This window comes from Caldimonas manganoxidans ATCC BAA-369, from assembly GCF_000381125.1.
Taxonomy (GTDB): Bacteria; Pseudomonadota; Gammaproteobacteria; order Burkholderiales; family Burkholderiaceae_C; genus Caldimonas; species Caldimonas manganoxidans.
The window spans coordinates 57,672-105,562 of sequence record NZ_KB905937.1; the positions used below are offsets into that span (position 1 = coordinate 57,672).

44 protein-coding genes and 2 pseudogenes (1 of these 46 only partly in view) are annotated in these 47,891 nt (G+C 67.6%); 23 read left to right on the forward strand and 23 right to left on the reverse strand.

What is annotated here, in order from left to right; translation table 11 throughout:
• Positions 1 to 137, forward strand: partial view of a zinc-binding metallopeptidase family protein gene (locus F615_RS20270; RefSeq protein ID WP_245558341.1) — the final stretch only. The gene continues 424 nt to the left of window position 1, outside the view; only the last 137 of its 561 coding nucleotides appear in the window; the start codon falls outside the window, past its left edge; the stop codon is at positions 135 to 137.
• 9 nt (positions 138 to 146) lie between these two features.
• Here F615_RS20270 and mnmA read toward each other — a convergent pair whose 3' ends face one another.
• From mnmA to F615_RS0107070, 5 genes and pseudogenes are all read right to left on the reverse strand, one after another.
• Positions 147 to 1,256, reverse strand: coding sequence for a tRNA 2-thiouridine(34) synthase MnmA (mnmA, locus tag F615_RS0107050; protein ID WP_019560473.1), 1,110 nt, complete (start codon positions 1,254 to 1,256; stop codon positions 147 to 149).
• On the reverse strand, positions 1,253 to 1,765 hold the full coding sequence (locus F615_RS0107055; protein WP_019560474.1) for an NUDIX hydrolase: 513 nt from the start codon (positions 1,763 to 1,765) through the stop codon (positions 1,253 to 1,255). Before F615_RS0107055 ends, mnmA begins: the two co-directional genes overlap by 4 nt.
• A 65-nt stretch (positions 1,766 to 1,830) precedes the next feature.
• Positions 1,831 to 2,847 (reverse strand): XdhC family protein, encoded by a 1,017-nt coding sequence (locus tag F615_RS0107060; RefSeq protein WP_019560475.1) that lies wholly within the window; start codon positions 2,845 to 2,847, stop codon positions 1,831 to 1,833.
• A 9-nt stretch (positions 2,848 to 2,856) separates the two neighbouring features.
• Positions 2,857 to 5,105: pseudogene (locus tag F615_RS19180) on the reverse strand (xanthine dehydrogenase family protein molybdopterin-binding subunit).
• Between the two features lie 13 nt (positions 5,106 to 5,118).
• Positions 5,119 to 5,592: a (2Fe-2S)-binding protein gene (locus F615_RS0107070; protein ID WP_019560476.1), complete on the reverse strand. Its 474-nt coding sequence runs from the start codon at positions 5,590 to 5,592 to the stop codon at positions 5,119 to 5,121.
• Positions 5,593 to 5,807: 215 nt separating this feature from the next.
• Here F615_RS0107070 and F615_RS0107075 point away from each other — a divergent pair, with 215 nt between their 5' ends.
• The 11 genes from F615_RS0107075 to F615_RS0107125 all read left to right on the forward strand — a co-directional run bounded on the left by F615_RS0107075 (position 5,808) and on the right by F615_RS0107125 (position 16,945).
• Positions 5,808 to 6,383 (forward strand): flavin reductase family protein, encoded by a 576-nt coding sequence (locus F615_RS0107075; protein ID WP_019560478.1) that lies wholly within the window; start codon positions 5,808 to 5,810, stop codon positions 6,381 to 6,383.
• A 156-nt stretch (positions 6,384 to 6,539) separates the two neighbouring features.
• Positions 6,540 to 7,682, forward strand: coding sequence for a Re/Si-specific NAD(P)(+) transhydrogenase subunit alpha (locus tag F615_RS0107080; RefSeq protein ID WP_019560479.1), 1,143 nt, complete (start codon positions 6,540 to 6,542; stop codon positions 7,680 to 7,682).
• 11 nt (positions 7,683 to 7,693) lie between these two features.
• Complete coding sequence (gene panD, locus F615_RS0107085; protein ID WP_026330106.1) at positions 7,694 to 8,056, forward strand: aspartate 1-decarboxylase; 363 nt, start codon at positions 7,694 to 7,696, stop codon at positions 8,054 to 8,056.
• Between the two features lie 25 nt (positions 8,057 to 8,081).
• On the forward strand, positions 8,082 to 8,402 hold the full coding sequence (locus F615_RS0107090) for an NAD(P) transhydrogenase subunit alpha part 2 (protein WP_019560481.1): 321 nt from the start codon (positions 8,082 to 8,084) through the stop codon (positions 8,400 to 8,402).
• Positions 8,399 to 9,835: an NAD(P)(+) transhydrogenase (Re/Si-specific) subunit beta gene (locus F615_RS0107095; RefSeq protein ID WP_019560482.1), complete on the forward strand. Its 1,437-nt coding sequence runs from the start codon at positions 8,399 to 8,401 to the stop codon at positions 9,833 to 9,835. The genes F615_RS0107090 and F615_RS0107095 overlap by 4 nt, the downstream gene beginning before the upstream one ends.
• A 228-nt stretch (positions 9,836 to 10,063) precedes the next feature.
• The gene (locus F615_RS0107100) at positions 10,064 to 11,086 is read left to right on the forward strand and encodes an amino acid ABC transporter substrate-binding protein (protein ID WP_026330107.1); all 1,023 of its coding nucleotides are present in this window, start codon (positions 10,064 to 10,066) and stop codon (positions 11,084 to 11,086) included.
• Positions 11,087 to 11,176: 90 nt separating this feature from the next.
• Positions 11,177 to 12,319 carry an amino acid ABC transporter permease gene (locus F615_RS0107105; RefSeq protein WP_019560484.1) on the forward strand — a complete coding sequence of 381 codons (1,143 nt, stop codon included), beginning with the start codon at positions 11,177 to 11,179 and terminating at the stop codon, positions 12,317 to 12,319.
• 8 nt (positions 12,320 to 12,327) lie between these two features.
• On the forward strand, positions 12,328 to 13,434 hold the full coding sequence (locus F615_RS0107110; RefSeq protein WP_019560485.1) for an amino acid ABC transporter permease: 1,107 nt from the start codon (positions 12,328 to 12,330) through the stop codon (positions 13,432 to 13,434).
• A 24-nt stretch (positions 13,435 to 13,458) separates the two neighbouring features.
• Complete coding sequence (locus tag F615_RS0107115; RefSeq protein ID WP_019560486.1) at positions 13,459 to 14,229, forward strand: amino acid ABC transporter ATP-binding protein; 771 nt, start codon at positions 13,459 to 13,461, stop codon at positions 14,227 to 14,229.
• 148 nt (positions 14,230 to 14,377) lie between these two features.
• The gene (locus tag F615_RS0107120) at positions 14,378 to 16,051 is read left to right on the forward strand and encodes a long-chain-fatty-acid--CoA ligase (protein ID WP_019560487.1); all 1,674 of its coding nucleotides are present in this window, start codon (positions 14,378 to 14,380) and stop codon (positions 16,049 to 16,051) included.
• Positions 16,052 to 16,195: 144 nt separating this feature from the next.
• Complete coding sequence (locus F615_RS0107125) at positions 16,196 to 16,945, forward strand: 5'-methylthioadenosine/adenosylhomocysteine nucleosidase (RefSeq protein WP_019560488.1); 750 nt, start codon at positions 16,196 to 16,198, stop codon at positions 16,943 to 16,945.
• Here F615_RS0107125 and F615_RS0107130 read toward each other — a convergent pair.
• From F615_RS0107130 to argS, 7 genes are all read right to left on the reverse strand, one after another.
• A complete protein-coding gene (locus tag F615_RS0107130) occupies positions 16,927 to 18,159 on the reverse strand; it encodes a THUMP domain-containing class I SAM-dependent RNA methyltransferase (RefSeq protein WP_020700637.1) in 1,233 nt (410 codons plus the stop codon). The genes F615_RS0107125 and F615_RS0107130 overlap by 19 nt on opposite strands.
• Complete coding sequence (locus F615_RS0107135) at positions 18,156 to 19,664, reverse strand: RNA polymerase factor sigma-54 (RefSeq protein ID WP_019560491.1); 1,509 nt, start codon at positions 19,662 to 19,664, stop codon at positions 18,156 to 18,158. Before F615_RS0107135 ends, F615_RS0107130 begins: the two co-directional genes overlap by 4 nt.
• Positions 19,665 to 19,679: 15 nt before the next feature.
• Positions 19,680 to 20,441, reverse strand: coding sequence for an LPS export ABC transporter ATP-binding protein (gene lptB, locus F615_RS0107140; RefSeq protein ID WP_019560492.1), 762 nt, complete (start codon positions 20,439 to 20,441; stop codon positions 19,680 to 19,682).
• A gap of 11 nt (positions 20,442 to 20,452) precedes the next feature.
• A complete protein-coding gene (gene lptA, locus F615_RS17915; protein ID WP_051090205.1) occupies positions 20,453 to 21,022 on the reverse strand; it encodes a lipopolysaccharide transport periplasmic protein LptA in 570 nt (189 codons plus the stop codon).
• 178 nt (positions 21,023 to 21,200) lie between these two features.
• The gene (locus F615_RS0107150; protein ID WP_019560494.1) at positions 21,201 to 21,845 is read right to left on the reverse strand and encodes a thiol:disulfide interchange protein DsbA/DsbL; all 645 of its coding nucleotides are present in this window, start codon (positions 21,843 to 21,845) and stop codon (positions 21,201 to 21,203) included.
• A 94-nt stretch (positions 21,846 to 21,939) separates the two neighbouring features.
• A complete protein-coding gene (locus F615_RS0107155; protein WP_019560495.1) occupies positions 21,940 to 22,533 on the reverse strand; it encodes an SPOR domain-containing protein in 594 nt (197 codons plus the stop codon).
• Between the two features lie 60 nt (positions 22,534 to 22,593).
• Positions 22,594 to 24,279 carry an arginine--tRNA ligase gene (gene argS / locus F615_RS0107160; protein WP_019560496.1) on the reverse strand — a complete coding sequence of 562 codons (1,686 nt, stop codon included), beginning with the start codon at positions 24,277 to 24,279 and terminating at the stop codon, positions 22,594 to 22,596.
• Positions 24,280 to 24,398: 119 nt separating this feature from the next.
• Here argS and F615_RS0107165 point away from each other — a divergent pair, with 119 nt between their 5' ends.
• Positions 24,399 to 25,763, forward strand: coding sequence for a serine/threonine-protein kinase (locus F615_RS0107165; RefSeq protein WP_019560497.1), 1,365 nt, complete (start codon positions 24,399 to 24,401; stop codon positions 25,761 to 25,763).
• Positions 25,764 to 25,798: 35 nt separating this feature from the next.
• Complete coding sequence (locus tag F615_RS0107170; RefSeq protein WP_019560498.1) at positions 25,799 to 26,077, forward strand: PsiF family protein; 279 nt, start codon at positions 25,799 to 25,801, stop codon at positions 26,075 to 26,077.
• Here F615_RS0107170 and F615_RS0107175 read toward each other — a convergent pair whose 3' ends face one another.
• Together F615_RS0107175 and F615_RS0107180 are read right to left on the reverse strand one after the other, a co-directional pair.
• Positions 26,078 to 26,533, reverse strand: coding sequence for a DUF2214 family protein (locus tag F615_RS0107175; RefSeq protein WP_026330109.1), 456 nt, complete (start codon positions 26,531 to 26,533; stop codon positions 26,078 to 26,080).
• 2 nt (positions 26,534 to 26,535) lie between these two features.
• The gene (locus F615_RS0107180; protein WP_019560500.1) at positions 26,536 to 27,471 is read right to left on the reverse strand and encodes a LysR family transcriptional regulator; all 936 of its coding nucleotides are present in this window, start codon (positions 27,469 to 27,471) and stop codon (positions 26,536 to 26,538) included.
• A gap of 106 nt (positions 27,472 to 27,577) precedes the next feature.
• On the opposite strand from F615_RS0107180, the gene F615_RS0107185 reads away from it, so the two are divergent.
• From F615_RS0107185 to F615_RS0107195, 3 genes are all read left to right on the forward strand, one after another.
• Positions 27,578 to 28,315, forward strand: a complete 738-nt coding sequence (locus F615_RS0107185; RefSeq protein ID WP_019560501.1) for a haloacid dehalogenase type II — start codon at positions 27,578 to 27,580, stop codon at positions 28,313 to 28,315.
• Positions 28,316 to 28,363: 48 nt separating this feature from the next.
• Positions 28,364 to 30,547 carry a malate synthase G gene (locus F615_RS0107190; RefSeq protein WP_019560502.1) on the forward strand — a complete coding sequence of 728 codons (2,184 nt, stop codon included), beginning with the start codon at positions 28,364 to 28,366 and terminating at the stop codon, positions 30,545 to 30,547.
• 86 nt (positions 30,548 to 30,633) lie between these two features.
• Positions 30,634 to 31,404 (forward strand): class II glutamine amidotransferase, encoded by a 771-nt coding sequence (locus F615_RS0107195; RefSeq protein WP_019560503.1) that lies wholly within the window; start codon positions 30,634 to 30,636, stop codon positions 31,402 to 31,404.
• Positions 31,405 to 31,429: 25 nt separating this feature from the next.
• Here F615_RS0107195 and F615_RS0107200 read toward each other — a convergent pair whose 3' ends face one another.
• Positions 31,430 to 32,434, reverse strand: coding sequence for a porin (locus F615_RS0107200; protein WP_019560504.1), 1,005 nt, complete (start codon positions 32,432 to 32,434; stop codon positions 31,430 to 31,432).
• Positions 32,435 to 32,577: 143 nt separating this feature from the next.
• Between F615_RS0107200 and F615_RS17920 the strand changes: the two genes are divergently transcribed.
• The gene (locus F615_RS17920) at positions 32,578 to 33,081 is read left to right on the forward strand and encodes a (2Fe-2S)-binding protein (RefSeq protein ID WP_019560505.1); all 504 of its coding nucleotides are present in this window, start codon (positions 32,578 to 32,580) and stop codon (positions 33,079 to 33,081) included.
• Positions 33,078 to 35,408: a xanthine dehydrogenase family protein molybdopterin-binding subunit gene (locus tag F615_RS17925; protein WP_019560506.1), complete on the forward strand. Its 2,331-nt coding sequence runs from the start codon at positions 33,078 to 33,080 to the stop codon at positions 35,406 to 35,408. Before F615_RS17920 ends, F615_RS17925 begins: the two co-directional genes overlap by 4 nt.
• Here F615_RS17925 and pyrF read toward each other — a convergent pair.
• Together pyrF and F615_RS0107220 are read right to left on the reverse strand one after the other, a co-directional pair.
• Positions 35,389 to 36,228: an orotidine-5'-phosphate decarboxylase gene (pyrF, locus tag F615_RS0107215; RefSeq protein WP_019560507.1), complete on the reverse strand. Its 840-nt coding sequence runs from the start codon at positions 36,226 to 36,228 to the stop codon at positions 35,389 to 35,391. The two genes, F615_RS17925 and pyrF, sit on opposite strands and share 20 nt — an antisense overlap.
• A gap of 21 nt (positions 36,229 to 36,249) precedes the next feature.
• Entirely contained in the window at positions 36,250 to 37,281 is a 1,032-nt protein-coding gene (locus tag F615_RS0107220) for a TRAP transporter substrate-binding protein (protein ID WP_019560508.1), read from the reverse strand.
• A gap of 194 nt (positions 37,282 to 37,475) precedes the next feature.
• Between F615_RS0107220 and F615_RS0107225 the strand changes: the two genes are divergently transcribed.
• Both F615_RS0107225 and F615_RS0107230 read left to right on the forward strand, forming a co-directional pair.
• Complete coding sequence (locus tag F615_RS0107225) at positions 37,476 to 38,171, forward strand: FadR/GntR family transcriptional regulator (protein ID WP_232301048.1); 696 nt, start codon at positions 37,476 to 37,478, stop codon at positions 38,169 to 38,171.
• 3 nt (positions 38,172 to 38,174) lie between these two features.
• Positions 38,175 to 39,356, forward strand: a complete 1,182-nt coding sequence (locus tag F615_RS0107230; protein WP_245558342.1) for an MFS transporter — start codon at positions 38,175 to 38,177, stop codon at positions 39,354 to 39,356.
• Between the two features lie 9 nt (positions 39,357 to 39,365).
• Here F615_RS0107230 and purB read toward each other — a convergent pair whose 3' ends face one another.
• Entirely contained in the window at positions 39,366 to 40,733 is a 1,368-nt protein-coding gene (gene purB / locus F615_RS0107235; protein WP_019560510.1) for an adenylosuccinate lyase, read from the reverse strand.
• A gap of 206 nt (positions 40,734 to 40,939) precedes the next feature.
• Here purB and F615_RS0107240 point away from each other — a divergent pair, with 206 nt between their 5' ends.
• Positions 40,940 to 41,560, forward strand: a complete 621-nt coding sequence (locus tag F615_RS0107240; RefSeq protein WP_019560511.1) for a glutathione S-transferase family protein — start codon at positions 40,940 to 40,942, stop codon at positions 41,558 to 41,560.
• A 37-nt stretch (positions 41,561 to 41,597) separates the two neighbouring features.
• Here F615_RS0107240 and F615_RS0107245 read toward each other — a convergent pair whose 3' ends face one another.
• A complete protein-coding gene (locus tag F615_RS0107245; protein WP_019560512.1) occupies positions 41,598 to 43,514 on the reverse strand; it encodes a sensor histidine kinase in 1,917 nt (638 codons plus the stop codon).
• Positions 43,515 to 43,517: 3 nt separating this feature from the next.
• Positions 43,518 to 44,168 (reverse strand): response regulator transcription factor, encoded by a 651-nt coding sequence (locus F615_RS0107250; RefSeq protein WP_019560513.1) that lies wholly within the window; start codon positions 44,166 to 44,168, stop codon positions 43,518 to 43,520.
• Between the two features lie 100 nt (positions 44,169 to 44,268).
• Here F615_RS0107250 and F615_RS17930 point away from each other — a divergent pair, with 100 nt between their 5' ends.
• Positions 44,269 to 45,021, forward strand: coding sequence for a UPF0149 family protein (locus F615_RS17930; protein ID WP_019560514.1), 753 nt, complete (start codon positions 44,269 to 44,271; stop codon positions 45,019 to 45,021).
• Between the two features lie 4 nt (positions 45,022 to 45,025).
• Here the strand turns inward: F615_RS17930 and F615_RS17935 are convergent, their stop codons facing one another.
• The 3 genes and pseudogenes from F615_RS17935 to F615_RS19860 all read right to left on the reverse strand — a co-directional run.
• Positions 45,026 to 46,120, reverse strand: coding sequence for a tetratricopeptide repeat protein (locus F615_RS17935; protein ID WP_019560515.1), 1,095 nt, complete (start codon positions 46,118 to 46,120; stop codon positions 45,026 to 45,028).
• Positions 46,117 to 47,325: an alanine transaminase gene (gene alaC, locus F615_RS0107265; RefSeq protein WP_019560516.1), complete on the reverse strand. Its 1,209-nt coding sequence runs from the start codon at positions 47,323 to 47,325 to the stop codon at positions 46,117 to 46,119. The genes F615_RS17935 and alaC overlap by 4 nt, the downstream gene beginning before the upstream one ends.
• A gap of 416 nt (positions 47,326 to 47,741) precedes the next feature.
• Positions 47,742 to 47,891, reverse strand: a pseudogene (locus F615_RS19860) (IS5/IS1182 family transposase); the annotation flags it as partial.

Here is a 47,891-nt window from a genome sequence, read left to right on the forward strand (position 1 = left end):
GCCCGCTGGCGGACTTCCCGACGCACAACGATCCGACGCAGGCCGAAGCCGCGGCAGCCCGAGCCGATCCCCGCGGCCGGGCACGGCCGACCCGGACGAATCCGCCAGGCCCCGCCCGATGGCTCGCTCGGGCCTAGACGCCCGCCTCAGCCGTCCACCGTGTCGATCACCCCACCGCCCAGGCAGACCTCGCCGTCATACAGCACGGCCGACTGCCCCGGGGTGACCGCCCACTGAGCCTGCGGAAAGTGCAACGCAAAGCCGCTGGCCGACACCTCGGCCAAGCAGCAGGCCGCATCGCTTTGGCGATAGCGTGTCTTGGCCGTGTACGTCCCCGGCGCAGGGGCGACGCCTGCGGTCCAGCTGAGGTCGCTGGCCGTCAAGCGATGCGACAGCAACCACGGGTGGTCGTGGCCTTGCACCACGTACAGCGTGTTGGTGGCCATGTCCTTGCGCGCGACGAACCACGGCGCATGATCACCGCCGCCGCGTGCGGCGCCCTGGTCCTTGACGCCACCGATGCCCAACCCCTTGCGCTGCCCCAAGGTGTAGAAGCTCAGCCCCACGTGTTCGCCCAGCACGCGGCCGCGGTCGTCGCGAATGGGCCCTGGCGTGTTGGCCAGATAGCGGTTGAGGAACTCGCGAAACGGCCGCTCGCCAATGAAGCAAATGCCGGTGGAGTCTTTCTTCTTCGCATTGGGCAAGCCGATGTCGGCTGCGATGCGGCGCACCTCGGTCTTGCGCAGCTCGCCCACCGGAAACAGGGTCTTGCTCAGTTGCGCCTGGTTCAGCCGATGCAAAAAGTAGCTTTGGTCCTTGGCCGGATCCAGCCCTTTGAGCAGCTCGAAGCGCCCGTCGCGCTCGCGCACACGGGCATAGTGGCCGGTGGCGATTTTGTCGGCACCCAGCCGCATCGCATGGTCGAGGAAGGCCTTGAATTTGATCTCGGCGTTGCACAGCACATCGGGGTTGGGCGTGCGCCCGGCCTGATACTCACGCAGGAATTCGGCAAACACCCGGTCCTTGTACTGCGCCGCGAAGTTCACATGCTCGATCTCGATGCCGATCACATCGGCCACCGAGGCCGCATCGACGAAATCGACGTTGGAGGAGCAATATTCGCTGTCGTCGTCATCTTCCCAGTTCTTCATGAAGATGCCGACCACTTCATGCCCCTGCTGCTTGAGCAGCCAGGCGCTGACGGCCGAATCGACGCCGCCGGACAACCCCACCACCACGCGCTGCTTGCGTGTCATGGCCGCGCCCCCTTGATCTCAGGCTCGTAGACGGTGGGGTCCACCGTGAGCAGATCCAGCGGATAGCGCCTGCCGGCCAGATGATCTTCCATGCAGCGCAGCACCAACGGGCTGCGGTGCCGATCGCGACTGGCGCGGATTTCATCGGGCGTCAGCCACAGCGTGCGCACGATGCCCTCGTCGAGCACCCAGCCCGGCTGTGGCTCGCTGACCGTGCCGCAAAAGGCAAAACGCACATACGTCACGTCCTCGCCCGTGGCCGGTCGATGGAAACGCGACAAATACACGCCCAGCAGCGCCTCGGGCGCGAACACACAGCCGGTTTCCTCCAGCGCCTCGCGCACCACGCCTTGCACCGGAGATTCACCCGGGTCGAGATGCCCGGCCGGGTTGTTCAGCTTCAAGCCCTCGGCCGTGTGCTCTTCCACCAGCAGGAATTCGATGCGGCCGTCTCGCTCGCGCGCCACGATGGCCGCCACCGTGACACTGGGTTTCCAACGATCGTTCATGGCGCCCGATTATCGCGGCCCGTCGGCCCGCGTGCCGCAGCCCCCGGCCGCGCGGCGCCCGGTGCTCAAGACATGGCCTGCTCGTGCCGCGCCTTGCCTTCGGCCACCGACAGGCGGGCCCAGGGCGCCACGCCGTTCTTCACCGCCACCAGCTCGGCCAGAATCGAGACGGCGATCTCCGCGGGCGTCTTGCTGCCGATGTACAGCCCGATCGGGCTGCGCAGTCGGCGCAGCTCGTCCTCGTCGAGACCGAAATGCTCTCGCAGCCGCTGGCGCCGCAACGCCGCGTGGCGGCGCGAACCGATGGCCCCCACATAAGCGGCCGACGAGCGCAAGGCATCGATCAAGGCCAGGTCGTCCAGCTTGGGATCATGGGTCAGCGCCACCACGGCGGTGCGCGCATCGGGCTGCAAGCGCAAGACCAAGTCGTCGGGCATCTCGCGGCTGAGCACCACGCCGGGCAGATCCCAGCTGGCGTGCGGCTCTTGGCGCGGGTCGCAGACGATCACCTCGAAGCCCAGGCCCAGCGCCATCTCGCTCAGAAAGCGCGACAAATCCCCCGCGCCAATGACGATCAGACGCCAGCGCGGGCCCCAGTGAGTGACGAACTGGGTGTCGCTCAGCCAAGGCATCCCGTCGCGCCCACTGCTGCGCAGTTGCACTTGGCCGCTGCGCAGATCCAGCACCCGCTCGACGCTGCGCCGCTCTTGGCAAGCCTGCAACAGCGCCTCCAACTGGCTGTGCGGCGCCACCGGCTCCAACACCAGTTCCACCGTGCCCCCGCAAGGCAGGCCGAAGCGGTGCGCCTGGTCGGCCGAGATGCCATAGCGCACGGTGGTGGGGCGCCCTTCCAGGCACACGGCCTGGATGCCTTCTTCCCGCACCCGGGCGATGAGGTCGTCTTCGATGCAGCCCCCCGAGACCGAGCCCACCGCATGCCCCTGCGCATCGATGGCCATCAGCGAGCCCGGCGGACGCGGCGAGGACCCCCAGGTGCGCGCCACACTGACCAGCAGCACGGGCCGCCCCTGGGCATGCCATTGCTGCGCGGTGCGCAGCACCCGGGTATCGAGGTCTTCCATGGCTTCAGCTTAGCCCAGATCGAAAGGCATGCGCCGCATCGGTTTGCCCGTCAGACGCGCCAGCGCATTGGCAAAGGCCGGCGCCAGCGGCGGCAGCCCCGGTTCGCCCATGCCGGTGGGCGGCTCCATGCTCGGCACGGTGTGCACCTCGATCTCGGGCATCTCGGTGATGCGTGCCACACGATAGTCGCCGAAATTGCTTTGCTCGACCTGGCCGTCTTTCAGCGTGATGGCCGCCCCCGGCAAGCACAGCCCCAAGCCCATCAACGCAGCGCCTTGCACTTGCGCTTCCACCGTGCGCGGATTGATGACGAGGTTGCAGTGCACCCCGGCGGTCACTTTGTGCAGCACGGGCTGGCCGTCCTTCACCGAGGCTTCCACCACATAGGCCACCACCGAGTCGAACGACTCGTGCACCGCCACGCCCCAGGCGCGGCCGGCCGGCAGCGCCCGGCGACCGTAGCCGCTGCGATCCACCGCCAACTGCAAGGCCGCACGGTGCCGGGGATGCCGATCGCCGAACATGGCCATGCGATAGGCCACCGGGTCTTGGCCGGTCGTGCGGGCGATCTCATCGATCAGGGTCTCCATCACGAAGGCCGTGTGGGTGGAGCCCACGCTGCGCCACCACAACACCGGCACGTTGACCTTCGGGTGATGCACCGTCAAACGCATCGGCAAGGGATAGGGCTCACGCATGCCTTCGACGGCGGTCTGATCCACGCCGTTCTTGATCATGCCTTGCTCGAAGATGGTGCCCGCCGTGATCGACTGGCCCACGATCACATGGTCCCAGGCCAGCACGCGTCCTCGATCGTCGAAGCCGATGCGGGCGCGGTGCACATGCATGGGGCGGTAGTAGCCGCCGCGGATGTCGTCTTCGCGGCTCCAGACCGTGCGCACCGGCCCTTCCAAGCCGGCCTGCCGGGCGGCTCGGGCCACGGCGCAGGCTTCCACCACGTAGTCGCTGGAGGCCACCGCCCGGCGCCCAAAGCCCCCACCGGCTTGCTGCACCCGGACCTCCACCTGCTCGGGCTTCAAGCCCAGCACGCGGGCGGCCGCCGCGCCGTCCAGACCGGGCATTTGCGTGCCCACCCACAGCGTGGCCCCGGCGGACGTCAGGGCCACGGTGCAATTGAGTGGCTCCATCGGGGCATGGGCCAGGTAGGGGAAGACGAACTCGGCCTCCAGCACGTGCGGCGCGCTGGCCAAGGGCGTCATGTCGGCGTCGAAGTGGCGCGCGCCGGGCTGCGTGGCCAGCTCGCGGTACTGCGCCAACAGGCGCTGACTGTCCACCTTCTCCACTGCCTCGGTGTCCCAGGTCAGCTTCAAGGCCTCGCGCCCCTGCCCTGTTTGGCCGGCCAATAACCGTCGGCGATCACCGCCACCCCCTCGGCGCCGCGGTCCAGCGGCACGCGCAAGACGGCCTTCACCCCCTTGACCGCCCGCGCCGCCGCATCGTCCACCGTGCGCAGCTTGGCGCCGAAGACCGGCGGGCGGGCGATCAACGCCGTCCACTGCCCAGGCAGCCGCACATCGATGCCGAAGACCTGCTGCCCGCTGCTCTTGGCGCGCGCATCCAGTCGCGTGGTGGGCCGGCCGATGAGACGGAACTGCGCCGGATCCTTCAGTCGCACCTGCGGCGGCACGGGCTGAGCCATGGCCTCCTGGGCGAGCTCGCCATAGCTCAGGCGCCGGCCGTCGGCGGCGATCACGAAGCCGGCTTGCGTGCGCAGCCCCGCAGGGTCGAGCCGCCACCGGGCCGCAGCGGCGGCCACCAGCATCGCGCGGGCACGTGCGCCCAGCTCGCGGTATTGCATGAAGCTGTGCTTGATCGACGTGGAGCCCCCGGTCAAATGCATCCCCCACAACGGATCGGCATAGGCCGGATCATTGCTGCCCAGCTGGCTGCGCACCCGGGACCAATCGGCATCGAGCTCCTCGGCCAGAATCATCGGCAGCGCCGTGTGCACGCCCTGGCCGAACTCCAGACGATTGACCGTCACCGTCACCGTGCCATCGGAGTCGATCCGGACGAAGGCGCTGGGCTGCTGCGTGGGCTTCAGCGGGGCCGCTTCCGACGACGTCTGTGCCAGCAGCGGATAGGCGCCCAGCGCAAAGCCGCTGGCCACCGCCATCTTGAGAAAGCTGCGCCGCGGCCATGCGGCCGACCCCTCGGCCACGGGCGCAGCCTCGGCCTGGCGCGCCAGCAGGTGGCGCAAGGCGGGGGGCAGTTCGTGCAACGCGTCGTGCCACATGATCCAGCTCCTTTCAGGCCAAGGTGCGCGCGGCATCGGCCACCGCCGCCCGGATGCGCGCATAGGTGCCGCAGCGGCACACGTTGCCGGCCATGGCCGCGTCGATCTCCTCGGCACGGGGCTGCTGGCCCTTGGGCAAAGACTTCAGAAAGGCCACCGCCGTCATGATCTGGCCGCTTTGGCAGTAGCCACATTGCGCCACGTCATGACGCACCCAGGCCTCGTGCACCGCCCGGCCGACCGGGTCCTCGCCGGCGGTCACCGCCTCGATGGTGGTGATGCGCCGACCGGCCACGGCCGACACCGGCGTCACGCACGAGCGCACAGCCTGGCCGTCGACGTGCACCGTGCACGCCCCGCACAGGGCCGCGCCACAGCCGAACTTGGTGCCCGTCAGGCCCAGCGTGTCGCGCAGGGCCCACAGCACCGGGGTGGAAGGATCGACGTCGAGCCGGTGCTCGCGTCCATTGACGTTCAAGGGGATCATGCCGTTCTCCAGGTGGGGGCTGAAGCCGCCACGCGGTCACGCAAACCGCGCCGCGAGCATGGCCCGCAGTGTGCGCCTCCCCCGAGATCCCTCGGTAGCCTGATGCTGCTCGATTCTTGCCTGATCCTCCGACCAGGCAGCTGCGCAGGCCAACACCCCGGCCACAATCGCGGTCATTCCATCGCAGGCATCGTCACGCCCGAGGGCCTTCTCCCATGTCGCCATTCCAACCCGTTCGTCTCGAACACGCCAGCCGCCTGCTCAACCACGGCCCCACCGTGCTGGTCACCAGTGCCCACGGTGGGCGCCGCAACGTGATGACCGCGGCCTGGTCCATGCCGGTGGAGTTCACCCCGCCGCGCATTGCCATCGTGATCGACAAAAGCACCTACACGCGCGAGCTGATCCAAGCCAGCGGCCACTTCGGCCTGTGCATTCCTGGCGCTGGCCTTGCCGAACTCGTCGACGCCGTGGGCACCCTCAGCGGCCGCGAGGTGGACAAGTTCCAGCGCTTCGGCCTGCGCGCCCATCCCGGCCCGATGACGGGGGCGCCGCTGCTCGAAGACGGCTGCGTGGCCTGGCTGGAATGCCGCCGCCTGCCCGAGCCGCACGCCGAGCACACCTACGACACCTGGTTTGCCGAAGTGCTGTGCGCGGCGGCCAACCCGCGCATCTTCGTCGACGGCCGTTGGTCGATCCGGTCCGACAATGCCGATCTGCACACCCTGCATCACCTTGGCGCCGGGGTCTACGCCCGCGCCGACCACACGGTGTCGATCCGCCGGACCTGATCGTCCCGATGCCCGCCTTCCTTACGACAGGCTGAAATTTGTAACCGGGTTACGAGGACACCAGGTGTCAGCTTGTGTAAGCTGCACGGGTTTGTGTGCCGCGTCGGCGCAAGGGCGCGGCCTGGCGGTTTCAGAGAATCACACGAGGAGGGCTTCATGCTCATTGGCGTACCGCTCGAGACGGTGGCGGGCGAGACCCGCGTGGCCGTCACCCCCGAGACGGCCAAGAAACTCAAAGCGCAAGGACACACCGTGCGCATCCAATCCGGCGCCGGCATCCGAGCCGCCGCCCCCGACGAGGCGTACGCGGCCGCTGGCGCCGAGATCGTGGACGCGGCCACGGCCTTGGGCTGCGAGTTGGTGCTCAAGGTGCGTGCCCCCCAGCCCGAAGAACTGGCGTCGATGCGACCTGGCGCCACCTTGGTGGGCATGCTCAACCCCTACGATGCCGAAGGCTTGCAGCGGCTGGCCGCCGCCGGCCTGACCAGCTTTGCACTGGAGGCCGCGCCGCGCACCACGCGCGCGCAGAGCATGGACGTGCTGTCCAGCCAGGCCAACGTGGCCGGCTACAAGGCGGTGATGCTGGCGGCCAACCACTACCAGCGGCTGTTCCCGATGCTGATGACGGCCGCCGGGACGGTCAAAGCCGCGCGTGTGGTGGTGTTGGGCGTGGGCGTGGCCGGTCTGCAGGCCATTGCCACGGCCAAACGTCTGGGCGCGGTGATCGAAGCCTCCGACGTGCGGCCTTCGGTGAAGGAGCAGGTGGAATCCTTGGGGGCCAAGTTCATCGATGTGCCCTATGAAACCGCCGAGGAGCGCGAAGCCGCCGAAGGCGTGGGCGGCTACGCCCGCCCCATGCCGCAAAGCTGGCTGGACCGCCAAAAGGCCGAGGTGGCCAAGCGCGTGGCCCAAGCCGACGTGGTGATCACCACCGCGCTCATCCCCGGGCGCCCCGCGCCGGTGCTGGTGACCGAGGACATGGTCCGGTCGATGAAGCCCGGCTCGGTGATCGTGGACCTGGCCGCCGGCCGGGGCCCGCTGGGCCCGCACGGCCAACCCGGCGGCAACTGCCCGCTGACCCAACCCGACCAGGTGATCACGGCGCACGGCGTGACGATCATCGGCCACACCAATCTGCCGGCCTTGGTGGCCGCCGATGCCTCGGCGCTGTACGCACGCAACGTGCTGGACTTCCTCAAACTCATCGTCACCAAGGAAGGCACGCTCCACGTCAACCTCGAAGACGACATCGTGGCGGCCTGCCGCGTGACGCACAACGGCCAGGTGACCCGCTCATGACGACCTTTCCCATGCAGCGCGTGATGCTGCGCGCCAAATTGCACCGCGCCACCGTCACCGAAGCCGACCTGCATTACGAGGGCAGCTGCGGCATCGACGAAGCCTTGATGGAGGCGGCCGACATGCGCGAGTTCGAGCACATCGACCTCTACAACGTCAACAACGGCGAGCGCTTCTCGACCTACATCATCAAGGCCCCGCGCGGCAGCGGCACCATCTCGCTCAATGGCGCAGCCGCCCGCAAAGCCCAGGTCGGCGACTTGCTCATCATCTGCACCTACGCGCCGATGAGCGAAGACCAGGCCCGCGACCACAAACCCCGCGTGGTGCTGCTGGGCGAGGGCAACCGCATCCAAGAGATTCGCCAGTTCTGAGACTTCCCCTCAAGGAGACACCGGCATGGACACGCTCAGTCCGGTCATCATCAACCTGATCATCTTCGTGCTCGCCATCTACGTGGGCTACCACGTGGTGTGGAATGTCACGCCCGCTTTGCACACGCCGCTGATGGCGGTGACCAACGCGATTTCGGCCATCGTGATCGTGGGGGCCATGCTGGCCGCGGCGCTCACCGACACCGGCCTGGGCAAGGCCATGGGCGTGCTGGCCGTGGCGCTGGCCGCCGTCAACGTGTTCGGTGGCTTCCTGGTGACCCGCCGCATGCTCGAAATGTTCAAAAAGAAAGAGAAGAAGGCATCGAGCACCGGAGGCCAAGCATGAGCATGAACCTCGTCGTGTTGTTGTACCTGGTGGCCAGCGTCTGCTTCATCCAGGCGCTCAAGGGGCTGAGTCACCCCACCACCTCCATCCGCGGCAACGTCTTTGGCATGACGGGGATGGCCATTGCCATCCTCACCACGGCCGCACTCATCGTCGAGACCGCCGGCCGCATGGGCCAACACGGCGCCTCGGGCATGGTGTGGGTGCTGGCCGGCCTGCTGGTGGGCGGCGCCATCGGCACCGTGATGGCCCAGCGGGTGGAGATGACCAAGATGCCCGAGCTGGTGGCCTTCATGCACAGCATGGTGGGCTTGGCCGCCGTCTTCATCGCAGTGGCCACGGCCGTGGAGCCCTGGGCCTTTGGCATCACCGCCAAGGATGCCGCCATTCCCACGGGCAACCGGCTCGAACTGGGCCTGGGCGCGGTCATCGGCGCCATCACCTTCAGCGGCTCGGTCATCGCCTTTGGCAAGCTCAGTGGCAAGTACAAGTTCCGCCTGTTCCAAGGCGCGCCGGTGGTGTTTTCGGGTCAGCACCTGCTCAATCTGGTCTTGGGCCTGGCGATGCTGGCCTTGGTGGGGGTCTATACCGCCACACAGAATCCGGCCGCACTGTGGGTGTCGATCGCGCTGGCCTTCGCGCTGGGCGTGCTCATCATCATCCCGATCGGCGGGGCGGACATGCCGGTGGTGGTGTCCATGCTCAACAGCTACTCGGGCTGGGCCGCGGCGGGCATCGGCTTCTCGCTCAACAACCCCATGCTGATCATCGCCGGCTCGTTGGTGGGCAGCTCCGGTGCGATCCTGAGCTACATCATGTGCAAAGCGATGAACCGCTCGTTCATCAACGTGATCCTGGGCGGCTTCGGCGGCGATGCCTCGGCCGCTGCGGCCTCGGGCCAGCCGCAGCGCACGGTCAAGAGCGGCAGCCCCGAAGACGCGGCCTTCATCCTGAGCAATGCCGAAACCGTCATCATCGTGCCCGGCTACGGCCTGGCGGTGGCGCGCGCGCAGCATGCGGTCAAGGAGCTGGCCGACAAGCTCACCCACAAGGGCGTGACGGTGAAGTACGCCATCCACCCGGTGGCCGGACGCATGCCGGGGCACATGAACGTGCTGCTGGCCGAAGCCGAAGTCCCCTACGACCAAGTCTTCGAGATGGAAGACATCAATGGCGAGTTCGGCCAGGCCGACGTGGCCATCGTGCTGGGTGCCAACGACGTGGTCAACCCCGCGGCGCTGCAAAAAGGCAGCCCGATCTACGGCATGCCCATCCTGGAGGCCTACAAGGCCAAGACCGTGATCGTCAACAAGCGCAGCATGGCCGCAGGCTATGCCGGCCTGGACAACGAGCTCTTCTACATGGACAAAACCATGATGGTCTTTGGCGACGCCAAGAAGGTCGTGGAGGAGATGGTCAAAGCGATCGAGTGAAACCCCAGGGCTGCCATGGCTACTCACCGGCCGCTGCCCCACCGCGGGCCGCCCGCCGGATGACTCGGCGCCGCCTTGACCATCCGCGTTTCCCATGAAACCACGATGGGCCCAAACCTTGCATGCTTGAGGTCTGGCCTGCCCACGAGGCCGGCCTGAACCTCGCCAGCCACTGGCGACTGCGCCACAGCGGTGCAGTCGCTTCCATGTCAAGAAAGGGTGATCGAGATGAAGACACGTTGGATCCACGGCCTTGCCGTCGCCGCCATGGCACTGCCCGCGCTGCTGCCGCTGTCCGCCTCGGCCGGGCCGACGCTGGATGCCGTCAAGTCGCGCGGGACACTGCGCTGCGCCGTCAACAGCGGCCTACAAGGCTTCTCCGCCCCAGACGCACAGGGCCGCTGGACCGGCCTGGACGTGGACTTCTGCCGCGCCGTGGCCGCCGCGATCCTGAACGACCCCAACAAGGTGCAGTTCGTCCCCACCACGACGCAAAACCGCTTCACGGTGTTGCAATCGGGTGAGGTGGACATCCTCTCGCGCAACACCACCTGGACTTCCTCGCGCGACTCGACGCTGGGCTCGGTGTTCGCCGGCACCTGGTTTTATGACGGCCAGGGCTTCATGGTGAAGAAGTCGGCCAATGTGAAGAACGCCTCGCAGCTCAACGGCGCCACCATTTGCGTACAGCCTGGCACCACCACCGAGCTGAACCTGAGCGACTACTTCCGCAGCAAGCGCATGAGCTTCAAGCCGGTGGTCATCAGCGACCTGGCGCAGATCCAACAGGCCTTCTTCGCCGGGCGCTGCGACGTGTTCACCACCGACATCTCGGGCCTGGCCGCCACCCGTCTGGCCGCGCCGAACAAAGACGAGCTGGTGATCCTGCCCGAGGCCATCTCCAAGGAGCCGCTGGGCCCGATGGTGCGGCGTGGCGACTGGGAATTCTTCACCATCGTGAAGTGGACCTTGTTCGGCCTGATCGAAGCCGAGGAGTACGGCGTCACCTCGTCCAACGTGGACAAGCTCAAGGCCGAATCCAAAGACCCGCAGGTGCAGCGCATCGTTGGTGTCTCCGGCGACGTGGGCAAGGGCCTGGGGCTGGACAACGACTGGCTGGTGCGCGCGATCAAGGCCGTGGGCAACTATGGCGAGATCTACCAGCGCAACATCGGCCCGCTGGGCTTGGAGCGGGGCCAAAACGCGCTGTGGAAGGATGGCGGCCTGATGTACGCGCCGCCGCTGCGCTGACCCTGACAGCCACCTGCCGGACGGCGGCTTGCTGGCGCGGGCCGCCTCGCATCGGCAGCTGCCCATCGCCTTCGAGAGGTCGACGCACCGATGTTCAGCAACGAACGTGTCCGCGGCATCGTCTATCAGGTGCTGCTGCTGGCTGCCGTGGTGGGCGTAGGCTGGTACCTGGTGTCCAACACCTTGCACAACCTGTCCACGCGGCAGATCCAAGTGGGCTTTGGCTTCCTCGACCGTGAGGCCGGCTTCGAGATCGCCGAGACCCTGATCACGTACGACGCCACCCACACCTATGCGCGAGCCTTCGCGGTGGGCCTGCTCAACACCCTGAAGGTGGCGGCCTTGGGCATCGTGTTGGCCACGGTGCTGGGCACCTTGATCGGCATCGCCCGGCTGTCGAGCAACTGGCTGTTGGCGCAGCTGGCCTCGGGCTATGTGGAGGTGATGCGCAACGTGCCGCTGCTGCTACAGCTGTTCGTGTGGTATGGCCTGTTCACCGAACTGCTGCCGCCGGTGCGCGAGGCCCTCGTGCTGGGCGACTGGTTCTTCGCCACGCAACGCGGCTTCTGGTTCGCGTGGCCGGCCGAACATCCGGCCTGGTCGGCCGCAGGCTGGGCGCTGTTGGTCGGCATCGGTGCGTCCTGGGTCTGGCACGCCATGGCGGCCCGCCATCAGCGGCTCACGGGGCAACGCTGGCCGGTGGGCTGGGTCAGTGCGGGCCTCATCCTGGGTCTGCCGGTGCTCGTGTGGGCCCTCATGGGCGCCCCCACGGCGATGGACGTGCCCACCGTCGGCGGCTTCAGCCTGCAAGGCGGACGCTCGATCTCGCCGGAGTTCACCGCCTTGCTGCTGGGGCTGTCCACCTATACCGCCGCCTTCGTGGCCGAGGTGGTGCGTGCAGGCATCCTGGCGGTGGACCGTGGCCAGACCGAGGCGGCGCAAGCCTTGGGCCTGAATGCCGGACAGCGCCTGCGCCTGGTGACACTGCCGCAAGCCCTGCGCGTCATCATCCCGCCGATGACCAGCCAGTACCTGAACCTGACCAAAAACTCCTCGCTGGCCGTGGCCATCGGCTATCCCGACCTGGTGGCCGTGGCCAACACCACGATGAACCAGACCGGGCAGGCCATCGAGGCCATCGCGATCTTGATGGCGGTGTACCTGTCGATCAGTCTGGCGATCTCGCTGTTCATGAACTGGTACAACGAGCGCGTCAAGCTCGTGGAGCGATGAGGACGGCCATGGACAAGACCTTGGAGGCCCGCCATCCTTCGTCGCCCCCGCCCCAGCGCAGCCTGGGCCCTTGGGCCTGGATGCGCGACAAGCTCTTTTCCACGCCGCTCAATACCGGCATCACGATCGCGACGCTGGCCCTGCTGGCCTGGGTGCTGCCCAAGGTGCTGAGCTGGGCCGTGTTCGAGGCGGTGTGGGGCCCTGCGCCGCTCGAACGATGCCAGGCCGCACGTGGCCAAGGCGCATGCTGGGCCGTGGTGTGGGAGAAGTTCCATTTCATGATGTTCGGCGTCTACCCCTACGAAGAAAGCTGGCGGGCGGCGCTGGCCATCGGGGTGATGTGCGGCTTGTTGATCGTCTCGGCGCTGAAGCGCTTCTGGAATGCCTGGCTGATCCTGATCTGGGCGCTGGGCCTGGCGCTGACCTTTTGGCTGATGGGCGGCGGCCTGGGGCTGGCGCCCGTGCGCGCCGAGCAGTGGGGCGGCCTGCCAGTGACGCTGATCTTGTCGATCTTTGGCATCGGCTTGGCCTTTCCGCTGGGCGTGCTGCTGGCGCTCGGCCGGCGTTCGAAGCTGCCGCTGATTCGCGCCTTTTCGGTGATCTACATCGAGGTGATTCGTGGCGTGCCGCTCATCACGGTGCTGTTCATGGCCTCGGTGATGTTCGCGCTGTTCCTGCCCGAGGGCCTGCGCATCGAGCAACTCGTGCGTGCCCAGGTGGCCATCATCCTGTTCGTGGCGGCCTACCTGGCCGAGGCGGTGCGCGGCGGCCTGCAGGCCGTGCCCAAAGGTCAGTATGAGGCGGCCGAGGCCTTGGGGCTGCCCTATTGGAAGATGATGGGTCTGGTCATCCTGCCGCAGGCGTTGCGCCTGTCGATCCCGCCCATCGTCAACAGCTTCATTTCGCTGTTCAAGGACACCTCGCTGGTGGTGATCATCGCCATCTACGACTTCGCCTACGCGGTGAAGAAGTCCGTCGAAACCGATTTCAGCTGGAAGCCTTTCTTCATCGAGGCCTTCCTGTTCTCGATCCTCATCTACTGGATCTTCTGCTACGCGATGTCGAAATACAGCCAATGGCTGGAGCGCGACCTCGCCCGCGGCCATACGCGTTGAGGTTCATTTCGGAGACCCACAGACATGGCAGAGGCTGTCCCCCAGACATCGGCCGCCGGCACGGTGGCCATTCGCATCGAAGGCTTGAACAAGTGGTACGGCGACTTCCATGTGCTGAAGAACATCGACCTGGAAGTGGCCAAGGGCGAGCGCATCGTGATTTGCGGCCCCTCGGGTTCGGGCAAGTCCACGCTGATTCGCTGCATCAACCGGCTGGAATCGCATCAACAAGGCCGCATCGTCGTCAACGGCGTGGAGCTGACCGACGATCTGAAAAACATCGACGCCATCCGCTCCGACGTGGGCATGGTGTTCCAGCACTTCAACCTGTTCCCGCACCTGACCGTGCTGGACAACTGCACGCTGGCGCCGATCTGGGTGAAGAAGCTGCCGCGCGCCCAGGCCGAGGCCACCGCACGGCATTTCCTGGCGCGCGTGCGCATCGCCGAGCAGGCCCACAAATACCCCGGGCAGCTCTCCGGCGGCCAGCAACAGCGCGTGGCGATTGCGCGCGCGCTGTGCATGAACCCGTCGATCATGCTGTTCGACGAGCCCACCTCGGCGCTGGACCCGGAAATGGTCAAAGAAGTGCTCGACACCATGATCGACCTGGCCCGCGAAGGCATGACCATGCTGTGCGTGACGCACGAGATGGGCTTTGCGCGCGCCGTGGCCGACCGGGTGATCTTCATGGACGCCGGCGAGATCGTCGAGCAAAACACCCCCGAGGCCTTCTTCAGCCAGCCGCGCAGCGAGCGCGGCCGCCAGTTCCTCAGCCAGATCCTGGACCGCTGAGCCCGCGCCCCACAACGGGGCGCAGCGGGCGGCATCGTCGCCTGGGAGACATCCCAATAGAGGCGCCACTCCAAAACCGTCTAGCGAAACACCCGATAGGGTTCGCGTCAGCCATGCGTCAGAATTCCGGGTTCATTCGGAGGAACCCATGGAAAAAGTCTGGCTGAAGCACTATCCCGAAGGCGTGCCGCATGAGATCAACCCGGACCAGTACCCCTCGCTGGTCGCGCTGCTCGAGGAGAGCTTCACCAAGTACGCCGAGCGTCCGGCCTTCAAGTTCATGGGCAAGACGCTGACCTATGCCCAGCTCGACGAGTACTCGCGCATCTTCGCGGCCTACCTGCAGTCGCTGGGCCTCAGCCAAGGCGACCGCGTGGCCATCATGATGCCCAACGTGCCGCAGTACCCCATCGTGGTGGCGGCCATCTTGCGTGCCGGCTACGTCATCGTCAACGTCAACCCGCTGTACACCGCGCGCGAGCTGGAGCATCAGCTCAAGGATTCCGGCGCCCGCGCCATCGTCATCATCGAAAACTTCGCGCGCACCTTGCAAGAATGCCTGGCCAAGACGCCGGTGCAGCACGTGGTGCTGGCCGCCATGGGCGACCTGCTGGGCTTTCCCAAAGGCGCCCTCGTCAACTATGTGGTGCGCAAAGTGAAAAAACTGGTGCCGGCCTTCGATCTGCCCGGGGCCGTGCGCTTCAATGACGCCATCGCCAAGGGCCGCAGCCTGACCTTGCGCAAGCCCGACATCAAGCCCAGCGACATTGCCGTGCTGCAATACACCGGCGGCACCACGGGCGTGAGCAAGGGCGCCGTGCTGCTGCACCGGAACATCATCGCCAACGTGCTGCAGTCCGAAGCCTGGAACGGCCCGGCGCTGAAGAAGATCCCACCGGGCGAGCAGACCGTCACGGTCTGCGCACTGCCGCTCTATCACATCTTCGCCTTCACGGTGAACATGATGCTGTCCATGCGCATGGGCGGCTGCAACATCCTGATCCCCAACCCGCGTGACATCCCCGCCGTGCTGAAGGAGTTGTCGCAGCACAAGTTCCACAGCTTCCCGGCGGTCAACACCTTGTTCAACGCGCTGGCCAACCATCCCGACTTCGACAAGGTCGATTGGAGCTCGCTCAAGCTCAGCGTGGGCGGTGGCATGGCGGTGCAGTCGGCCACGGCCAAGCTGTGGCTGCAGAAGACCGGCTGCCCCATTTGCGAGGGCTACGGCCTGTCGGAAACCTCGCCCTCGGCCAGCTGCAATCCCACCGACAGCACCGAGTTCACGGGCACCATCGGCCTGCCGCTGCCGTCCACCGAGTTCAAGCTGCTCGATGATGAAGGCAACGAAGTGCCCATCGGCACCCCTGGCGAGATTGCCATCCGCGGCCCGCAGGTCATGGCCGGCTACTGGCAGCGCCCGGACGAAACCGCCAAGGTCATGACGCCCGATGGCTTCTTCCGCACCGGCGACATCGGCACGGTGGACGAGCGCGGCTACTTCAAGATCGTCGATCGCAAGAAGGACATGATCCTGGTCTCGGGCTTCAACGTCTACCCCAACGAGGTGGAAGACGTGGTGGCCCAGATGGACGGCGTGTTGGAGGTCGCCGCGGTGGGCGTGCCCGACGAGAAGTCGGGCGAGGCGGTCAAGCTCGTGATCGTCAAGAAGAACCCCGCGCTCACCGAGGCCGACGTGCGGGCCTATTGCGAGCAGAACCTCACCGGCTACAAGCGGCCCAAGGTGATCGAGTTCCGCAGCGAATTGCCCAAGACGCCCGTCGGTAAAATTCTGCGCCGCGAGCTGCGCGACAAGAAGTGAGCTCGTCGGCCCGGTGCGACGGCCGCACTGGGTGATGCATTCCCTGGTTGCGGCGCCGGCTCGTCCGGTGCCGCACTGTTTTTTTCAGAGCCCGGCTGCGCTGGCGCGCAGCACCAAGGCGTCGAACCGCTTGTGAGTCTTCCGATGCGCCTGGCCCTCATCGCAGCAATGCGCGAAGAACTGTCGGCCGTGTTGGCCCGCATGCCCGACGAGCAGCGCCAACGGGTCGCCGGCCGCGACTTCTGGGTCGGGCATTGGCACGGTCACGAGATCGTGGCCGTGCTGTCGGGCATCGGCAAAGTGGCCGCGGCCACCACCGCCACGCTGGCCATCCATCGCTTCGGGGCGCAGGCGGTGCTCTTCACCGGTGTGGCCGGCGGTCTGGGGCCGGATGTGCGCGTGGGCGACCTGGTGGTGGCTCGCGAGCTCTTGCAGCACGACATGGACGCCTCGCCGATCTTTCCACGGCATGAGCTGCCCTTGTACGGCCTGTCGCGTCTGCGCACCGATGCGGCGATGAGTCAGCGCCTGCTGGCCGCCGCACGTGCGGTGGCTGCCGAGGCCAGCGACCTGCTCGGCGCCGACACCTTGGCCACCTTCGGCATCGGAACCCCGGCCGTGCACGAGGGGTTGATTCTCAGCGGCGACCGCTTCGTGTCCACCAGCGCCGAAAGCGCGGCCCTGCGCCGCGAGCTGCCCGACGCGCTGGCCGTGGAAATGGAAGGGGCGGCCGTCGCCCAGGTCTGCCATGACCACGGCTTGCCCCTGGCCGTGCTGCGCACCATCTCCGACCGCGCCGACGACCACGCGGGCGGGGATTTCACCGCCTTCGTGCAGGCGGTGGCCTCGCGCTACTCGGTCGCGCTGCTCGATCGCTACCTGGCCGCCGGCTGATCCTCGCCCCGCATCGAGCCGCTGACCAGATCGAAGCGAAACAGGCGGCACTCGATCGGGCCATTCCACATCGGAATGCGACGGCTCTCCTTCAGGCGCATGCGCGAGGGCAGTTTCATGTCCGGGCTGAGCACCCAGGCCGTCCAGCCGCCGAAATGGCGCTTCCAGTGGGCGGCCAGACGGGGATAGAACTCCTCGGCCATGCCCGTTTGCTCGGCGCTGCGCGCCACGCGACCGCGCGCCTCGATGCGTTCGCCATAGGGTGGATTGAGCATCAGCGTGCGCGCCAAGCCCTCGCTCAGGCGCGGGGCCACACGCTCCAACACATCGCCACCATGGAATTCGATGGCATGGGCCACGCCGGCACGCTGTGCATTGCGGCGCGCGAAATCGACCATGCGAAACGACACGTCGCTGGCCAACACCGGCACCGTCGGCGCATGGATGCGGGCCTGCGCGGCCTGCTTCAGGGCCTGCCACTGGGAGCGCCCTTGCGCGGTGGCAAACGGCGCCAAGCGTTCGAACGCGAAGCGGCGTGTGAGCCCCGGGGCGATCCCGCAGGCGATCTGGGCGGCCTCGATGGCAATCGTGCCCGAGCCGCAACAAGGGTCGAGCAAGGCGCCACCAGCCTCGGGCGTGCCACGCCAGCCGGCTGCCGCCAGCATCGCCGCGGCCAGCGTTTCCTTCAACGGCGCATCACCCTTGTCCTGCCGCCAACCGCGCTTGAACAGTGGCTCGCCCGAGGTGTCGATGTACAGCGTGGCCTCTTGTTCGGTCAGATGCAGCATCACCCGCACATCGGGGCGCTGCCGATCCACGTTGGGGCGCTGGCCGGTGGCCTGGCGCATCGCATCGCACAGGGCATCCTTGATGCGCAAACCGGCGAAGTGCAGGCTGCGCAGCGGCGAGCGTTGGGCCGTCACGTCCACCTTGAAAGTCTGCGCCGGGCTGAGCCACTGCGACCAGCGCACCTGGCGGGCCAGGGCATACAGATCGTCTTCCTGGCGGTACGGGCCCTGCGCCAGCCGCAGCAGCACGCGCTGGGCCAGGCGGCTTTCCAGATTGAGCGTCATCACCGCACGCGCATCACCGCTGAGCGCGATGCCGCCACGTTCGATCGAGCCGTGGGTGTCGGGACCGAGCAAGGCCATCGCCTCCTCGGCCAACCAAGCTTCCACCCCAGCGGCGCAGGGCAAGAACAGGGAATAACTCACAAGGCCTTTCGCAAATTGGCCGGCGCGATCTTCAGCGCCTCGCGGTACTTGGCTACCGTGCGGCGCGCCACCTGGATGCCTTGCTCTTCGAGCATCTGGCTGATCTGGCTGTCCGACAAGGGGCGGGACGGATCTTCGGCGGCGATGAACTGTTTGATCAGCGCGCGCACCGCCGTGCTGGAGGCATTGCCCCCGGCTTCGGTGTTCAACGAGGAGCCGAAGAAGTACTTCAGCTCGAAGGTGCCAAAGGGCGTGGCCATGTACTTGGCCGTGGTCACGCGCGAGATGGTCGACTCGTGCAGGCCCAGCTCGTCGGCGATCTCGCGCAGCACCAGCGGCTTCATCGCGATCTCGCCATGGGTGAAGAAGTTCTTCTGCCGCTCGACGATGGCCTGCGAGACGCGCAAGATGGTGTCGAAGCGCTGCTGGATGTTCTTCATGAACCAGCGCGCCTCCTGCAGCCGCGCGCCCAGGGCCTGGCTGGAGGCGCTGCCACGTTGCTGCCGGAGGGCCTGCGCATACAGGTCGTTGATGCGCAAGCGCGGCATCACCTCGGGGTTGAGCACGGCCTTCCAGCCGCGGCCAGACTTCTGCACGATCACATCGGGTACGATGATGTGGGCCTCGGCCCGCGCAAACGGCCGCCCCGGCTTGGGCTCGCAGGCCACGATGAGGGCTTGCGCCTGCTTGATCAGTTCTTCATCGGCGCCGGTGGCGGCCATCAGCTTTTTCACGTCGCGCCGCGCCAAGGCCTCCAGGTGGCCCTGGCAGATCATCAGCGCGATGATCTGGGCCTCACTGCGCGGCAGGGCACGCAGCTGCAAGCACAGGCACTCGGACAAGTCGCGCGCGCCCACGCCCGTGGGCTGCAGGCTGTGCAACCACTTCAGCGCGCAACGCAGCCGCTCCAACAGCTCTTGGCGGGCGTCCTCGTCCTGGCCGGCCAGGTGCGCGGCGATGTCCTCCAGCGAATCGGCGAGATATCCATCGTCGTCGAGCGATTCGATCAACACCTGCACTGCCGCAGCATCTTCGGGCGACAGGCGCATGCCGAGCAACTGCTGGCGCAAGTGGTCCTGCAAACTGATGCCGGGGCTGGCGCGCTCGATCGGGTCGAGCTCCTCGTCGTTGCTGCCGCTGCGGCTGCCCGGCGTCTCGCGGATGCCATCGAAGTCGTCGGCCTCGGTGCCGTTTTCCCAATCGTCGCGCTCGGTGGCGCCGACCTCCAGCGCATCGAGCCCAGGCGCTTCGGCCGCCTCCAAGCCCTCGCCGGCTTCGGCCTCGGCCTCGCGCTGGCGGGTTGCCGGTGCCTCGGGCAGCAGGGACACGCCCGTCATCGGGTCGCCGTCGTCGTCCTCGGTGTCGAGGAAGGGGTTTTGCTCCAGCATCTGCTCGACCTCCTGGTGCAGTTCGAGCGTGGACAGTTGCAGCAAGCGGATCGATTGCTGCAACTGAGGCGTCAGCGCCAAATGCTGGGACAGGCGAACCTGCAGGGAAGGCTTCATGGCATCTTCCCGGGCTTACATGCGGAAATGCTCGCCGAGATAAACCTTGCGCACGTCGGGGTTCTCGACGATGTCGGCCGGCGTGCCCTGGGCCAACACCCGGCCTTCGCTGATGATGTAGGCATGGTCGCAGATGCCCAAGGTCTCGCGCACATTGTGGTCGGTGATGAGCACGCCGATGCCGCGCGACTTCAGGAAGCCGATGATGCGCTGGATCTCGATCACGGCGATCGGATCGACCCCGGCGAAAGGCTCATCGAGCAGGATGAAGCGCGGCTGCGTGGCCAAGGCCCGCGCGATCTCCACACGGCGGCGCTCGCCACCGGACAAGGACGGGGCCGGCGCATGGCGCAACTTCTCGATCGACAGCTCGGCCAGCAACTCATCGAGCTGGCGCGAGATCGCCGCCTCCTGGAGCGGCCGGCCCTGGGCATCGTGCTGCAACTCCAGCACCGCGCGGATGTTCTCCTCCACCGTGAGCTTGCGGAAGATCGAGGCCTCCTGCGGCAGATAACTCAAGCCCAGACGCGAACGCTCATGGATGGGCCGGCGCTCCACGCGGTGGCCGTCGATGCGGATCTCACCGGCGTCCACCGGCACCAAACCCACGATCATGTAGAAGCTGGTGGTCTTGCCCGCGCCATTGGGCCCAAGCAAACCCACGACCTCGCCGCTTTGGACCGACAGGTGCACGTCCTTGACCACCTGCCGCGCGCCATAGCGCTTTTGCAGGCCCCACACCTCCAAGCGGCTGCCCGGGCCCGACCGCTCGGGCATGCGCTGGGGCTTCAACGCGCCTCCCCCCGGCCGCCCCCCGAGGAGGGAGACAGCACGCCACGCACCCGGCCGTCCGGGCTGCCATCGGAGGCGCCTTGCACATGGTAGGTCTCGGCCCCGTGGTCGTAGACGATGGTCTGCCCCACGATCTCGTCGGCCACATCGGTGCCGCGCACACGCCGGATCATGGCCTGACCGCTGAGCCGCAAGGTCTCGGTGCGGCTGTCGTAATCGATACGCTGGGCCCGACCTTCGAAATGCTCGTCCAGCCCCTCGCGCTTCTGGCGGAAAAAGGCCGGCTCGGCCGCCGAACTGGCCGTGGCGCTGTGGTGGCCATCGGGCCACTGGCGCACCTCCACCCGGTCGGCCCGCAACAGCAAGCTGCCTTTGGTGAGCTCGACCCGGCCGCTCAGCACATTGACCTTGCGCGCGTCGTCGTAGCGCAGGCTATCGGCCGCAAAGCGCAGCGGCTGGTCGCGGTCGGCCCGCTCGGCCCAAGCGACAGGGCTCCCCCCCAGCACCAGCGCCAACCCCAGCGCGAGCCGCCGGGATCGTCCGAGAAAAGAAAAAAGAAGGCTCATGAAGGCATGAAACTTGCAGTTCAGGCCATTCTAGCCCAGGGAGCGCCGCGCAGGGGAGGGCCCACAGCAGGTTTCATGCCTAGATCGGTGCCGCTGGCGCCCGTGGAGCCTGGGCTGATCCGCCCCGGGACGCCGCTGCGAGCGGCCGGCGTGGCCGGGCTCCGCCGCTGGGCAGGCCTCAGCGGCCGGCGCGGGCTTGGCCGATCAGGTAGTCGGCCACCTGCAGCGAGCGCTCCAGCGAGCCGGCCAAGGCCCCGGAGGTCCAGTAGCGACCATTGACGCCGATGGCCGGCACCCCGTCGATCTTGTAGCCTTCTGCGATTTGCCGGGCCTGGCGGATCTTGGTCTGCACGCCAAAGGAGTTGAAGGCTTCCAGGAACTTGGCGCGGTCGATCCCTTGCCGCGCCATGAAGTCGGCAATCGCCTCGGGCTTGTTCAGCGGGTTGCGCTCCACATGGACCGCATGGAAGACTTTCTTGTGCACCGCCTCGATCTGGCCCAGAGCCTCCAGCGCATAGTAGATGCGCTGGTGCACCACGAACTCCTCACGAAAGGCCACCGGCACCCGGCGATAGAGCACATCGGCCGGCAGCTTTTTGGCCCAGGGTTCGATCAGGGGCTGGAAGCGGTTGCAATGCGGGCAGCCGTACCAAAAGAATTCGATGACCTCGATTTTTCCGTCGGTCCCGCCGGGCAGCGCCGGGCGCAGCACCACATAGTCGCTGCCCGCCTTGGGCGCTTGGGCCCGGGTCGTCCGCGGAGCCAGACCGGCCAGGCCCAAAACCGCCACCCCGGCAGCAGCGGTGAATTCGCGTCGCTTCATCGAGTCATCCTTTCGTTCTTCACGACATAACGCAGCCCGGGTGGATTCGGTCGACCCGCACAAGTTCAACCGAGCACCCCCTCCGGCGCCCCGTTCAGCGCGGCACGCGCACCAGCGCCGCATCGAAGCCGTTGCTCTTGAGTCGCTCCTGGGCGCGGTCGGCCTCGGTCTGGGTGTCGAACGGGCCCAGACGCACCCGGTAGACGGTACGCCCCCCCTGTTCGCGCTCGCTCACGCGGGCACTGAGGCCCATCAGCGCCAGACGGGCCCGCTGCTGCTCGGCCTCCTCGGCGCGGGTGAAGGCCCCGGCCTGCACGAAGTACACCAGCGCCTCGCCGGAGGCGGCCGCCGGTGCCGGATCGGCCCCGGAGAGGATGGCCGCCGGGTCACGCGCTGCCGGCCGCGCCGAGCCCTGGCGCAAGCCCGGGGGCACGTCGGGCAAGGACTGCGAGGCCGCTGGCGCTGCGGCCGGCGCCGAGGCGCTGCGCCCTTGCAGCGGCGCATTGGGGTTCCAGTGGCGGTTGCGCTCGGCCTCGGCCGCTTCTTGCTCGGCCGTGCGCGCCGGCACTTTGTTGACGAAGGGGATGGGCACCTTGGTGACATACAGGGCCACCGCCAGGGCCAAGGCCAAGCCGATGAGCACCCCCACTACCAGGCCCAGGGCGAATCCGCCACGTTGCTTTTTCATCGGGATGGATTTCCTTGCAGAACCAGACGCAGGCAGCCATTGTGGCGCAGCGCGCCGGTGTCACATTTTGGCCGGCGCACTCACACCCAGCACCGACAGGCCGTTGTGCAGCACTTGGCGCGTGGCCACCAGCAAGGCCACGCGGGCGCGCGCCAGCTCGGCATCCTCCACGAGAAAACGCTCGGCCGCGTAATAGGTGTGGAAGGCGCTGGCCAGATCCCGCAGATAGAAGGCCACGTCATGCGGCGCCAGGTCGCGCGCGGCGGCCGACAGCATGCCGGGATACTCGGCCAGCTTGAGCATCAGCGCGGCTTCGGCCGGCATCACCAAGCGGCCGAGGTCGGCACGCGGCAAGCTCGTCAGATCGCCGCCATGCTGCTGGCACCACTGCTCGATCACCGAGCAGATGCGCGCATGGGCATATTGCACGTAGTACACCGGGTTCTCGTCGTTTTGCTGAAGCGCCAGGTCCACGTCGAAGGTGAATTCGGTGTCGGCCTTGCGGCTGATGAGGAAAAAGCGCACCGCATCGCGGCTGGTCCACTCGATCAGGTCGCGCAGGGTCACGTAAGAGCCGGCCCGCTTGGAGATCTTCACCTCTTGGCCGCCGCGCATGACGGTGACCATCTTGTGCAGCACATAGTCGGGGTAGCCCTCAGGAATGCCCAGCCCCACGGCTTGCAGCCCGGCACGCACCCGAGCGATCGTGCCATGGTGGTCGCTGCCCTGGATGTTGATGACCTTGGTGTAGCCGCGCTCCCACTTGGTGATGTGGTAGGCCACATCGGGCACGAAATAGGTGTAGGTGCCATCGGACTTGCGCATCACGCGGTCCTTGTCGTCACCGTATTCGGTGGTGCGCAGCCACAGCGCGCCGTCGCGCTCGTAGGTCTTGCCCGCTTCGATGAGACGCTGCACGGTGCGCTCCACCCGCCCGCTGCTGTACAGGCTCGACTCGAGGTAATAGTTGTCGAACTTCACCCCGAAGGCTTGCAGATCCAGGTCCTGCTCGTGGCGCAGATAGGCCACGGCGAACTGGCGGATGCCGTCCAAGTCGTCGGGATCGCCCGAGGCGGTGAACTCGCGGTCGTCGGCTTTGACGGTCTTCTTGGCGAGGAAGTCGGCGGCGATGTCGGCGATGTACTCGCCGTTGTAGGCAGACTGCGGCCAAGCCGGGTCGCCCGGCTTGAGCCCCTTCAGCCGGGCTTGCACCGACAGCGCCAAATTGGCGATCTGCACCCCGGCATCGTTGTAATAGAACTCACGCGTGACCTGGTCGCCCTGCGTCTCGAACAAGCGGCAAATCGCATCGCCCAGGGCGGCCTGGCGACCATGGCCCACGTGCAGCGGTCCGGTGGGGTTGGCCGAGACGAACTCCACCATCACATGCCGGCCGCTGGCCGCCTGGCGGCCGTAGGCCGGGCCGCTGGCCAGAATGTCGGCCACCACGGCCTGCTTGGTCGCAGGCTTGAGCCGCAGGTTGATGAAGCCCGGACCGGCGATCTCCAGGCCATCGACCCAGCGTTGGAAAGCCTCGCGCCGACGCAGGCCGTCCACCAGCGTTTGCGCCAATTCGCGCGGGTTTTTCTTCAGCGTGCGGGCCAGCTGCATCGCACAGGTGATGGCCAAATCCCCATGAGCAGCTTGTTTCGGCGTCTCGAAGGCCGCCGCGGCGACGGCCTCGGGGGCCAGCAACGCCAGTTCGGCAGCCAGGTCGTCCAGGAGTTCTTGTTTGGCGCGGATCATCCGGAGATTTTACGGTTGCGCCCCGCCCGCGCCGCGGGCGCCCGTCCAGACACAGTTCGATACATCTGTGGCGGCCCCGGCTTGCGTGCCGCGCTGCACGGTGAAATGATGCGCAGGTCATGACGACCCCTCCACAGCCGCCTCGAGACCCACCTGCCGAACCGCCGGCCGGGCTGCCGGCCTACATCGGCGAGTACCGGGTGCTGCGCAAGTTGGGCGAGGGGGCCACCAGCGAGGTCTTTCTGTGCCACGATGCGTTCCATGACCGCGACGTGGCCGTCAAGCGCGTGCGCCCTGCAGCCTTGCGCGACCCGGTGGACGGGCGCTATTACTCGCGCTTCTTCGCCGCCGAGGCCGCACTGGTCGGGCGGCTGCAGCACCCCCACATCGTGCAGCTGTTCGATGCGGTGAACGGTCCCGACGAGCCCTATTTGGTGATGGAGTATGTCGAGGGCAGCACGCTCAAACCCTATTGCCGGGCCGATCAATTGCTGCCGCTGGAGCTCATCGTCGAGATCGGCTTCAAGTGCGCGATGGCTCTGGGCTACGTGTTCCGGCAGGGGCTGATCCACCGCGACATCAAGCCGGCCAACATCCTGGCGGTGACCAGCGCCGGCCAGATCACCGATGTGAAGCTCACCGATTTCGGCAGCGTGTTGCACCTGCAGGCCGACACCACCCAGGTGCACCGCGTGGGCTCGCTGGCCTACATGTCGCCCGAGCAGATCGACGGCGCGCCGCTGAGCGCCCAATCGGACATGTATTCCTTGGCCGCGGTGCTCTACCACCTGATTACCGGACATCCGCCGGTGGAGGCCCACTCGCAGGGCGAAATGATCCAGCAGGTGCTCTATGGCCCGGTCATCCCCCCGAGCGAGCGCCGCCAAGGCGTGTCCACCGCCGTGGACGAGGTGACCCTGCGCGCCTTGAACAAGGCCCCGATCGACCGCTACGCGCACTGGGACGACTTCGCCCATGCCTTGGCCGGCCTCATCGCCAGTCGCCAAGTGCCACGCGGCAACCTGCAAGCGGTGCTGGACTCCGAACGCTTCAGCCTGCTGCGCTCGCTGGACTTCTTCCGTCACTTCGACGACGTGGAGCTGTGGGAAGTGGTGCATCAGGCGCGCTGGCAGCGCTTCGGCTTTGGGCACAAGCTGATGTCACGCGGCGAGCGCGGGCGCGATTTCCACGTCATCGCCCAAGGCGCGGTGGACGTGCTGCGCGACGGCCGGCGCGTCGAGTCGCTGCGCGCGGGCTCCACCGTGGGAGAAATGGCCTACCTGGCGCCCAGCAAAGAGCCGCGGCTGCGCACGGCCGACGTGATCGTCACCGAGCCGGTCACCACGATTTCCTTCACGCCCGAAAGCCTGCGCCGCTTGAGCCTGGCCTGCCGCGACCGCTTCAACGAAGCCTTCATCGCCGTGCTGGTGCGCCGCTTGCATGCCGCGCACGAGGCCCTGTCCCACCCTCAACGCATCTTGTGATCCCATCCCTCTTCACCCCCCCACGGAGACCCTCCATGAAGCATGTTCTGATTGCCGCTTCTTTGGCCCTGGCCTGCACGTCGCCTTGGGCACAAGACGCCAAAGAGCCCACCCGTCAGCAAACCCGCATGGCCGAGTGCAACAAGAAAGCCGCCGACCTCAAGGGCGAGGAGCGCAAAGCCTTCATGAAGGACTGCCTGACCGACAAGCGCAAGGCCCAGCAGGACAAGATGAAAGCCTGCAATGCCGAAGCCGGCGCGCTCAAGGGCGACGAGCGCAAGGCCTTCATGAGCCAATGCCTGAAGAAGAGCTGATCAGCGTCCCCCCAGGCCCCGCGCCAGCAGGCTGCCCGCCAGCGGCAGCAGCAACAGCGCATGGGCCTGGATCATGATCCAGCGGCGCGCCTGGCGCACCTCTGATGGCTGGGGCAGCCCCTGTCCGGCGGCCAGCGCCGCGCGCCAACGCCGATAGGCCCGCGCCGGCGGGATGGCCATCAGGCCGATGCCAAGAAATAGCGCCAGCTTCAGATGCAACAGCGGTTGGGCCCACGCCCAGTCCCAGCCTTTGAGGCCCCACCCGGCCCGCGCCAAGCCGGTGGCCAGCACGCTGAGGGCGGCCACATCGGTCAGGCGATCGAGTCGGCCCAGGCGGTGCACCACGGCCGCGTTCATCCACTCCACACGACACAACGCAGCCTGGCTGGTCATGAACACGACCCACCCCAGGATGGCGGCGATGTGGGCATAGGCCAGCAAAGCCTCGAGCAACATCGTCAGCGCCCCCCAGCGGTCGGCGCAGCCGCGGGCGTGCGCCAATAGGCCGCATCCCCGTAGGTGTGCTTGAGATAGTCGATCCACAGCCGCACGCGCAACGGCAAGTGCTTGCGCTGCGCGAAGACGGCATAAATGCCATTGGGCGGGGCGGCGAAATCGTCGAGCACGCTGACCAGGCGGCCAGCGGCGATGTCGCCTTCGACCTCCCAGGTCGAGCGCCAGGCCAATCCCAAGCCGGCCAAGCACCATTCATGCAACACCTGCCCGTCGGAGCAGTCCACGCGCGACGGCGGGCGCACATGCACGATCGCCCCGTCCACGGTGAAGGCCCAGCCCCGCGTCTGGCTGGCATCCGAACTGAGGGTGAGGCAGTCGTGCTGGCTCAGCTCGGAGGGATGCTGCGGGCGCCCGCGGCGCTCCAGATAGGCCGGAGAGGCCACGCACAGGCGGCGGTTGTCGGCCAGGCGCAGGCTCACCAGGCTGGAGTCGGGCAAGTCGCCCACGCGCACCGCACAGTCGAAGCCTTCGTTGACGATGTCCACCACCCGGTCCGACAGGTTCAGCGACAGCGAAACCTCGGGATGCAGCTGCAGAAAGCGCGGTACCAGCGGCGCCACATGGCGCCGCCCGAAGCCTGCCGGCGCGGTCACGCGCAAATGACCACTGGCTTTGACGCCGCCGGCCGACACGCTGGCTTCGGCATTGGCCAAATCGGTGAGCAGGCGCTGGCAATCCTCCAGAAACGCACTGCCCTCGTGCGTGAGACTGATGCGCCGGGTCGTGCGCACCAGCAGCTTCACGCCCAAGCGAGCCTCCAGCGCATCGATGCGCCGCCCGATCACCGCCGGCGCCACGCCTTCGAGGTTGGCAGCCGCCGTCAGGCTGCCTTTGGTGGCCACTTGGACAAAAGATTCGATCTGTTTGAGCTTATCCATGACGGATTCGTCACAAATCACGCGCCAGACTACGCTGCAAAAAGTCAAAGATCAAGCGATTTCTCAGGGATTAATCATTGGGCGCGGTTTGAATACAGTGTGTGCCATGGCCTCCTCCCCCCTGTCCGTCCAAGCCGTGCTCTTCGATGCCTACGGCACGCTGTTCGATGTCTACAGCGTGGCGCTGGCCGCCGAGCAACTTTTTCCAGGCCGCGGCGAGGCCCTGGCCGCGCTGTGGCGCGACAAGCAAATCGAATACACCCGCTTGGTCAGCATGGCCGACCCCGGCGGCTCGCGCTACCGACCCTTTTGGGAGCTCACGCGCGACGGGCTGCGCCATGCCTGTGCGCGCCTGGGCCTGGCGCTGACGCCCGAGCACGAGCAGCGGCTGATGAACCAATACCGCCACCTCAGCGCCTTCCCTGAAAACCGCGAGACGCTGCACGCCTTGCGCCAGCGGGGGCTGCCCACGGGCATCCTGAGCAATGGCGACCCGGCGATGCTGGAGGTGGCGGTCAAAAGCGCCGGCCTGTCCGAGGTCCTGGACCATGTCATCAGCGTCGAACCGGTGCGCTGCTTCAAGCCCGATCCGCGCGTCTATGCGCTGGGCTTGGAGGTCCTGCGCCGCCGCCAGCCCACATTGGTGCCCCGCCAGGTCTTGTTCGTCTCGAGCAATGGCTGGGATGCCGTGGGCGCGACCTGGTTCGGCTACACCACCTTCTGGCTCAACCGCAGCGGCGCCCCGCCGGAGGAGCTGGGCACCGCCCCTCACCACGAGGGACGCCACCTGCGCGAACTGCTGGCTCTGATCGACGCCTCAGCCACGCGTGCGGCCCGTCCTTGACCCCCGAGCGGATTCGTTTTTTCTCCATTTCATCCGAGGACCCCACCCATGAGCTCACGCACCACCGTCCATCGACTGCAAGTCGCCACCGAGCTGTACCGCTTCATCGAAGACCAGGTGCTGCCGGCCACCGGCGTGGACAGCCGCAGCTTCTGGGCCGGCTTCGATGCGATCGTGCACGACCTGGCGCCGAAGAATGCCGCGCTGCTGGCCGAGCGCGACCGCTTGCAAGCCGAGCTCGATGCCTGGCATGCCGCCCATCCCGGCCCGATCACCGACATGCCGGCGTACCGAGCCTTTCTGGAGCGCATCGGCTACCTGCTGCCGCAGCCGGCGCAGGTGCAAGCCACCACGGCCAACGTGGACGCCGAGCTGGCCCTGCAAGCCGGCCCGCAGCTGGTGGTGCCGATTCTGAACGCCCGTTACGCGCTCAATGCCGCCAATGCACGCTGGGGCTCGCTGTATGACGCCTTGTACGGCACGGATGCCATCCCCGAGACCGGCGGGGCCGAGAAGGGCCCGGGCTACAACCCGGTGCGCGGCGCCAAGGTGATCGCCTTTGCGCGCAACTTCCTCGACCAGGCCGCCCCGCTGGCCCAGGGCTCGCACAAAGACGCCACGGGCTACGCGATCGACGGCGGCCAGCTGCGCGTGCAACTGCGCGGCGGCGCCAGCACCGGCTTGCAGGAGCCGTCGCAGTTCGTCGGCTACCAGGGCGAGCCCGCGGCCCCCTCGGCCGTGCTGCTGCGCCACCACGGTCTGCATGTGGAGATCCGCATCGACCGCAGCCACCCCATCGGCAGCACCGATCCGGCTGGCGTGGCCGACGTGGTGCTGGAGGCCGCGCTGTCGACCATCCTGGACTTGGAAGACTCGGTGGCCGCCGTGGATGCCGCCGACAAAGTCGCCGGCTACCGCAATTGGCTGGGCATCTTGCAAGGCACCCTGACCGAAGAAGTCACCAAAGGCGGCAAGACCTTCACTCGCCGCTTGAACCCCGACCGTGAATACACCGGCCCGGACGGCCAGCCCGTGGTGCTGCACGGCCGCTCGCTGCTGTTCGTGCGCAATGTGGGCCACCTGATGACCAACTCGGCCATCCTGTACGACGGCGGCAAGGAGATCCCCGAAGGGATCATGGACGCGGTGATCACCACCACCATCGCGCTGGTGGACTTGAAACGCCAAAGTGGCCTGCGCAACTCGCGCACCGGCAGCGTCTACATCGTCAAGCCCAAGATGCACGGCCCGGCCGAGGTGGCCTTTGCCAACGAGCTGTTCGGCCGTGTCGAGCAGATGCTGGGCTTGCCCGACAGCACCGTCAAGCTGGGCATCATGGACGAAGAGCGCCGCACCAGTGTGAACCTGAAGGCCTGCATCGCCGCGGCCGCCAGCCGTGTGGCCTTCATCAACACCGGCTTTTTGGACCGCACCGGCGACGAAATCCACAGCGCGATGCGTGCCGGCCCGATGCTGCGCAAGGGCGACATGAAAACCACCAAGTGGATTGCCGCTTACGAGCGCAACAACGTGCTGGTGGGCCTCAAGTGCGGCCTGCGCGGGCGCGCCCAGATCGGCAAGGGCATGTGGGCCATGCCCGACCTGATGGCCGCGATGCTCGAGCAAAAAATCGCCCATCCCAAGGCCGGCGCCAACACCGCCTGGGTGCCCTCGCCCACGGCGGCCACGCTGCATGCGCTGCACTACCACCAGGTGGACGTGGCCGCGGTGCAGCGCGAGCTGGAGAAAATCGATGCCGACGCCGAGCGCGATGCCCTCCTGAACGACTTGCTCCAGGTGCCGGTGGCGCCCAACCCGAACTGGTCGGCCGCCGACAAGCAGCAGGAGCTGGACAACAACGTGCAGGGCATCCTCGGCTACGTGGTGCGCTGGATCGACCAAGGCGTGGGCTGCTCCAAGGTGCCCGACATCCACAACGTGGGCCTGATGGAAGACCGTGCGACGCTGCGCATCTCCAGCCAGCACATCGCCAACTGGTTGTTGCATGGCGTCGTGACCGAAGCCCAGGTGCGCGAGACCTTCAAGCGCATGGCCGCGGTGGTCGATCGTCAAAACGCCGGCGACCCGGCCTACAAGAGCCTGGTGGCCCACCCTGAAGGCGCCGCCTTCCAGGCCGCGCAAGACCTGGTGTTCCAAGGCGTGGCGCAGCCCAATGGCTACACCGAGCCGCTGCTGCACGCCTGGCGCCTGAAGGTGAAGGCCGGCGGCTGACGCCGGCCAGCCGCGCATGCCGCTGCCGCAATCGGCGCCGGCATGCGCACAATCGGGGCTGTGCATCCAGGGAAAGGTCCACACGCATGTGCCAGCTGCTGGGCATGAACTGCAACACCCCCACCGACATCGTGTTCAGCTTCACCGGCTTTGCCTCACGCTCGCACGAGCATGCCGACGGCTTCGGCATCGCCTTCTTCGAAGGCAAAGGCACCCGGCTGTTCGTCGATGCCCAATCGGCCCTGCACTCGCCGGTGGCCGAGCTGATCCGGCGCTACCCGATCCGCAGCACCAACGTCATCGCCCACATCCGCAAAGCCACCCAGGGCGCCGTGAAGTTGGAAAACTGCCACCCCTTCGTGCGCGAGCTGTGGGGGCGGTACTGGGTGTTTGCCCACAACGGCGACCTGCCCGGCTTTGCGCCCAATCTCCATGCCGCCTTTCGGCCGGTGGGCGACACCGACAGCGAAGCCGCCTTCTGTTGGCTGATGCAGGAACTGGCCAAAAACCATGCGATGGTGCCCACGCCCCAGCAGCTCACCGACACGCTGGCCGAGCTGGTGCCGCAGGTGGCGCGGCACGGCACCTTCAACTTCATGCTGAGCAACGGCTGCGCGCTATGGGCGCATTGCTCCACGCGCTTGCATTACCTGGTGCGCGAGCACCCCTTTGGCGCGGCCACGCTGCAAGACGAGGACCTGCGCGTGAACTTCGCCGAGCTGGCCTCGCCGCAGGACCGGGTGGCCGTGATCGTCACCGAGCCGCTCACCCGCGACGAGACCTGGACGCCGCTGGCCGCAGGCGAGCTGATCGCCTTCGTCGATGGGCAGCCCTTGCGGGACCGCCCCCATGCATGAGGCGCGCGGCGTCATGCACGACCGCTCAGAACCGATGGCGCAGCCCCACAGCCACGGTGTGGCCGGCCTCGGTGGCGCGGAGCTTGTCCACCATGTACACCGCGTAGACATCGGTGCGCTTGGACAGGAAATGGTCATAGCCCAGGCTGGCCATGCGGCGCTTGGACGGGGCATCCCCGGTGGTCTGGCGCACACCCCAGGACGCCAACAGCGAGCCGGCACCGACCCGGTAGGACAGGCCGAGCTGGTAGATGTCGTCGTCCAGATCGAGCGCGGTGCGCTCCTCGATCCGCCCGTACTGAGCGAACAGCTTGGCCGCCCCCACCGTGTAGCTGGCCCCCAGCTGATACGCCGTTTCTTTGCCAACGGTCAGGCCCTTCTTGACCTGCTGAGCCGCCACGGCCGCGGCCAGCGGCCCGCCGAAGTACAGCACATTGGCTCCGACATTGGCGCCGTTGCCCGATTCCTTCAGCGCATATTGCAGGTTCACCGTGGCAGCACCCAGGAGGCGCGGCGAGGCATAACTGATCGCATCGTTCCAGCCGGAGTCGCCCGCCAGCACGCCGGTGGCGCCGTAATAGCTGCGAATCGACGGCGAAAAGCCGAAAGAGTCGCCAAACGGGTTGAACAGCAAAGTGGCCACGAACATCGGCGTGGCACGACGCCCCAGGTAGACACTGCCGAAGCCCCCACTGACGCCCACGTGAGCATTGCGCGCCCAAAACGTATCGCCACCGAAGCGCGCGGCCTCGCCCGTGTCGGCACGCAGAAAATGATCCAGCGTGAACGTGGCGGCCAGCCCGCCGCCCAAATCCTCCTTGCCGCTGAACCCGATGTAGCTGGTGGTCATGCCGCCCGATTCGATCCGGCCGAGCCGTTGGCCACCGCTGGTTTGATAAGAACCGATGGCCAGATCCAGCAGGCCATACAACTGCACCGACGAGGACTGCGCCAGCGCTGCCCCGGCCCACCCAAGACCGAGCAGCGCCAGGCCGCAGGTGCGCACGATGTGACGGATATGCAATGTCATGATGGAAACTCTCCAGTGGGTCGTCGAAGTTCGGACGGACCGCCTTCATGCAAAAGCCGTACCTGCACCACGATGGAGTTCAAGCTGGTGCACATGAGGCGTCCACACATGTGTATACACTTTTGAATACGGATTGCCCAGCCATGCAACTGCTCATCAATGGCCGCCCGCACGAGGTGCCCGACGAGGCGGTCGATCCCTCGATGCCCCTGTTGTGGGTGCTGCGCGACGTGCTGCACCTGACCGGCACCAAATACGGCTGCGGCATCGCCGCCTGCGGGGCCTGCACCGTGCGCTTGGACGGCCAGGCGGTGCGCTCCTGCGTCACGCCGCTGGCGTCGGTGGCCGGGCGTGCGATCCAGACCATCGAAGGTTTGGGCACGCCGCAGGCCCCGCACCCGCTGCAAGCCGCGTGGATCGCCCACCAGGTGCCGCAATGCGGCTATTGCCAAAGCGGCATGTTGATGGCCGCCGCCGCGCTGCTGGACCGCACGCCCGAGCCCACCGAAGCGCAAATCGATGCGGCCATCAGCAATTTGTGCCGCTGCGGCACCTATCCGCGCGTGCGCGAGGCCATCCGCACCGCGGCGGTGCAAATGCGTCCGGCCCGCACGCCGCGCCAACCGCTGAAGGTGAAATCCGCATGAAGCGCCGACACTTCCTGCTCAGCGCAGCGGCCGTCGGTGGCGCCTTGGTGGTGGGCTGGGGCGCTTGGCCGGTGCGGGACCGTCTCGGCCGGCGTGGCGCCCTCGGCGCCGACGAGCGCGACATCCAGCTCAACGGCTGGATCAAGATCACCCCCGACGGCCAGGTGGTGCTGGCCATGCACCGCAGCGAGATGGGCCAGGGCGTGCACACCGCCTTGCCGATGCTGGTGGCCGAACAGCTCGACATCGGCCTGGAACGCCTGCGGCTGGAGCAAGCCGGTCCGGAGTCGCTGTACGGCAATGTGGCGATGTTCCTCGGGGCCTTGCCCTTCCACCCCGACGAGCGCGAACCCGGCCAAGAAACACGCCTGGTGCGCGCCGGCCGCTGGTTCGTGGCCAAGCTGGCGCGCGAGCTGGGCATCAATGTCACCGGCGGCTCCTCCAGCATTGCCGATGCCTGGGAGGTGCTGCCGCTGGCGGCGGCCACCGCGCGTGCGCAGCTGCTGGGCGCAGCAGCCCTGCAATGGCGGCTGCCGGTCGATGAGCTGCGCATCGCCGACGGCATCATCGAACATCCCTCGGGCCAGCGCGCACACTTCGGCGAGTTCGCGCGCCAGGCCGCGGCCCTGACCGTCAGCGCCCGCAACATCCGCCTCAAGCCGCGCGAACAATGGCGCTTGATCGGCCACCAGCCGCTGCGCACCGATGTGCCGGCCAAAGTGAACGGCTCGGCGGTGTTTGGCCTGGATGTCCGACCCGAGGGCGTGTTGTTCGCGGTGGTGCGCCACTGCCCGATGCTCGGTGGCAGCCCGGGCCGGGTGGATGTGGATGCCGCGCTGCGCCGCCCAGGCGTGCTGCGCGTGGTGCGCTTGCCTGCGCTGGCCGGCTCGACGGCGGCGGTGGCCGTGGTGGCGCGCAGCACCTGGCATGCGATGCAGGCCGCGCGCACGCTGGACGTGCAATGGCATCCCCCGCCACACGACCCGGCCGTGGGCCTGCTGGACACGCAGCGCATCGAGGCCGACCTGGAGCAGGCCGCCCGCCAGGCCCAGGACACCGCCGGCGGGCTGCCCTTCCATCGGCGCGGCGATGTGGATGCGGCCGAAGCGGCGGCCGCGCGCCTGCTCGAAGTCGTCTATCACGCGCCCTATCTGGCCCATGCCACGATGGAGCCGATGAACTGCACCGCCCAGGTGCGCGACGGCCGCGTCACGCTGTGGGCGCCCACCCAAGTGCCCACGTTCGCCCGCGAAGTGGCCGCGCGCGTGGCCGGGGTAGCGCCGGAGGCGGTGGAGCTGCACCTGACCTTGCTGGGGGGCGGCTTCGGGCGGCGCTTGGAGACGGACTACATCGCCCAGGCGGTCCGCATCGCGATGGAGACGGGCGGCCGCCCGGTGCAGCTGGTGTGGCCGCGTGAGGAGGACTTCAGCCACGACTTCTACCGCCCGGCCGGCGTGGCCGTGATGCGGGCGGCACTGGATGCGAGCGGTCGCCCGCAGGCCCTGCGCATGACGGTGGCCGGCGATGCGATCACGCCGCGCTGGATCGCACGGCAGCGTCCGGCCTGGGCCACGCGCTGGGACGCGCCGGACAAAACCGCGGCCGAAGGCTTCTTTGACCTGCCCTACGAAGTGCCGCACCAGCGTATCGCTCATCGAGCCACGCGCAGCGGCGTGCCGATCGGCTACTGGCGCTCGGTGGGCCATTCGCACCACGCGTTTTTCACCGAGTGCTTCATCGATGAGCTGGCCCATGCCGCCGGCCAAGACCCGCTGGCCTTTCGTCTGAGCCTGCTGGCACGGCATCCGCGCCATGCGGAGGTGCTCAAGCTGGCCGCCGACAAGGCCCAGTGGGACCGCCCGCTGCCGGCCGGCCGCGCCCGTGGCCTGGCCCTGCACGAAAGCTTCGGCTCCATCGTCGCCGAAGTGATGGAAATCTCGCAGGAAGCCGGCCGCCCGCGCGTGCACCGCGTGGTCTGCGCGATCGATTGCGGCACCGTGGTGCACCCCGGCATCGTGGCCCAGCAAATGGAAGGCGGGGTGATCTTCGGGCTGAGCGCCGCGCTGTATGGGCGGGTGGACATCCGCGGCGGCGAGGTGCTGCAGAAGAACTTCGACACGGCTCGACTGCTGTCGCTGGCCGAAACCCCCGTGATCGAAACCCACATCGTGCCCAGCCACCGGCCACCGGCCGGCGTGGGCGAACCCGGCACGCCGCCGGCGGCGCCAGCGCTGCTCAACGCCTGGTTTGCATTGACCGGCCAGCGGGTGCGGCGCTTGCCTCTGCTGGCCCAGGCGCCCGAGGCGCTCAGCGCCGCGCCGCGTTGAGCTCGCTGCGCAGGGCCAGTGCCGCGCGCCGGGCGGCACTGGCGAAGTCCGGGCCGCTGCTGGCGTACAGCACGCTGCGGCCGACGTTGACCACCACCAAGCCCGTGATGCGGCCCTCGCTCTCGCGATAGCCGGCTTTCACGGTGGCCGTGGCATCGCCCCCTTGGGCGCCCACGCCGGGAATCAGCAAGGGCACGGTGGGCGCCAACTCGCGCACGCGCGCGATCTCCGCCGGATAAGTGGCCCCCACCACCAAGCCGAGCTGGCCCGTGCGATTCCACGGCCCCTGGGCCAAACGGGCCACATGCTCGTACAGCCGCGGCTGCCCCTCCAGCTCGGCCAGGCGCTGGTTTTGCAAGTCCGCCCCGCCGGCATTGGAGGTGCGGCACAGCAAGATCGCCCCCTTGTCCGGGTAGCGCAAATATGGCTCGATGGAATCGAAGCCCATGAAGGGCGACAGCGTGACCGCATCGGCCCCATAGCGCTCAAAGGCTTCACGGGCGTATTGTTCGGCCGTGGAGCCGATGTCGCCCCGCTTGGCATCCAGGATCACCGGCACCTGCGGGGCCACTTGGCGGATATAGGCCATCAGCCGCTCGAGCTGGTCTTCGGCGCGGTGTGCGGCGAAGTAGGCGATCTGCGGCTTGTAGGCGATCACCAGATCGCGCGTGGCCTCGACGATGGCCGCGCAGAAATCAAAGATGCGCGAGGGCTGGCCGCGCCAGGGCGCGGGGAACTTGGCCACATCGGGGTCCAGCCCCACGCACAAGAGCGAGTCGTTGAGGCGTTCGGCCGCGTGGAGCTGATCGATGAAAGACATGCCCCCGATTGTAAAAGCGCCCTACTTGCCGCCGTACTTGGCCAGCAGGTCGCGCGCGTCTTGCAGCAGCACCTTGCCATTGGCGCCGCGCTTGTCCATGTCGGCCACCCATTCGTCATACAGAGAGGCCGAGGCCGCGATCCAGTGGTCCAGCTCGCTGGCCGGCACGGTATAGAACGTGTTGCCCCGATCGACGGCGGCCTTGCGCCCGGCGGCCTTGCTGTCGTCCCAGATCTGACCGATCTGCTTGGACAGTGCCAAGCCGCTGTTGCGATCGATCACGGCCTTCAGCTCGGGGCTCAGGCTGTCGTATTTCGCCTGGTTCATGCCGAAGATGAACACCGCCGAATACAGCGCCGGCTTGGCCGCATCGGTCTCGGAGTGGAACTTCACCATCTCGTGCAGGCGCAACGAGGGCATCACTTCCCAAGGCAGCAAGAAGCCATCGATCACGCCCTTGCTCACCGCTTCGGGAATGGCCGGCAGCGGCATGCCCACCGGCGTGGCGCCCAGCTTGCTCAGCAGCTTGTTGGTCTGCCGCGTGGGCGCGCGCATCTTCAGGCCCTTGAAGTCGGCCAGCGTGCGCACCGGTCGCTCGCGGGTGTGCACATAGCCCTGGTCATGCACCCACACGGCCAGAATCTTGGTGCCGGGGAATTCCTTCAGCGCATGCTTTTGCAGATAGTCCCAGGCCGCTTGCGCGCCGGACTCGGCCGAACGCGTCATGAAAGGCAGCTCGAACACCTCCATCATCGGAAAACGCCCGGCGGTATAGCCCGGCAGGGTGATGATCAAATCAGCCACGCCATCGCGCACCTGGTCCACCAGTTGCGGCGGCGTGCCGCCCAGGGACATGGCCGGGAAGATCTGGCACTTCAAGCGGTTGTTCGAATCCGCCGCGATCTTGTCGCACCACGGCGTGATCACGCGCTGCGAGGCCATGGCCTGGGTGTTCCAGATGTGGTGGAACTTCAGCGTCACTTCCTGGGCCGAGGCGCCGAGCGCGACCATCCAGGCCAGCGCGCTCAGGCCCCAACGTATCGCTCGTTTCATGGGGCGTCTCCGTCGAGAGGAATGAAAGGGAAGCCTTCATCCTAGGCAGCGGCCCCGGCGGCCACACTGGGACAAACCGGGAGAACCGGCCACATCGGTGCGACCAGCGCCCGCGCCAGGCTGCTGCAAAGGGACTCGCAGCGGCCTACAATCATCCGACGATTTTGCCTGCGCCTGCCGTGGATACGCCCACCTTGCCTCGACGCTCCCTCGTGGACGTGGCCGTTGATGCGATGCGCCAACGGCTCGAACGCGGCGTCTGGCGCGTGGGCGAACGCATCCCGATCGAGCCGGAGCTGGCCGCCGAGTTGGGCATGAGCCGCAACACCGTGCGCGAAGCGGTGCGGGTGCTGGCCTACAGCGGGTTGCTGGAAGTGCGCCAAGGCGACGGCACCTATGTGCGCTCGGCGGTGGACACCACCGACATGGCGCATGGCCTGAGCGGCGCGTCCTTGCGCGAGCATCTGGAAGTGCGCGCGATGCTGGAGGTGGAAGCCGCCCGGCTGGCCGCTCAGCGCCGCACCCCCGAGGACTTGGAGCGCATCTTCGCGGCCCTGGCATTGCGCGGCGAACGCCCCGACCGGCGGCGCCGCGAGGTCTTCATCGAGCATGACCTGGCCTTCCACCGGGCCATCGTCGATGCCGCGCACAACCCGGCCCTGGCCAAGCTCTATGGCTTCTTCTCGCGTGCCGTGCGGGCCACGCTCAAGGGCATGATGTCTCGGCCCGATCTGCCCGAGCCCGATTACGCCGCCCATGTGGCCGTGGCCGAAGCCGTCGCCCAGCGCGACCCCGAAGGCGCGGCCCGCGCTGCTCGCGAACTGCTGCAGCCCATTCTCGACGCGCTCGACCCGCTGCCGCCTGCGCCGCCCCCATCCACGCAACGCTGAGCCTTGTCCGCACCAACCCGTCCCGCCGCGTCCCTGGGCCTGCTGATCGCCGGGCTCGTGCTCGTCAGCCTCAATCTGCGCCCGGCGCTGTCCAGCGTCTCGCCAGTGCTGGCCTGGATTCAGGCCAGCCTGGGCCTGTCGGCCACCGCCGCGGGCCTGCTGACCACGTTGCCCGTGCTGTGCCTGGGTCTGTTCGCGCCGCTGGCTCCTCGCCTGGCTGGCCGCTGGGGCAGTGAGCGCACCGTCTTCGTCGTGCTGCTGGTGCTGGCCGCCGGCACGGCCTTGCGGGCCGTGCTGGGCGCCGGCGGGCTGTTCCTCGGCGCTTTGCTGGCCGGGGCCTCCATCGGCATCATCGGCGTGCTGTTGCCCAGCCTGATCAAACGCGATTTCCCGCAGCACATCGGCCCCATGATGGGGCTGTACACCATGGCACTGTGTCTGGGGGCGGCCCTGGCCGCCGGGGCGACGGTGCCGCTCATGCAGGCCTTTGGCGGCAGCTGGCGCGCCGCGCTGGCCGCCTGGGCCGTGCTCGCGCTGATTGCCGCGGCGCTGTGGTGGCCTCAGGTGCGCCAGCCGGCCGGTGCCGCCCCGGCACCGCCGGGCGCGCCGCTGTGGGGCGACCGGCTGGCCTGGGCCGTCACGCTGTACATGGGGCTGCAATCGGCCCTGGCCTATTGTGTGTTCGGCTGGCTGGCCCCCCTCCTGAGCGCCCGCGGCGTGGAGCCCCTGCACGCGGGCCTAGTGGTCTCGGTGTCGGTGCTGGTGCAACTGCTGACCGCCTTCACCGGGCCCTGGCTGGCCATGCGTTGGGGCACCGATCAGCGCCCCACGCTGCTGCTGATGCTGGGGCTGGCGCTGGCCGGCTGGTGGGGCTGTGTGGCCGGCCCGCTGGACGGCCTGTGGCTGTGGGCCGTGCTCCAGGGCCTGGGGCAGGGCGGGCAGTTCAGCGTGGCGCTGCTGCTCATCGTGCTGCGCTCGCCCGATGCCCCCACGGCGGCCAGGCTGTCGGGCATGTCCCAGGGCGTGGGCTACGGCCTGGCCGCGCTGGGCCCCTTGGCCCTGGGCTTCAGCCACGACCTGCTGGGCGATTGGTCGGCCGCTGGGCCACTGTTCACGGCCATCACGCTGGGCGCGGCCGCAGCCGGATGGTTCGCCGCCCAGCACCGCTGGGTCAGCGCCCGCTGAGCCCGCGCCTCAGATGCGTCGGGCCAACGCCTCGGCCAAGCCGGTGTAGTTCGCCGGCGTCATCGCCAGCAGCCGGTCTTTTTCGGCCTGCGGCAACTCCAGCGTCTGGATGAACTGCTGGATGGCCTCGCGCGTGATGGTCTTGCCGCGAGTGAGTTCCTTGAGTCGCTCGTAGGGCTGGGGCAGGCCGTAGCGACGCATCACCGTCTGGATCGGCTCGGCCAGCACTTCCCAGGCGGCCTCGAGGTCGGCTGCCAAAGCCTCGCGGTGGACCTCCAGCTTGCCCAGGCCGCGCGTCAGCGCGTCATAGCCCAGCACCGCATAGCCCAGGGCCACGCCCATGTTGCGCAGCACGGTCGAATCGGTCAGGTCGCGCTGCCAGCGGCTGATGGGCAGCTTCTGGCTCAGGTGCGTGAGCACCGCATTGGCCAAGCCGAAGTTGCCTTCGGCATTCTCGAAGTCGATCGGGTTGACCTTGTGCGGCATGGTCGACGAGCCGATTTCGCCTGCGCGGGTCTTCTGCTTGAAGTAGCCCAAGCTGATGTAGCCCCACACATCGCGTGACCAGTCGATCAAGATGGTGTTGGCCCGCGCCACGGCATCGAAGAGCTCGGCCATGTAGTCGTGCGGCTCGATCTGGATGGTGTAGGGGTTGAACACCAGCCCGAGGCGCTGCTCGACCACCTGGCGGCTGAAAGCCTCCCAATCGTGCTCTGGATAGGCCGCCAAGTGCGCGTTGTAGTTGCCCACCGCCCCGTTCATCTTGGCCAAGAGCTTGACCTGGGCGATGCGCTCGCGCGCAGCGCGCAGGCGCGCCACCACGTTGGCCACCTCCTTGCCCACCGTGGTGGGGCTGGCCGTCTGGCCGTGGGTGCGGCTGAGCATGGGCACGTCGGCCAAGCCATGGGCCAGCTCGCGCAAGCTGGCGATGACCCCGTCGAGCGCCGGCAACAGCACCTGCTGCCGGGCGGCCTGCAACATCAGCGCATGACTGGTGTTGTTGATGTCTTCGCTGGTGCAGGCGAAATGCACGAATTCGCTGGCGGCTTGCAGCTCGGGATGGCCTTCGAAGCGCGACTTGAGCCAGTACTCGACCGCCTTCACATCGTGATTGGTGGTCTTTTCGATGTCTTTGATGGCCTGGGCATCGGCCACCGAAAAGCCGCTGACCAGGGCTCGCAGGTAGGCGCGGGCCGCATCGCTCAACGGCTTGAACTCGGCCCAGCCCGCGTCCGACAGCGCGATGAACCACTCGACTTCGACCTGCACGCGGCGGTGCATCAGGCCGAACTCGCTGAGCAGCGGCCGCAGCGCGGCGACCTTGGCGGCATAGCGGCCATCGAGCGGCGACAGGGCAGTCAGGGCAAAGAGGTCCATGGCAGGCAGGCCGAAGAGGCAGGTCGAGGCAAACCCTTGATTTTAGGCGCCGCGTGCAGGGGCTGCGGCCGCAGCGCTCGCCGGCCTTGCGCCCAGGGGTCTTGCGAAGCGGCCCAGCGCCTCCCTGTTCGAGGGGGCGCGTCAGCCCACGCCCTCCAGGCGCGCTCGCTAGAATCGCTTGCCAAACACGTCTGACAAGCCCCCCTATGAAACTGATCGGATCGCTGACCAGCCCCTACGTGCGCAAAGTGCGCATCGTGATGGCCGAAAAAAAGCTCGACTATCGCCTGGAACTGGAAGACGTCTGGTCGGCCGACACCCGTATCTCGGCCTCCAACCCTCTGGGCAAGGTGCCTTGCCTGGTGATGGAAGGCGGTGAGGCCGTGTTCGATTCGCGCGTCATCGTCGAATACGTGGACACGCTGTCCCCCGTGGGCCGCTTGATCCCGGCCTCGGGCCGCGAGCGGGTGGAGGTACGCACCTGGGAAGCGCTGGCCGACGGCTTGCTCGACGCCAGCATCGCGGTGCGGTTGGAGCAAACCTGGCCCGGCCGCACCGAGGCGCAACGCAGTCAAGCCTGGATCGATCGCCATCTGGCCAAAGTCCACGCCGCCTTGAAAGCCATGAGCCTGGGCTTGGGTGAGAAGGCCTGGTGCAGCGGCAACCATTTCTCCCTGGCCGACATCGCCACCGGTGTGGCCCTGGGCTATCTCGAGTTCCGCTTCCCCCACATCGACTGGCGAGAGCCTTACCCCAACCTCGCGCGTCTGTACGACAAGCTGGCCCAGCGCCAGAGCTTCATCGACACCGCCCCGCCGACAACCTGAACGCGTGCGCCGCGGGGCCGCACCCCCAGCGCGGTTCTCAGGCCGCCCCCGACAGGCTGGGCCGCGACGACTGGGCCGCCTCGGCGGCCCCAGGCAGCGGGAAACGCAAGTCCACCTGCCAGCCGTTCGGATGGGGCCCCACCTCCAGATGACCACCGAGCAGGGCGGCTCGCTGCTGCATGTTGGCCATGCCCCGCTTGCCGCCTTGCAAACTCAAGAGGCTGGGCGACTGGCCCTCGGCGCGTTGGCTGAGGCCGTTGTCGAGCACGGTCAGACGCAGCTGCTCGCCCTGGCGCGTCAGGGTCAACCACACCACCGTGGCCTGGGCATGCTTGATGACATTGGTGAACGCCTCGCGCACGATGCGCAGCACCTGCAAGGTGTGGCCGGCCGGCAGGTGGGCATCCATGGCCTGGTCTTGCACGTCCCACACCAATCGGATGCCGGCAGCGCGCAACGAGGGCTCCAAGCGGAAACGCATCTCCGCCAAGGCCTCGCCCAAGCTGTGCTGCTCGGCCTCTAGGGAATCCAGCGTCAAACGCAATTCGGTCAGGCAATCGTCCAGGGCCATGCGCAAGTCCCGCAGGGTCGCGTCAGCGTCGGGCGGCGCCGGCAGCTGGCGCGCCAGCGCGATGGCACTGACCAGCCGGCCCCCCAAGCCGTCGTGCATGTCGCGCAACAGCCGGTCGCGTTCGGCCATCACGGCTTGCTGACGGTCCGATTCGCGGCGCTCTTGGTAGATGCGCTCGAGCTCCTCCTGCTTGGCCTGCAGCGCGGCTTGCAAGTGCCGGTTGAGTTCTCGCTGCGCCGACAGGCTGCGTGCATAGTCTTCGACCAGATGCCACACCATCACCAGGATCAAGGCCAAGACGGCATAGCGTGTCCAGGTGTAAGCCTCGTAGTCTTGCCACAACCGAAACACGATCCAATCGCGCGCCCCGCAGAAGGCCCCGATGACCACGGCCGCCAGCATCAGCCAGGTGGGGTAAGTGCGCCGCTGGAGAGCCAAACGCGCCAAGATCACCGCGGTCCAAAGCGTCACCACCAGGGTCAGCAAGAGCTGGATCGTGCGCAGCAGCGGCAGGTTCAAGGCCGCATTGGCCAAAGACAGCCCGGCGGCCACTGCCACGAACAGCGCGAAGCCGCGCCGCGCCCAGGGCCCATCGCTTTGCCCCAGTCTCAGCAAGAACAAGCCCATGCAGGCGACGAACAAGGAATACGACAGCTCGAAGGCCCAGTGCAACAGCCCCGCCCAAGCCCCCGGATCGTGCACATGCAAGGCGATGACACGCCATGCCCAGATCAAATTGCCCAGACCGAACCAGGCGTACACCGCCTGCCGCGTGCGCCACGCCAGCAACAAGGCCAAGACGCCCAGCGTCGCGCTGGTGCTGCTGAGGACCCACGATCCGCGCACCTGCCAGTCCATGGCCCACTCGTACATCGGCTCCAACGCCGTCGCCGGCCCCACCCAGACGCTGGACAGGCCGGCCTCTCGGCGCGGCTGGCCGATCACGTCGATCACGAGTTCGTTGTCTTGGGGGCGCACCAGGTGGGGCGGCAGTCGAAGCAGATGGGGCTCCTGGCCGTAGTTGGACACGGGCCGCCGGTCCTCGCCCACCGACAGCACCAACTCCCCGTTGAAGGTCACGCGAAAGACATTGCCCACCCGTCGCAGGAAAACTGCCGGCTGATCGCCAGCCAAGGCCGCCGACGGCACGGCCAGGCGGTAGCTTACGCGGCCGTCGCGGCGCGGCGCGGAATGCTCCCAGGCATCGGGCAAGGTCACCGGTCGGGCAGGCTGCGCAGGTTGGGTGTGATCGGTCAGCTCGGCATGAATGAGCCGGTGGACCGAAGCCGGTGCGGACCCACGGGCCAGACCCAGCAGCATCGCGGCCAGGATCAGCACCCATGGCAACCCACCGCGAGCCGCGCGGCGCAGTCGTACCGTCATGGATCAACCGGCCAGGCCCAAGGCCGTGCGTTGTCCCACCTGCAGCTTGGCATAGACGGCGCGCACGAGGGTGGCCACCGTGTGCGCCGACATCATCAAGCGCTCACCCACTTCCTCGGCCAAATAGCCCTGCGCCACCAGCCGCAACACGGCATGCTCCGGCGCGGTCAGCTGCAATTCATCCGACGGCGGTGCTGCCGCGCCATCGAAGCCCGAGGGCGTGGGCTCGGCGTGACCGAAGCGCTTGAGCAAGTAGCGGGCGATCGCCGGCGAAATCGGCGACTCGCCGTCGGCCGCGCGGCGCACGGCATGGATCAGATCGCGGTCGGAACAGCCTTTGAGGAAGTAACCATCGGCACCCGATTCGATCGCATGGATCACCTTGGCCTCGTCGCCAAACACCGAATACACCAGGATGTGCGGGCGCCACGGGCCGGCCGACTGGCTGATCTCGCGGATCAGCTCGGTGCCGTCTCCATCGGGCAAGCCCAGATCGGACAGCAGCACGTGCGGGCAACGTCGCGGCAGCTCCTCGCGGGCCACCGACAGGCGGTCGGCGTGACCAACGCAATCGATGCCTTCGGCCTGGGCGAGGGCCTCGAGCACATGCCGCGCAAGCAAAGGGTCATCCTCGACCAGGTAGACGGTGAGCACGGGGGTCGAAATCGCAAGGGCAGTGTCACGGGATGGTACTGAAGGGGGCGCGCCCGCGGCAGCCCCGCACTTGGGGGGCCACAGCTGCGACAATTCGGCCATGCCCACCACTGCCCCCGCGCCTTTGACCGAAGCCGAGCTCGATCGGCTGGAACACCTGCTCAACGCACTGGCCGAGCACGACGAGGCCGTGCCCGATCTGGAGCAGCTCGACGGCTTCCTCGCCGCGCTGGCCTGCGGACCGCAGCACAGGCCTCTGGACGACGCGCTGCCCGCGCTGCTGGGACCGCAGCCGCCCTTTGCCGATGAAGCCCAGCGTGAGGAGTTTCTTGCTCTGGTGCGTCGGCGCGCTGCCGAGGTGCTGCGCGCGGTCGATGCCCCGGTGCAGCGCCTGGACGACGAACGCGCCTTGAGCCCGCTGTTGACCGACTGGGATACCGTGCGCGAGCACACGCCCGAGGCCGAACGCGGCACCCCGCAAGACTGGCCGCGCCTGGGGGCGGTGTGGGCCGGCGGCTTTCTGCAATGCGTGGACGCCTTCGAGGACGATTGGCTGCTGCCGGCCGACGACCCGGGCAACGAATTCGTCGATGGCTGCCTGCAGCTGTTCGAGATCCTGGCCAGCGACGAGGCCGACATGCCCCCCGAGGCCCGCGCGATGAGCCCCGACGAGCGCCTGGCCGACGCCTTGTGGGCCGTCTATGACCTGCGTGACTTCTGGCGCGAGCGCGCCTCACGCCAACCGGTGGCCACGGTGCGCAAGCCTGCGCAGCCGGGCCGCAACGCCCCCTGTCCTTGCGGCAGCGGCAAGAAGTACAAGAAGTGCCACGGGGCCCCGGGCCGGGGCGCTTGAAGCCTCAGGCCGGCCGCCGCAGCCACACCAGCCAGCCCGGCACCGGCTGGCGCTGATCTTCGCGCAAGGCCTGCGGCTGCAGGTCGGTCACCTCGAAGCCGTGCTGGGCGGCCAGCCGCTTCACGTAGCCCGAGGCATGGCCATAGGTGAGGCTGGGACGCAGCGTGAAGTCGCGTGTCTCGTCGCCTTGCTCGGCGGAAAAGGCGAACACGCCTCCAGGCTCGAGCACGCGCCGCACGCCAGCGAACACGCCGGCGAGGTCGCCGATGTAGATGAAGACATCGGCCGCCACGACGAGGTCGTAGCGGCGCTCGGTGGTCTGCAAATGGCTCACCAAGTCGGACTGGGTCAGCTCGCGGTACAGGCCGCGCTCGCGCGCCTTGGCCACCATGCGTTCGGACAGATCCACCGCATCGACCGCGCCGGCCAGCGCCGCCAGGCGCGGCGCGCACAGGCCAGTGCCGCACCCCAGGTCCAGCGCTTGGCCGAAGCGCTGCCCGGACAAGGGGGCGAGCAGACGCTGCGGCACGTCATAGTGCAGCACCTCGACCAGGTGCTGGTCGAAGTCTTCGGCATAGTCGTCGAACAGGCTTTGCACATAGCCGGTGGGCGCCGCCGGCGGCGGGGCCGAGCGGGCCGCCACCGCGGCCAGGAAGAAGCGCGTGGTCTCGGAGTCATCACCCAGGCGCACCGCGCGCTCGAACGCATCGGCCGCCTCCTCCAGCTGTCCGGCCAAGCGCAAGAGACTGCCGCGCCGGCTCCAGGCCAGCGCCTGGTGGGGGTCGATGGCCAGGCAGCGCTCATAATCGGCCAGCGCCTCGTCATGGCGGTCCAGCTGCAGCAGCACCTCGGCGCGGCACAGCCAGGATTCGGCGGCTTCGGGCTGCACACGCACCAGCTGGTCGAAGCATTGCAAGGCCGCCTCCAGCCGACCCAGCCGGCGGCGCACCACGCCCAGATTGCTCAACGTGGAGGCGCGGCCCGGCACGAGCGCCAGCGAGTCGCTGAAAGCCTGTTCGGCCTGGACCAGCCGGCCGGCCTGCAGATGGGCCAGCCCGTCGAAGAACAGCGCCTTGGCGCGTTCGAACACGTCGCTCATGTCGCGCTCAATCCATCGGCCTTGAACATGGCCTTGATGCCGCGCACCGCCTGGCGGATGCGCGCTTCGTTTTCGATGAGGGCAAAGCGCACATGGTCGTCGCCATGGTCGCCAAAACCGATGCCCGGCGAGACGCAGACCTTGGCGCGCGCCAGCAGCTGTTTGGAAAACTCCAGCGAGCCCAAGGCCCGATAGGGCTCGGGAATGCGCGCCCAGATGTACATCGAGGCCTTGGGGGTGTCCACCGACCAGCCGGCTTCACGCAGGCCCTTGACCAGCACGTCGCGGCGGCGCTGGTATTGGGCCGCGATGTCTTTGACGCACTGCTGGTCGCCTTCCAAGGCGGCAATGGCGGCCACCTGCACCGGCGTGAAGCTGCCATAGTCGTGGTAGCTCTTGATGCGCGCCAGCGCGGCCACCAGGTCGGCATTGCCCACCATGAAGCCCACACGCCAGCCGGCCATGTTGTAGCTCTTGCTCAGCGTGAAGAACTCCACCGCCACGTCCTTGGCGCCGCGAACCTGCAAGATGGACGGCGCCTTCCAGCCGTCGAAAACGATGTCGGCATAGGCCAGGTCATGCACCACGAGCATGTCGTGCTTCTTGGCCAGCGCGATCACGCGCTCGAAGAAATCCAGCTCCACGCAGTGGGCCGTGGGGTTGCTCGGAAAACCCAGCACCATCATCTTGGGCTTGGGGTAGCTGCCGCGGATGGCGCGTTCCAGCTCGGCAAAGAAGTCCACGCCCGGCACCAGCGGCACCGAGCGGATGTCGGCGCCGGCGATCACCGCGCCGTAGATGTGGATGGGATAGCTCGGGTCGGGCACGAGCACGGTGTCGCCACGGTCCAGCGTGGCCAGCATCAGGTGAGCCAGCCCCTCCTTGGAGCCGATGGTGACGATGGCCTCGCGCTCCGGGTCGACCTCCACGCCATAGCGGCCCTGGTACCAATGCGCAATGGCGCGGCGCAAGCGAGGAATGCCCTTGGAAGACGAGTAGCCATGCGTGTCGGGCCGCTGGGCCACCTCGGCCAGCTTGGCCACGATGTGCGCCGGCGTGGCCCCATCGGGGTTGCCCATGCTCATGTCGATGATGTCCTCGCCGCGGCGGCGGGCGGCCAGCTTGAGCTCGGCCGTGATGTTGAAGACGTAGGGAGGCAGGCGGTCGATGCGCGCGAAGCGGCGCTGACCTGGCAGGCTGGTCATGAGAAGACTTTCAACGTGAGCGCCCGGAACCGTCCGAGCGACGTGACCGCGCCCGATGCGCGGCTGGGTCGCATCGTAGCACCGCGTCGGGCTGCACCTGCAATGCACTATTGCGCCAATCGAAATGATCGCCCCGAGCGCCCCCTGCACGACACCCCCAGCGGCCCGACAACCCCGATCAATCCTGGCCATTCGCCCGATCGGCCACGCTGCACGCCAGGCCGCACACCGCTGTCGCTTTCTTGACAAACCCGGGCTTGACTCCGGGGTTTTTACCTAGGGAAACGCTGATCAAGCCCCGCGCCGCGGCGAGATTGTCCTGCGCGGGGCGAAACGGAGCGTTTTTGGCGCGTTCTACGGCCTCGAGGGCCTTACTGGCGGGCCCTTCGGCGCCCGCCCGGGCCATGATGGGCCCATTACGGGCGCACCAATGCCGGCACGCGCCGTGCGGCCATGTACAGGTTGACCATCGCCAGCGCCGTGAAGGCGCGGTTGGCGTTCTTGGCCAGGCCTCGGTAGCGCACCTTGGCAAAGCCCCACAGGCGCTTGAGCACATGAAACGGGTG

Coding starts and splice junctions, on each gene's coding strand:
- F615_RS0107185 (WP_019560501.1), top strand. CDS start 27,578: ATGGCCTCCTCCCCCCTGTCCGTCCAAGCCGTGCTCTTCGATGCCTAC.
- F615_RS0107125 (WP_019560488.1), top strand. CDS start 16,196: ATGCGCCTGGCCCTCATCGCAGCAATGCGCGAAGAACTGTCGGCCGTG.
- F615_RS0107075 (WP_019560478.1), top strand. CDS start 5,808: ATGTCGCCATTCCAACCCGTTCGTCTCGAACACGCCAGCCGCCTGCTC.
- F615_RS17925 (WP_019560506.1), top strand. CDS start 33,078: ATGAAGCGCCGACACTTCCTGCTCAGCGCAGCGGCCGTCGGTGGCGCC.
- F615_RS0107150 (WP_019560494.1), bottom strand. CDS start 21,845: ATGAAGCGACGCGAATTCACCGCTGCTGCCGGGGTGGCGGTTTTGGGC.
- F615_RS0107165 (WP_019560497.1), top strand. CDS start 24,399: ATGACGACCCCTCCACAGCCGCCTCGAGACCCACCTGCCGAACCGCCG.
- F615_RS0107110 (WP_019560485.1), top strand. CDS start 12,328: ATGGACAAGACCTTGGAGGCCCGCCATCCTTCGTCGCCCCCGCCCCAG.
- F615_RS0107190 (WP_019560502.1), top strand. CDS start 28,364: ATGAGCTCACGCACCACCGTCCATCGACTGCAAGTCGCCACCGAGCTG.
- F615_RS0107200 (WP_019560504.1), bottom strand. CDS start 32,434: ATGACATTGCATATCCGTCACATCGTGCGCACCTGCGGCCTGGCGCTG.
- F615_RS0107070 (WP_019560476.1), bottom strand. CDS start 5,592: ATGATCCCCTTGAACGTCAATGGACGCGAGCACCGGCTCGACGTCGAT.
- F615_RS0107220 (WP_019560508.1), bottom strand. CDS start 37,281: ATGAAACGAGCGATACGTTGGGGCCTGAGCGCGCTGGCCTGGATGGTC.
- F615_RS0107105 (WP_019560484.1), top strand. CDS start 11,177: ATGTTCAGCAACGAACGTGTCCGCGGCATCGTCTATCAGGTGCTGCTG.
- F615_RS0107090 (WP_019560481.1), top strand. CDS start 8,082: ATGGACACGCTCAGTCCGGTCATCATCAACCTGATCATCTTCGTGCTC.
- purB (WP_019560510.1), bottom strand. CDS start 40,733: ATGGACCTCTTTGCCCTGACTGCCCTGTCGCCGCTCGATGGCCGCTAT.
- F615_RS0107170 (WP_019560498.1), top strand. CDS start 25,799: ATGAAGCATGTTCTGATTGCCGCTTCTTTGGCCCTGGCCTGCACGTCG.
- alaC (WP_019560516.1), bottom strand. CDS start 47,325: ATGACCAGCCTGCCAGGTCAGCGCCGCTTCGCGCGCATCGACCGCCTG.
- F615_RS17935 (WP_019560515.1), bottom strand. CDS start 46,120: ATGAGCGACGTGTTCGAACGCGCCAAGGCGCTGTTCTTCGACGGGCTG.
- F615_RS17920 (WP_019560505.1), top strand. CDS start 32,578: ATGCAACTGCTCATCAATGGCCGCCCGCACGAGGTGCCCGACGAGGCG.
- F615_RS0107180 (WP_019560500.1), bottom strand. CDS start 27,471: ATGGATAAGCTCAAACAGATCGAATCTTTTGTCCAAGTGGCCACCAAA.
- F615_RS0107135 (WP_019560491.1), bottom strand. CDS start 19,664: ATGAAGCCTTCCCTGCAGGTTCGCCTGTCCCAGCATTTGGCGCTGACG.
- F615_RS0107245 (WP_019560512.1), bottom strand. CDS start 43,514: ATGACGGTACGACTGCGCCGCGCGGCTCGCGGTGGGTTGCCATGGGTG.
- F615_RS0107060 (WP_019560475.1), bottom strand. CDS start 2,847: ATGGAAGACCTCGATACCCGGGTGCTGCGCACCGCGCAGCAATGGCAT.
- F615_RS0107095 (WP_019560482.1), top strand. CDS start 8,399: ATGAGCATGAACCTCGTCGTGTTGTTGTACCTGGTGGCCAGCGTCTGC.
- lptB (WP_019560492.1), bottom strand. CDS start 20,441: ATGCCCGAGCGGTCGGGCCCGGGCAGCCGCTTGGAGGTGTGGGGCCTG.
- F615_RS0107175 (WP_026330109.1), bottom strand. CDS start 26,533: ATGTTGCTCGAGGCTTTGCTGGCCTATGCCCACATCGCCGCCATCCTG.
- F615_RS0107120 (WP_019560487.1), top strand. CDS start 14,378: ATGGAAAAAGTCTGGCTGAAGCACTATCCCGAAGGCGTGCCGCATGAG.
- F615_RS17930 (WP_019560514.1), top strand. CDS start 44,269: ATGCCCACCACTGCCCCCGCGCCTTTGACCGAAGCCGAGCTCGATCGG.
- F615_RS0107080 (WP_019560479.1), top strand. CDS start 6,540: ATGCTCATTGGCGTACCGCTCGAGACGGTGGCGGGCGAGACCCGCGTG.
- F615_RS0107100 (WP_026330107.1), top strand. CDS start 10,064: ATGAAGACACGTTGGATCCACGGCCTTGCCGTCGCCGCCATGGCACTG.
- mnmA (WP_019560473.1), bottom strand. CDS start 1,256: ATGACACGCAAGCAGCGCGTGGTGGTGGGGTTGTCCGGCGGCGTCGAT.
- F615_RS0107195 (WP_019560503.1), top strand. CDS start 30,634: ATGTGCCAGCTGCTGGGCATGAACTGCAACACCCCCACCGACATCGTG.
- pyrF (WP_019560507.1), bottom strand. CDS start 36,228: ATGTCTTTCATCGATCAGCTCCACGCGGCCGAACGCCTCAACGACTCG.
- F615_RS0107055 (WP_019560474.1), bottom strand. CDS start 1,765: ATGAACGATCGTTGGAAACCCAGTGTCACGGTGGCGGCCATCGTGGCG.
- panD (WP_026330106.1), top strand. CDS start 7,694: ATGCAGCGCGTGATGCTGCGCGCCAAATTGCACCGCGCCACCGTCACC.
- F615_RS0107240 (WP_019560511.1), top strand. CDS start 40,940: ATGAAACTGATCGGATCGCTGACCAGCCCCTACGTGCGCAAAGTGCGC.
- F615_RS0107155 (WP_019560495.1), bottom strand. CDS start 22,533: ATGAAAAAGCAACGTGGCGGATTCGCCCTGGGCCTGGTAGTGGGGGTG.
- lptA (WP_051090205.1), bottom strand. CDS start 21,022: ATGAGCCTTCTTTTTTCTTTTCTCGGACGATCCCGGCGGCTCGCGCTG.
- argS (WP_019560496.1), bottom strand. CDS start 24,279: ATGATCCGCGCCAAACAAGAACTCCTGGACGACCTGGCTGCCGAACTG.
- F615_RS0107115 (WP_019560486.1), top strand. CDS start 13,459: ATGGCAGAGGCTGTCCCCCAGACATCGGCCGCCGGCACGGTGGCCATT.